General features: G+C 68.9%; 46 protein-coding genes and 1 riboswitch. Of the genes, 25 read left to right on the top strand and 21 right to left on the bottom strand.

Going from position 1 to position 46,177, the window contains the following annotated elements:
- From DXK32_RS23015 to tldD, 3 genes are all read right to left on the bottom strand, one after another.
- Positions 1 to 875, bottom strand: an 875-nt coding sequence (locus DXK32_RS23015; protein ID WP_162801315.1) for a YjbH domain-containing protein, incomplete at its 3' end; no start/stop codon positions are given.
- A 217-nt stretch (positions 876 to 1,092) separates the two neighbouring features.
- Positions 1,093 to 1,617, bottom strand: coding sequence for a glycine cleavage system protein R (locus DXK32_RS23010; RefSeq protein ID WP_114860636.1), 525 nt, complete (start codon positions 1,615 to 1,617; stop codon positions 1,093 to 1,095).
- 42 nt (positions 1,618 to 1,659) lie between these two features.
- Positions 1,660 to 3,093 (bottom strand): metalloprotease TldD, encoded by a 1,434-nt coding sequence (gene tldD, locus DXK32_RS23005; RefSeq protein ID WP_014240857.1) that lies wholly within the window; start codon positions 3,091 to 3,093, stop codon positions 1,660 to 1,662.
- Positions 3,094 to 3,262: 169 nt separating this feature from the next.
- Between tldD and DXK32_RS23000 the strand changes: the two genes are divergently transcribed.
- From DXK32_RS23000 to DXK32_RS22935, 15 genes are all read left to right on the top strand, one after another.
- A complete protein-coding gene (locus DXK32_RS23000; protein WP_014240856.1) occupies positions 3,263 to 4,621 on the top strand; it encodes a DUF3422 family protein in 1,359 nt (452 codons plus the stop codon).
- A 483-nt stretch (positions 4,622 to 5,104) separates the two neighbouring features.
- The gene (gene coxB / locus DXK32_RS22995) at positions 5,105 to 5,965 is read left to right on the top strand and encodes a cytochrome c oxidase subunit II (protein ID WP_114860635.1); all 861 of its coding nucleotides are present in this window, start codon (positions 5,105 to 5,107) and stop codon (positions 5,963 to 5,965) included.
- A gap of 66 nt (positions 5,966 to 6,031) precedes the next feature.
- The gene (gene ctaD, locus DXK32_RS22990) at positions 6,032 to 7,645 is read left to right on the top strand and encodes a cytochrome c oxidase subunit I (RefSeq protein ID WP_114860634.1); all 1,614 of its coding nucleotides are present in this window, start codon (positions 6,032 to 6,034) and stop codon (positions 7,643 to 7,645) included.
- 82 nt (positions 7,646 to 7,727) lie between these two features.
- Positions 7,728 to 8,657, top strand: coding sequence for a heme o synthase (cyoE, locus tag DXK32_RS22985; RefSeq protein ID WP_114860633.1), 930 nt, complete (start codon positions 7,728 to 7,730; stop codon positions 8,655 to 8,657).
- A complete protein-coding gene (locus tag DXK32_RS33530) occupies positions 8,654 to 8,788 on the top strand; it encodes a hypothetical protein (RefSeq protein WP_014240852.1) in 135 nt (44 codons plus the stop codon). The genes cyoE and DXK32_RS33530 overlap by 4 nt, the downstream gene beginning before the upstream one ends.
- A gap of 45 nt (positions 8,789 to 8,833) precedes the next feature.
- Entirely contained in the window at positions 8,834 to 9,457 is a 624-nt protein-coding gene (locus DXK32_RS22980) for a cytochrome c oxidase assembly protein (RefSeq protein WP_114860632.1), read from the top strand.
- Positions 9,458 to 9,546: 89 nt separating this feature from the next.
- Positions 9,547 to 10,425, top strand: coding sequence for a cytochrome c oxidase subunit 3 (locus tag DXK32_RS22975; protein WP_247877295.1), 879 nt, complete (start codon positions 9,547 to 9,549; stop codon positions 10,423 to 10,425).
- 80 nt (positions 10,426 to 10,505) lie between these two features.
- Positions 10,506 to 10,880 carry a DUF983 domain-containing protein gene (locus DXK32_RS22970; protein WP_038527096.1) on the top strand — a complete coding sequence of 125 codons (375 nt, stop codon included), beginning with the start codon at positions 10,506 to 10,508 and terminating at the stop codon, positions 10,878 to 10,880.
- Positions 10,881 to 10,882: 2 nt separating this feature from the next.
- The gene (locus DXK32_RS22965) at positions 10,883 to 11,635 is read left to right on the top strand and encodes an SURF1 family protein (RefSeq protein WP_114860631.1); all 753 of its coding nucleotides are present in this window, start codon (positions 10,883 to 10,885) and stop codon (positions 11,633 to 11,635) included.
- 12 nt (positions 11,636 to 11,647) lie between these two features.
- Positions 11,648 to 13,144, top strand: coding sequence for a carboxypeptidase M32 (locus DXK32_RS22960; protein ID WP_114860637.1), 1,497 nt, complete (start codon positions 11,648 to 11,650; stop codon positions 13,142 to 13,144).
- A 414-nt stretch (positions 13,145 to 13,558) separates the two neighbouring features.
- Positions 13,559 to 14,884, top strand: coding sequence for a glycoside hydrolase family 5 protein (locus DXK32_RS22955; RefSeq protein WP_114860630.1), 1,326 nt, complete (start codon positions 13,559 to 13,561; stop codon positions 14,882 to 14,884).
- Positions 14,885 to 15,241: 357 nt separating this feature from the next.
- The gene (gene thrC, locus DXK32_RS22950; RefSeq protein WP_114860629.1) at positions 15,242 to 16,654 is read left to right on the top strand and encodes a threonine synthase; all 1,413 of its coding nucleotides are present in this window, start codon (positions 15,242 to 15,244) and stop codon (positions 16,652 to 16,654) included.
- Positions 16,651 to 17,907, top strand: a complete 1,257-nt coding sequence (locus DXK32_RS22945) for a M16 family metallopeptidase (protein ID WP_114860628.1) — start codon at positions 16,651 to 16,653, stop codon at positions 17,905 to 17,907. The genes thrC and DXK32_RS22945 overlap by 4 nt, the downstream gene beginning before the upstream one ends.
- A 27-nt stretch (positions 17,908 to 17,934) precedes the next feature.
- Complete coding sequence (locus tag DXK32_RS22940; protein ID WP_114860627.1) at positions 17,935 to 18,525, top strand: GNAT family N-acetyltransferase; 591 nt, start codon at positions 17,935 to 17,937, stop codon at positions 18,523 to 18,525.
- 120 nt (positions 18,526 to 18,645) lie between these two features.
- Positions 18,646 to 18,864: a hypothetical protein gene (locus DXK32_RS22935; protein ID WP_114860626.1), complete on the top strand. Its 219-nt coding sequence runs from the start codon at positions 18,646 to 18,648 to the stop codon at positions 18,862 to 18,864.
- 70 nt (positions 18,865 to 18,934) lie between these two features.
- Here the strand turns inward: DXK32_RS22935 and DXK32_RS22930 are convergent, their stop codons facing one another.
- A complete protein-coding gene (locus DXK32_RS22930; protein ID WP_038527116.1) occupies positions 18,935 to 19,510 on the bottom strand; it encodes a YqgE/AlgH family protein in 576 nt (191 codons plus the stop codon).
- Positions 19,511 to 19,668: 158 nt separating this feature from the next.
- Between DXK32_RS22930 and DXK32_RS22925 the strand changes: the two genes are divergently transcribed.
- Entirely contained in the window at positions 19,669 to 21,753 is a 2,085-nt protein-coding gene (locus DXK32_RS22925; RefSeq protein WP_114860625.1) for a protein-disulfide reductase DsbD family protein, read from the top strand.
- Positions 21,754 to 21,781: 28 nt separating this feature from the next.
- Complete coding sequence (locus DXK32_RS22920; protein WP_114860624.1) at positions 21,782 to 22,264, top strand: peroxiredoxin; 483 nt, start codon at positions 21,782 to 21,784, stop codon at positions 22,262 to 22,264.
- 170 nt (positions 22,265 to 22,434) lie between these two features.
- Here the strand turns inward: DXK32_RS22920 and DXK32_RS22915 are convergent, their stop codons facing one another.
- The 5 genes from DXK32_RS22915 to ispH all read right to left on the bottom strand — a co-directional run bounded on the left by DXK32_RS22915 (position 22,435) and on the right by ispH (position 27,258).
- Positions 22,435 to 24,018 (bottom strand): AMP-binding protein, encoded by a 1,584-nt coding sequence (locus DXK32_RS22915; RefSeq protein WP_114860623.1) that lies wholly within the window; start codon positions 24,016 to 24,018, stop codon positions 22,435 to 22,437.
- 112 nt (positions 24,019 to 24,130) lie between these two features.
- On the bottom strand, positions 24,131 to 24,634 hold the full coding sequence (gene rnhA / locus DXK32_RS22910) for a ribonuclease HI (RefSeq protein WP_205215808.1): 504 nt from the start codon (positions 24,632 to 24,634) through the stop codon (positions 24,131 to 24,133).
- Between the two features lie 4 nt (positions 24,635 to 24,638).
- The gene (locus DXK32_RS22905; protein WP_114860622.1) at positions 24,639 to 25,622 is read right to left on the bottom strand and encodes a homoserine kinase; all 984 of its coding nucleotides are present in this window, start codon (positions 25,620 to 25,622) and stop codon (positions 24,639 to 24,641) included.
- 65 nt (positions 25,623 to 25,687) lie between these two features.
- A complete protein-coding gene (locus tag DXK32_RS22900; protein WP_114860621.1) occupies positions 25,688 to 26,245 on the bottom strand; it encodes a Uma2 family endonuclease in 558 nt (185 codons plus the stop codon).
- A 32-nt stretch (positions 26,246 to 26,277) separates the two neighbouring features.
- Positions 26,278 to 27,258 (bottom strand): 4-hydroxy-3-methylbut-2-enyl diphosphate reductase, encoded by a 981-nt coding sequence (gene ispH / locus DXK32_RS22895; RefSeq protein ID WP_114860620.1) that lies wholly within the window; start codon positions 27,256 to 27,258, stop codon positions 26,278 to 26,280.
- 227 nt (positions 27,259 to 27,485) lie between these two features.
- Between ispH and DXK32_RS22890 the strand changes: the two genes are divergently transcribed.
- The 6 genes from DXK32_RS22890 to gcvPB all read left to right on the top strand — a co-directional run bounded on the left by DXK32_RS22890 (position 27,486) and on the right by gcvPB (position 33,063).
- Positions 27,486 to 27,989 (top strand): hypothetical protein, encoded by a 504-nt coding sequence (locus DXK32_RS22890; protein WP_247877294.1) that lies wholly within the window; start codon positions 27,486 to 27,488, stop codon positions 27,987 to 27,989.
- 22 nt (positions 27,990 to 28,011) lie between these two features.
- Positions 28,012 to 28,257 (top strand): CDGSH iron-sulfur domain-containing protein, encoded by a 246-nt coding sequence (locus DXK32_RS22885; protein ID WP_114860618.1) that lies wholly within the window; start codon positions 28,012 to 28,014, stop codon positions 28,255 to 28,257.
- A 72-nt stretch (positions 28,258 to 28,329) separates the two neighbouring features.
- Positions 28,330 to 28,443: riboswitch (glycine riboswitch) on the top strand.
- 175 nt (positions 28,444 to 28,618) lie between these two features.
- The gene (gcvT, locus tag DXK32_RS22880; RefSeq protein WP_114860617.1) at positions 28,619 to 29,731 is read left to right on the top strand and encodes a glycine cleavage system aminomethyltransferase GcvT; all 1,113 of its coding nucleotides are present in this window, start codon (positions 28,619 to 28,621) and stop codon (positions 29,729 to 29,731) included.
- 47 nt (positions 29,732 to 29,778) lie between these two features.
- On the top strand, positions 29,779 to 30,153 hold the full coding sequence (gene gcvH / locus DXK32_RS22875; RefSeq protein ID WP_038527146.1) for a glycine cleavage system protein GcvH: 375 nt from the start codon (positions 29,779 to 29,781) through the stop codon (positions 30,151 to 30,153).
- A 1-nt stretch (position 30,154) separates the two neighbouring features.
- Positions 30,155 to 31,495 carry an aminomethyl-transferring glycine dehydrogenase subunit GcvPA gene (gene gcvPA, locus DXK32_RS22870; RefSeq protein WP_114860616.1) on the top strand — a complete coding sequence of 447 codons (1,341 nt, stop codon included), beginning with the start codon at positions 30,155 to 30,157 and terminating at the stop codon, positions 31,493 to 31,495.
- Between the two features lie 5 nt (positions 31,496 to 31,500).
- Positions 31,501 to 33,063 carry an aminomethyl-transferring glycine dehydrogenase subunit GcvPB gene (gene gcvPB, locus DXK32_RS22865; protein WP_432612360.1) on the top strand — a complete coding sequence of 521 codons (1,563 nt, stop codon included), beginning with the start codon at positions 31,501 to 31,503 and terminating at the stop codon, positions 33,061 to 33,063.
- A gap of 119 nt (positions 33,064 to 33,182) precedes the next feature.
- Here gcvPB and DXK32_RS22860 read toward each other — a convergent pair whose 3' ends face one another.
- The 5 genes from DXK32_RS22860 to efp form a co-directional block, all read right to left on the bottom strand.
- Positions 33,183 to 34,502: a peptidoglycan -binding protein gene (locus DXK32_RS22860; RefSeq protein WP_114860614.1), complete on the bottom strand. Its 1,320-nt coding sequence runs from the start codon at positions 34,500 to 34,502 to the stop codon at positions 33,183 to 33,185.
- Positions 34,503 to 34,553: 51 nt separating this feature from the next.
- Positions 34,554 to 35,693 carry a flagellar motor protein MotA gene (locus DXK32_RS22855; RefSeq protein ID WP_432612359.1) on the bottom strand — a complete coding sequence of 380 codons (1,140 nt, stop codon included), beginning with the start codon at positions 35,691 to 35,693 and terminating at the stop codon, positions 34,554 to 34,556.
- A 103-nt stretch (positions 35,694 to 35,796) separates the two neighbouring features.
- Entirely contained in the window at positions 35,797 to 36,498 is a 702-nt protein-coding gene (locus DXK32_RS22850; protein ID WP_247877293.1) for an OmpA family protein, read from the bottom strand.
- A gap of 248 nt (positions 36,499 to 36,746) precedes the next feature.
- Positions 36,747 to 37,592 carry an inositol monophosphatase family protein gene (locus DXK32_RS22845; protein ID WP_114860611.1) on the bottom strand — a complete coding sequence of 282 codons (846 nt, stop codon included), beginning with the start codon at positions 37,590 to 37,592 and terminating at the stop codon, positions 36,747 to 36,749.
- A gap of 91 nt (positions 37,593 to 37,683) precedes the next feature.
- Positions 37,684 to 38,250 (bottom strand): elongation factor P, encoded by a 567-nt coding sequence (gene efp / locus DXK32_RS22840; protein WP_014240821.1) that lies wholly within the window; start codon positions 38,248 to 38,250, stop codon positions 37,684 to 37,686.
- Between the two features lie 167 nt (positions 38,251 to 38,417).
- Between efp and epmA the strand changes: the two genes are divergently transcribed.
- The gene (gene epmA, locus DXK32_RS22835; protein ID WP_114860610.1) at positions 38,418 to 39,482 is read left to right on the top strand and encodes an EF-P lysine aminoacylase EpmA; all 1,065 of its coding nucleotides are present in this window, start codon (positions 38,418 to 38,420) and stop codon (positions 39,480 to 39,482) included.
- A 28-nt stretch (positions 39,483 to 39,510) separates the two neighbouring features.
- Here the strand turns inward: epmA and DXK32_RS22830 are convergent, their stop codons facing one another.
- From DXK32_RS22830 to DXK32_RS22800, 7 genes are all read right to left on the bottom strand, one after another.
- Positions 39,511 to 40,506 (bottom strand): MDR family oxidoreductase, encoded by a 996-nt coding sequence (locus tag DXK32_RS22830; RefSeq protein ID WP_114860609.1) that lies wholly within the window; start codon positions 40,504 to 40,506, stop codon positions 39,511 to 39,513.
- Positions 40,507 to 40,630: 124 nt separating this feature from the next.
- Entirely contained in the window at positions 40,631 to 41,977 is a 1,347-nt protein-coding gene (locus DXK32_RS22825) for an OmpP1/FadL family transporter (RefSeq protein WP_114860608.1), read from the bottom strand.
- Positions 41,978 to 42,156: 179 nt separating this feature from the next.
- Entirely contained in the window at positions 42,157 to 42,963 is an 807-nt protein-coding gene (locus tag DXK32_RS22820) for a TSUP family transporter (RefSeq protein ID WP_114860607.1), read from the bottom strand.
- Between the two features lie 19 nt (positions 42,964 to 42,982).
- Positions 42,983 to 43,621, bottom strand: a complete 639-nt coding sequence (thiE, locus tag DXK32_RS22815) for a thiamine phosphate synthase (protein ID WP_114860606.1) — start codon at positions 43,619 to 43,621, stop codon at positions 42,983 to 42,985.
- Between the two features lie 12 nt (positions 43,622 to 43,633).
- A complete protein-coding gene (locus DXK32_RS22810; protein ID WP_035674740.1) occupies positions 43,634 to 44,563 on the bottom strand; it encodes a class I fructose-bisphosphate aldolase in 930 nt (309 codons plus the stop codon).
- A gap of 180 nt (positions 44,564 to 44,743) precedes the next feature.
- Entirely contained in the window at positions 44,744 to 44,989 is a 246-nt protein-coding gene (locus tag DXK32_RS22805; protein ID WP_114860605.1) for a hypothetical protein, read from the bottom strand.
- Positions 44,990 to 45,076: 87 nt separating this feature from the next.
- Complete coding sequence (locus DXK32_RS22800) at positions 45,077 to 45,520, bottom strand: hypothetical protein (RefSeq protein WP_114860604.1); 444 nt, start codon at positions 45,518 to 45,520, stop codon at positions 45,077 to 45,079.
- Between the two features lie 162 nt (positions 45,521 to 45,682).
- Here DXK32_RS22800 and DXK32_RS22795 point away from each other — a divergent pair, with 162 nt between their 5' ends.
- Positions 45,683 to 46,027, top strand: coding sequence for a type II toxin-antitoxin system HicB family antitoxin (locus tag DXK32_RS22795; RefSeq protein WP_114860603.1), 345 nt, complete (start codon positions 45,683 to 45,685; stop codon positions 46,025 to 46,027).
- Positions 46,028 to 46,177 lie beyond the last annotated feature (150 nt).

Raw genomic sequence — 46,177 nt, 5'->3', positions numbered from 1 at the left:
GGCGCTTGCTGGAGCTGGGCGCCGACCATGGGCGGCGGTGTGCGCGGGGTGGTGTCGGCCTCCTCCCACGGGTCGAAGCGGGCGGCGAGGCGCAGCATGGCCCGCGATCCCTGTTCGACCCCGGCGCCCAGCTCCAGCCAGCGCCAGGGGCGGTAGGTGAGGCCGGCGTTCAGCGGCAGGCCGGGCTGGAAGGTCGGATCGTCCTGCTGCTGGGCGCGGAAGCTGTCGGCGCTGTACTCCAGCTTGACGCTGAGCCCTTCCAACGGCGTGTGCCACTCGACCCCGCCGAACAGGGCCGCGCGCTCCCCGGTGAACCACGCCTCCGGCCCGCGGGCCGACGCCCTCGCCGGGTCGCGGTCGCGCTTGAAGCGTCCGCCGAGGAAGCGCAGCGGGTTGCGGATATGCCCATAGTCGCCGAGCCCTCCCCAGCCGATGCCCAGGCTGAGATCGACATCCCACCAGCGGCGTGACGCGACCAGATACTCTCCCGCGAAGCGGCCCTTGCCCGGCAGGTCCAGCCCGCTGCCGGTGACGTCCCGCCCGCCGATCGCCAGGGCGGGCCACCAGGACCCCTCACGCAGCAGGCGCAATTTGGCGTCCACACCCGGTTCGCTGAGGCCGTGCCAGCTCGGGTAGGTGCTGTTGCGCAAGGTGATGTCCAGGCTGGGGAGGAGTTGCGCTCCGGCGAAGAAATGACGGTGCAGACCGCCCAAGGCGGTCAGTCCGGCGGCGACGGTGCCGTCCGGCAGGCCGCGCGCCGTCGGTGTCTGAAGCAGCCCGACGGTTCCCCAGTCGGACAGGGTGGGCTCAAGCCCCTCCGCCCGGGCGGGCAGGGCGGTGAGGGACAACGCCAGGACGAGGAGAACGCGGTTCACGCCATGGTGGAACTTTTCGGGATTGGTTCCCGATCCATGGCATTGTCATGCGTATGAATGCAACCTTTATCACTCCCCTCTCTGGGGAGAGGGTGCCCGCGAAGCGGGCGGGTGAGGGGGATGCGCGTGGCGGAAGGTTCGGCAAAAGCTCAACCCCCTCACCCCAACCCTCTCCCCGGAGGGGAGAGGGAGCAAACGAGCTATTGCACGAGAAGCGTTACAGCGCCTCGGCGACGCAGGTCAGGCCCATGGTTTCCGCGGTGTTGGCGATCGCGGACAGGCAGGTGCCGGCGCGTTCCGGCGGGATCGAGACGGCGAAGCGGATAGCGTAGCGTCCGCCTTCCCGCTCCGGCAGGGTCTGGGCGTCGAGCCGGACGATGTTCGCCTCGAACTGGGTGAAGATCTCCGACAAACGGGCGATCAGGCCGGGCTGGTCGCCGCCCGACACCTCCACACGGTGGGTGATGCGGGCGAGCGGGCCGGGGTTGGGATCGAAGTCGAAGGGCGTGACCTTGATCTGCGCGCCCGTCAGCTCGGGCAGGCTGGCCAGCCCTTCCTGCACCTCCTCGACGGGGACGCCGTCCGGCAGTTCGCAGACCGCCGAGAACTCCGCCCCCGACCCCATCACCGCGAAGGTCGCGTCGCGCAGGTTGGCCCCCAGCCCGAACAGATGGCCGGTGACCGCGGAGACGAGACCGACCCGGTCGGGGCAGAAGGTCGAGACCAGCGCGAGGGATGACACAGGCGGAACCTCCGATGCGGAAAAGGGAAGCGGTGGTGGCGATCAGGCCGCCGTGCCGCCCACGGTCAGGCCGTCCAGGCGCAGGGTCGGCTGCCCGACGCCCACGGGAACGCCCTGGCCATCCTTGCCGCAGGTGCCGACGCCGGGATCCAGCTTCGTGTCGTTGCCGATCATCGACACGCGGGTCAGGCTGTCCGGGCCGTTGCCGATCAGGGTCGCGCCCTTCACCGCCGGGCCGAGCTTGCCGTCCTCGATCAGGTAGGCCTCGTTGGCGGAGAAGACGAACTTGCCGCTGGTGATGTCCACCTGCCCGCCGCCGAAATTCTTGGCGTAGAGGCCCTTCTTGACCGACTTGATGATCTCCTCCGGCTCGTAGGCGCCGGGGCGCATCACGGTGTTGGTCATGCGCGGCATGGGGTGGCAGGCGAAGCTCTGGCGCCGCCCGTTGCCGGTCGGGCGCATCCCCATCAGCCGGGCGTTCATGCGGTCCTGCATGTAGCCGACCAGGATGCCGTCCTCGATCAGCGTCGTGCACTGGCCGGGGGTGCCCTCGTCGTCCACGGTGATGGAGCCGCGGCTGTTCTCGATGGTGCCGTCGTCCACGATGGTGACACCGGGGGCGGCGATGCGCTGGCCCATCAGCCCGGCGAAGGCCGAGGTCTTCTTGCGGTTGAAGTCACCCTCCAGCCCGTGGCCGATGGCCTCGTGCAGCAGGATGCCCGGCCAGCCGTTGCCGAGAACGACGGTCATCTCGCCCGCCGGGGCCGGAACCGAGGACAGGTTGACCAGCGCGGAGCGCAGCGCCTCGTCCACGAAGGCCCGCCACGTCTCGGGCTGCATGTAATGTTCGTAGGTGACGCGCCCGCCGCCGCCGTGGCCGCCCGTCTCCATGCGGTCGCCCTCGGCCACCACGACGGAGACGTTCAGCCGGACCAGCGGGCGCAGGTCGGCGACGCGCACGCCGTCGGCGCGGATGATCTGCACCGCCTGCCACTCGCCGCTGATCGAGCAGGAGACCTGCCGCACCCGCGGGTCCTTGGCGCGGGCGTAGGCGTCGATCTCCGCCAGCAGCTTCACCTTGGCCTCGAAGGGGACCAGGGGCAGGGGGTTGTCGGGGATGTAGAGCGCGCGGTTGGTGCCGGCGGGCGGCTCGGCGAAGGTGCCGGCGTGCCCGGCCTGGACGGCGCGCACCGTCGCGGCGGCGCGGCGGATGGCGTCCTCGGACAGGCTGGAGGCGTGGGCGAAGCCGGTCGCCTCGTCGGCGATGGCGCGCAGGCCGAAGCCCTGGGTGGTGTCGAAGCTGGCCGCCTTCAGCTTGCCGTCGTCCCAGCCCAGCGATTCGCTCTGCGAATATTCCAGATACAGTTCGCCATCGTCCGCCCCCCGCAGCGCGTCGGCCACCACCCCCTCGACACGGGACCGGTCCAGGCCGGCGCGGTTGAAGAACAGATCGTCGGTGACGGCAAGCGCGCTCATGGGGACTCCGGGGTATCGGTCTATCGTAGGACAACGATGCGGCACCGGCGCTCTCGCACCCGCACGCGCGATGTGGTCTAAGATCAGACTTATAGTGTGGCGACGGGCGGCCCATCCGGCAAGGCTCGTCGTCTCTTGGCGGAAGGGGCTTGGAAGGGGAATGGCCGCGATGACCGACGACGCGCTGGCGATGGGCCGCACCGGCAACGGAGACGCGCGCTCCCTGGCCCACCCCCTGAAGAACCACGCCCTGCGCGTGACCCTGACCAACGAGGTGCACACCCGCCCGCCGGAGGTGCTGTCCACCCCGGTGCGCGCCACCATGCTGGCGATGCTGTCGGGGGAGGGCGCGTCGGAGGCCGACCGGCTGCATCTGGAGAAGCTGTGCGACTGGGCCGGCGTGCCGCGCCCGCCCGCCGGGGCCACCCATTACAGCGGCTCCTTCGGCAGCTTCCGCCTGAAGTGGGAGCGGCACACCGAATTCTCCACCTGGACCGTCTTCCGTCCCAACGCCGTGTCCCCGGCGAACGTGCTGGTCGATCCCTTCCTGGAACCGGCGCTGAACGCGGTGCCCAAGGAGTGGCTGGCCGGACTGCCGGGCGAGCTCATGGTCGGCGTCCATGTCGCCGTCCTCGACGCCGAATCGCCGGAGCCCTCGGCCAACATGCTGGCGGCGATGTTCGGCTCGCCGAGCTACATCGGGACTCGCATCTCCGGGCGGGCGGCGACGGCCTGGACCGACTTCCGCATCCATGGCGACGGCTTCTCGCGCATCCTGATCGCCGACCACGCGATGACCTCCAACCAGGCGGGGCGCGTCGTGCAGCGCCTGCTGGAGATCGAGACCTACCGGGTGATGGCGCTGCTGGCGCTGCCGGTGGCGCGCGGCGTGCTGCCGCGCATCGGCCCGATCGAGGCCGATCTGGCCGACCTGACCACCCGAATCGCCACCCTGCGCGGCCTGGACGACGAGCGCGAGCTGCTCGACCGGCTGACCCTGCTGGCCGCCCAGACCGAGCAGATCGCCGCGGAGACCGCCTACCGCTTCGGCGCGGCGCGGGCCTACTACAACCTCGTGGAAAAGCGCATCGTCGAGCTGCGCGAGATCCGCATCGAGGGGCTGCCCACGGTGGGCGAGTTCATGGACCGCCGCCTCGCCCCGGCGATCCGCACCTGCGAGGCGGTGGAATCGCGCCTGCAGGCGCTGTCCCAGCGCGTGGCCCGCGCCAGCGACCTGCTGCGCACCCGCGTGGAGATCGCCGTGGAGGGGCAGAACGCCGAGCTTCTCCTCTCCATGGACAAGCGGGCGCAGCTCCAGCTCCGCCTGCAGGAGACGGTGGAGGGGCTGTCGGTGGTGGCGATCAGCTACTACCTCGTCGGCATCGTCGGCTACGCCGCGAAGGGCGTGAAGGGACTCGGGATGAAGGTCGATCCCGACCTGCTCGTCGGGCTGATGATTCCCATCGTCATCGCCTTCGTCTGGTCCGGCGTGCGCCGAATCCGCAAGGTCATCACCAGCGGGCACTGACGGCACCGGGGTTTTCCGATTCAACACGGTGGTGGGATACCGCAGCGCAAACGGCGGCCGGACGGTGCTGCCCGCGCAAGGTCGCTTGCGTCCCACACCAGGGACGCGCAAGCCTAAAAACTTGATTTTCCGAGACAATTCGCTGTACCATCAAACTGCGACAGCTTGTCGCAGTGCGAAGCCGATGCAGAAACTCAACTTCTGTTCAGATGCGGGCTTGAAACCGGCATTGCGCCTATGTCCTTCGTGTAGGGACGCCTGACTTGTACCCAAGCGCCGTGCAGGGTTAAGCTCGCGCTGCGGGGACCGCGCCGCCCACAAACGGCACGTTCCCTGCATAGACCGGCACCGTCGCAACGCCCGGACGCGCAACCGCCCGACAGGGGTGGAACGCACCAGGGGAAACAGGGGCGAAGACGGGACCGGCGGGAAGGGACGACCGCCGTCCGCGACCGCGGGCGGCGGGCAACGAAGAGGGTGGGGATGAAGACGCAGACCCTGAACGCTGCCGTTCTGGCGGCGCTGACATCTTTGTGTGGATTTGCCGCGACCGGTTCCGCCGCCGAACCCCACCCCTGGCAACTGGGGCTTCAGGAGGCGGCCACACCGGTCAAGCACGCCATGGACTCGTTCCACGACCTGCTGACGGTGATCATCGTCGCCATCGTCATTTTCGTGGCGGGGCTGCTGGCCTGGGTGGCTCTGCGCTTCAACGCCAAGAAGAACGCCGTGCCGTCCACGACCTCGCACCACACGGTGCTGGAGATCGCCTGGACGGTCATCCCGGTCATCATCCTGATCGTCATCGCGGTTCCGTCCTTCAAGCTGCTTTACCAGGCGGAGCGGGTGCCGGAATCGGAGATGACCATCAAGGTCACCGGACGGCAGTGGTACTGGGACTACGAGTATCCCGACCACGGCAACATCGCCTTCTCCAGCTACATGATCCAGGAGTCGGAGCTGAAGCCCGGCCAGAAGCGCCTGCTGGAGGTCGACAACCGCGTGATCCTGCCGGTCGGCACGACCGTGCGCGTGCTGGTCACCGCGGGCGACGTCATCCATTCCTGGGCGGTGCCGAGCTTCGGCGTGAAGAAGGACGCCGTGCCGGGCCGCGCCAACGAGACCTGGGTGCGGATCGAGAAGGAAGGCGTCTATTACGGCCAGTGTTCCGAGATCTGCGGCGTCAACCACGCCTTCATGCCGATCGCGGTCGAGGCCGTGTCGAAGGAGGCCTTCAACCAGTGGGTCGAGAAGGCCAAGACCGCTTACGGGACCCCCGACACCAAGCGCGACGTGGCCCAAATTCCATCCGCTGGGCTGCCGTCCGCCGGGGCCGTCCAGTAAGCCTCATGCTTTGGATGCAGCGGCACCTCAAAGAAAAATCATTCCGCCGACGCGAGGGTTAGAGACATGGCAAACGCCAATCCGGGGGAAGCGCAGGGACACGGCCACGGGCATGACCATGACCACCACATGCCGGGCTTCGTCGAGCGTTGGTTCTTCTCCACGAACCACAAGGACATCGGAACGCTCTACCTGATCTTCTCGGTGATCGCCGGGCTGATCGGCGGGTTGTTCTCGGTCATCATGCGGCTGGAACTCCAGTCGCCGGGTCTGCAGTTCGTCAGCGACGGGCAGGTCTGGAACGTGCTGATCACCGCGCACGGCCTGATCATGGTGTTCTTCGTGGTGATGCCGGCGCTGATCGGCGGTTTCGGCAACTGGTTCGTGCCGCTGATGATCGGCGCGCCCGACATGGCCTTCCCGCGGCTGAACAACATCAGCTTCTGGCTGATCGTCCCGGCCTTCCTGCTGCTTCTGGGCTCGGCCTTCGTGGGGCAGGGGGCCGGCACCGGCTGGACGATCTACCCGCCGCTGTCCTCGCCGCTCGGCCACAGCGGGCCGTCGGTGGACATGGCGATCTTCGCCCTTCACCTTGCCGGCGCCTCGTCGATCCTGGGTGCGGTGAACTTCATCACCACCATCTTCAACATGCGCGCGCCGGGCATGACGCTGCACAAGATGCCGCTCTTCGTGTGGGCGATGCTGGTGACGGCCTTCCTCCTGCTGCTGGCTGTGCCGGTGCTGGGCGGCGCCATCACCATGCTGCTGACCGACCGCAACTTCGGCACCAGCTTCTTCAACCCGGAAGGCGGCGGCGACCCGATCCTGTTCCAGCACCTGTTCTGGTTCTTCGGCCACCCCGAAGTCTACATCATGATCCTGCCGGCCTTCGGCATCATCAGCCACATCGTCTCGACCTTCTCGCACAAGCCGGTGTTCGGCTACCTGGGCATGGCCTACGCGATGGTCGCCATCGGCGTGGTCGGCTTCGTGGTGTGGGCGCACCACATGTACACGGTGGGGCTGGACGTCGACACCAAGGCGTACTTCACCGCCGCCACGATGATCATCGCGGTGCCGACGGGCGTGAAGATCTTCTCCTGGATCGCCACCATGTGGGGCGGGTCGATCGAGTTCAAGGTGCCGATGCTGTGGGCGCTCGGTTTCATCTTCCTGTTCACGGTCGGCGGCGTGACCGGTGTGGTCCTGGCCAACGGCGGCATGGACATCGTGCTGCACGACACCTATTACGTGGTCGCGCACTTCCACTACGTGCTGTCGCTGGGCGCGGTCTTCTCGATCTTCGCCGGCTGGTACTACTGGATCGGCAAGATGTCGGGGCGCCAGTATCCGGAGTTCTGGGGCAAGGTCCACTTCTGGACGACCTTCATCGGCGTGAACCTGGTCTTCTTCCCGCAGCATTTCCTGGGTCTGGCCGGCATGCCGCGCCGCATCCCGGATTACCCGGACGCCTACGCCGGCTGGAACATGATCTCCTCGTTCGGCGCCTATCTCTCCTTTGCGTCCACGCTTCTCTTCGTGTGGATCGCGTACAAGACCCTGCGCAGCGGCGAGAAGGTCGAGGCCGCCTATTGGGGACCGCAGGCCGGCACGCTGGAGTGGACCGTGAGTTCGCCCCCGCCGTTCCACGCCTTCGAGACGCTGCCGCAGGTAAAGTGAACGTTCGTTCGTGACCATGACGCCGGGGGAGCCGGGAAGCTCCCTCCGGCCAGAGAGCTGAAAAGCCAGAGGACAGTGAAGTATGACGGACCTGAGCATTGAACGGGTCTCGACAGGTCCGGTCTCCGGATCGACGCCGGGTGACTACATCGAGCTGCTGAAGCCGCGGGTGATGTCGCTGGTGGTGTTCACCGGGCTGGCCGGCATCGTGCTGGCGCCCGGCCACATCCACCCCGTGCTGGCGGCGGTGGCGGTGCTGTGCATCGCGGTCGGGGCCGGGGCCTCGGGCGCCATCAACATGTGGTACGACCGCGACATCGACGCGGTGATGTCGCGCACCATCCGCCGCCCGATCCCGTCGGGGCGGGTGGAACCGGAGAACGCGCTGGCCTTCGGGGTGATCCTGGCCGCGGCGTCGGTCGTGGTGATGGGGCTCGCGGTCAACTGGGCGGCGTCGGCGCTGCTGGCGATGACCATCGGCTTCTACGTCTTCATCTACACCATGTGGCTGAAGCGGCGGACGCCGCAGAACATCGTGATCGGCGGGGCCGCCGGCGCCTTCCCGCCGATGATCGGCTGGGCGGCGGTGACGGGCGGTGTGGAACTGCCCTCGATCCTGCTGTTCCTGCTGATCTTCCTGTGGACGCCGCCGCATTTCTGGGCGCTGGCGCTGTTCCGCAACGGCGACTACACGCGCGCCGGGGTGCCGATGATGCCGGTGGTCGCCGGTCCGGACGCCACCAAGCGGCAGATGCTGGCCTACACGCTGGTCCTGCTGCCGGTCGCCGTGGCGCCGTACTTCCTGGGCATCGGCGGCCTTGCCTATCTGATCGGGTCGAGCCTGCTGGGCGTCTTCTTCGTGCTGTGCGCGGTCCGCGTGCTGCGCGCCACCGACGACAAGCCGGCCAAGCAGATGTTCGGCTTCTCGATCCTCTACCTGTTCCTGCTGTTCGCCCTGCTGATGGGCGAGCATCTGGTGAGCGGATTCCTGACGACCGGAGGCGGGGCATGACGATCATGGATGAATCCTACGAGGAACGCCGCAAGCGGCTGCGCGGGCGCAACTACGCGGTCCTGGCCGCGCTGATCGGGCTGGTGGTGATGTTCTACGTCATCACGCTCGTGCGGATGGGTGGGCACTGACCACGGGACGTCGGGCGGACAAACGGCAGGGGAGGAAACGGCGCCATGAGCGACCGGCCTGAAAGCGACAAGGGGCTCCGGCGGAAGAACCGCCTGTTCATGGCCGGGCTGTTCGGCCTCGTCTTTGGGATGGTCGGGCTGGCCTACGCCTCGGTGCCGCTCTACGCGCTGTTCTGCCAAGTGACCGGCTTCGGCGGCACCACCCAGCGGGCCGACGCCGCTCCTGTGCAGCAGGTCGACCGCGTCATCAAGGTCCGCTTCAACGCCGACGTGAACCAGTCGCTGCCCTGGCGCTTCAAGCCGGAGCAGAAGGAACTGACGGTGAAGCTGGGCGAGATGGGGCTGGCCGCCTATCAGGCCGCCAACCGGGTCGACCGGGCCACGGTGGGCACCGCGCTCTACAACGTCACGCCGGACAAGGTCGGCAAGTACTTCAACAAGATCGAGTGCTTCTGCTTCACCGAGCAGGTGCTGGAGCCCGGTCAGTCGGTGGACATGCCGGTGGCCTTCTTCGTCGATCCGGCCCTGGCCGACGATCCGGCGATGGAGGACGTGACCACCATCACCCTGTCCTACACCTTCTTCCGCGCCAAGGACGAGACCCAGGTTCTGGCGCAGCACGCGACGCAGGCCGCGGGTGCGAAAGGCACCGGGACGGCGGCGAACTGAGGACGCAGTTTAAAAAAGAGACAGTCTGAACAGCAAATTAGGGCTGAACGAAGAAATCGGGCGAAACAAACCGGGGTTGGAAAGAGACGATGGCCGACATCACACACGCGCAAATGCCGCATCCCCCAGCCTCCGCGCACGGCGCGGGCGAGGGCGTCGGCATCCCGCATCCCTACCATCTGGTGAAGCCGAGCCCGTGGCCTCTGCTGGGCGCCTTCGCCGCCGGTCTGTTCGCGACGGGCATGGTCATCTACATGCACGGCGGCGGCTGGCTGCTGGCCGCCCTCGGCTTCGTGTCCATCCTGGGCGTGATGTTCGGCTGGTGGCGCGACGTCATCAAGGAGGCGGTGCGCGAGAAGGCGCACACCCCGGTGGTGAAGATCGGCCTGCGCTACGGCATGGCGCTGTTCATCGCCTCGGAGGTGATGTTCTTCGCCGCCTTCTTCTGGGCCTTCTACGACGCGGCGCTCTACCCGAAGGTGTTCGCCGAAAACCCGCAAGGCGTCTGGCCGCCGCCGAACATCACGGTGCTGGAAACCTTCCATCTGCCGCTGATGATGACGCTGATCCTGCTGCTGTCGGGCGTCACCGTCACCTGGGCGCACCACGCCATCCTTGAAGGGAAGAACAAGGAGGCGTCGCGCGCGCTGGGGCTGACCGTCCTGCTCGGGGTGATGTTCACCTTCTTCCAGGGCTGGGAATACGCCCACGCCGCCTTCGGCTTCAAGCAGGGCATCTACCCGTCGACCTTCTACATGGCGACCGGCTTCCACGGCTTCCACGTCATCATCGGCACCATCTTCCTGGCGGTCTGCTGGTTCCGCACCATGAAGGGCCACTTCACCCCGCAGAGCCATTTCGGCTTCGAGGCGGCGGCCTGGTACTGGCACTTTGTGGACGTGGTCTGGCTGTTCCTGTTCGTGTCGATCTACTGGTGGGGGTCGCTGGGCGCCGCCGCCGGCCACTGATCCCATCCCTGTCGCCTTGCGAAGCCCTTCTCCTCCACCGGGGGAGAGGGGCTTCCCGTTCCTGGAAGGAGGCGAATCGTTTGAGCACCTATTACACCAGCCCGTCGCCGCTGACCGCCGGCCTGCGCTGCGCCTGCCCGCGCTGCGGGCGCGGCAAGCTGTTCGACGGCTACCTGACGGTCAACGAGCGCTGCTCGGTGTGCAACCTGAACCTCGCCCGGCAGGACAGCGGCGATGGGCCGGCGGTGTTCCTGATCTTCATCCTGGGTTTCCTGGTCGTGCCGGTGGCGCTGTGGGTGTCGATGTCGGTGGACTGGCCGCTGTGGCTGCACGCCGTCGTCTGGAGCATCGTCGTGCTCGGGCTGGCGCTTGGCATGCTGCGCCCGGCCAAGGCCTATGTGGTGGCGCTGCAATACCGCCACCGCCGCAACGAGCTGGAGGACCCGGACGAGTGACCATGACCGCCGCCGCCGAACCCCGCCGCTTCCGCCCCTCGCTGTGGGCGACGCTGATCACCGTGCCCGCCGTCCTGGTCATGCTGGGGCTGGGGACGTGGCAGATGCAGCGGCTGGCCTGGAAGGAGGATCTGGTCCACCGGGTGGAGCAGCGGCTGCACGCCACCCCCATCCCGCTGCCCGCCACCATCGCCGATCCGGAGGCGCTGGAGTTCCGTCCGGTGACCGTCACCGGACGATTCCTGAACGACAAGGAGCTGCTGCTGGTGGCCCGGCCCCGGCAGGGGCAGGCGGGCTACGAGCTGCTGACGCCATTGCAGCGCCCGGCCGAGGACGGCGGCGGCGTCGTGCTGGTCAACCGCGGTTTCCTGCCCATGGACAAGCGCGCCCCCGCCAGCCGTCCGGAGAGCCGGGTGGAGGGACCGGTGACCGTCACCGGTCTGGTCCGCCTGCCGCAGCCCGCCGGCTGGCTCCAGCCGGACAACCGGCCGGGCGCGGAGTCCTGGATGCGGCTGGACCCGCCGGCCATGGCGGCCGCCGCCGGGCTGGAGAGGGTCGCCCCGCTGGCGGTGGAGATGACTCCCGACCCGGCGCGCGGCAACGCGCCCCAAACTGGGATGCTGAACGGGATTCAGCCCTTGGTCGAGCTGCCCAACAACCATAGGCAATACGCCTTCACCTGGTATAGCCTCGCCGCGACCCTGGTCGTCGTCTATGTGCTGTCCCAACGCCGGAGGATCGGTCCGGCTTCCTAGGAGTTGCGCTTCATGACCGCTGCTTATCGGGAACTGGAACGCCGTTTCGCCCGTATCGCCGCCATCGGCGACGCCCTGGGCATCCTGAGCTGGGACAGCCAGACGATGATGCCCGACGGCGCCAGCGACGGGCGGGCCGAGCAGACCGCCACCCTGACCGTGCTGGCCCACGAACTGCAAACCGACCCCCGCGTGGCCGACTGGCTGGCGGAGGCCGAGGGCGCGGGCGGGCTGGACGCGTGGCAGGCGGCCAACCTGCGGGAGATGAGGCGCACCCACCGCCACGCCACCGCCGTCCCCGCCGACCTGATCGAGGCGACCAGCAAGGCGATCTCGGCCTGCGAGATGATCTGGCGCAGCGCGCGGGCGGAAAGCGACTTCGCCAAGCTGCTGCCCAGCCTGTCGGAGGTGCTGCGCCGCGTCCGGGAGTGCGGCGAGGCCAAGGCGGCGGCCATGGGGCTGTCGCCCTACGACGCCATGCTGGACGAGCACGATCCCGGTGCCCGCTCGGAGCGGATCGACGCCCTGTTCGCCGGTCTGGCCGGCTTCCTGCCCGAGCTGATCGGGCGCGTCCTCGACCGGCAGGCCGCCGAACCGGCGCCGCTGCGGCCCGTGGGGCCCTTCGCCGTCGCCAACCAGAAGGCGCTGGGCGAGCGGCTGATGCGGGCGGCGGGCTTCGACTTCACCCGCGGGCGGCTGGACGTGTCGCTGCATCCCTTCTGCGGCGGCGCCACCGGTGACGTGCGCATCACCACCCGGTACGACGAGGACGACTTCACCAAGGCCCTGATGGGGGTGATGCACGAGACGGGGCACGCCCTCTACGAGCAGGGCCGTCCGCGCGACTGGCTGAGCCAGCCGGTCGGGCTGGCCCGCGGCATGGCGGTGCATGAGAGCCAGTCGCTGATCGTGGAGATGCAGGCCTGCCGCTCACCGGAGTTCCTGTGCTGGCTGGCCCCGGTCGCGCGCGAGGCGTTCGGCGGTTCCGGCCCGGCCTGGGAGCCGGACAACCTGCGCCGCCTCTACAGCCGGGTTGAGCGCGGCTTCATCCGGGTGGACGCCGACGAGGTGACCTATCCGGCCCACATCATTCTGCGCTACCGACTGGAGAAGGCGCTGATCGCCGGCGATCTGGCGCTGGCCGACCTGCCGGGCGCCTGGAACGACGGCATGAAGGAACTGGTCGGGATCACGCCGCCGAACGACCGGCTGGGCTGCCTTCAGGACATCCACTGGCCGTCCGGCGCCTGGGGCTACTTCCCGAGCTACACGCTGGGCGCCATGACCGCCGCCCAACTGTTCGAGGCCGCGGCGACGGCCGACCCGGACATCCGTTCGGCGCTGACGCGCGGCGACCTCGGGCCGCTGGTGGCGTGGCTGGGGGCGAATGTGCACGGCAAGGGCTGTCTGTACGCGTCCGGCGACGAGTTGCTAACGGCGGCCACCGGGCGACCGCTCGACGCGGCGGTGTTCCGGCGGCATTTGGAGAGGCGGTATCTGGGCGCTTGAGCGGAGAGCCCTTGCCCCCTCCCTAACCCTCCCCCGCTGACGCAGGGGAGGGGATTATTCTCCCTCTCCCGCGAAGCGGGGGAGGGCCGGGGTGGGGCAAAGGTTTCGCCGAGACATGTTCGCTGGTGCGGAAGAATCCGCGAAATCCACCGAACGCAAAAGGCTGACCCGTAACCCTCCTTCGTTCCTGTGCGCCGCGTCGCGCCATCAAGCAATCAATCCGAAAAACAGCCTCAAGACTGCGCAAGCACTCGACGCGTCTTCCTTGTCTCAAATGTCTTCGAAATCCACTCTTCCGGACATGGTCACACATGCCTTGGATTGCCGGAATTAAGCGACATTCCTGGCAATATTTCGTTAACCATAAACCGCCAGCTTCCGGCCCAACGCGAATGGCAACGAGGGCTGAGCACAATGGGCATCGCCAAGGGCTTCCTGCACACGGACGGCAACCAGATCGTCGATTCGTCGGGTCAGAACGTCAAGCTGACGGGCGTCAACTGGTTCGGCGGCGAGGGCTTCGTCTTCAACCCCAACGGCATGGACATGCGCGGCTACTGGGGGATGATGGAGCAGATGAAGGAGCTGGGCTTCAACACCATCCGCCTGCCGTGGAGCGACGCGGCTCTGGACGCCGACCGGGCGACGGGCATCGACACCTCCAAGAATCCCGACCTCGCGAACAAGTCCCCGCTTGAGGTCATGGACAAGGTGATCGATTACGCCGGGCGCATCGGCATGAAGGTCATCCTCGACCACCACCGCTCCAGCGACGGTGCGTCGGCCAACGAGAACGGCCTGTGGTACGACGACAAGTACCCGGAGTCGAAGATGATCGAAAACTGGAAGATGCTGGCCGAGCGCTACGAGGGCAACGACACGGTGATCGGCGCCGACCTGCACAACGAGCCGCACGGTCAGGCGACCTGGGGCGGCGGCGACAAGGCCACCGACTGGGCCTGGGCGGCGGAGCGCATCGGCAACGAGATCCAGTCCGTGAACAAGGATTGGCTTCTGCTGGTCGAGGGCGTCGAAATCCACCAGAACCAGTGGGAGTGGTGGGGCGGCAACCTGCGCGGCGCCAAGGACCGCCCGATCGAATTCGATCATCCGGACAAGCTGGTCTACTCGGTCCACTCCTACGGCCCGTCCATCCACGAGATGGAGTGGTTCAAGGCCAGCGACTACCCGAACAACCTGCCGGGCCAGTACACCGACAATTGGGGCTGGCTGCTGAAGGAGGACAAGGCGCCGGTGCTGGTCGGCGAGTTCGGCGGCAAGCTGGAGACCGATCAGGACAAGGCCTACATGGCCAAGCTGATCGACTACATGAACGGCGACCTGGACGGCAACGGCACCAACGACCTCGGCGCCGGCAAGGAAGGGGCAAGTTGGACGTATTGGTCGTGGAACCCGAACTCGGGCGACACCGGCGGCATCCTGAAGGACGATTGGCAGACGGTCGACCAGACCAAGTACAACGCCATCAAGGAAGGCCTGTTCGACGGCGGCAGCCCGGCCAAGGCCGCCTGGGCTCCGGCGACGGCGCAGGCGCTTGGCGAGGGCGACATCAACGTCCTGTCCCATACGGTGACCCAGCCGCAGGCGGCGGATCACAGCACCGCCGCCTCGGTGAACGCCGCGCTCGCCGCCCAGACGGTGGAGCTTCCGCCGGTCGACGCCGCGCACGATCCGTCGGCGTTGCATCACGACCCGCTGGACGTCCACACCGGCGCCTGATCGGCGGGCTGGGTGATTGCCCTCGCCCCTCCGGGGAGAGGGAGGGGACCCACCGCGTCAGCGGTGGGGAGGGTGAGGGGGCCGGTGCGCCTGCGGCGCACCGCCAAGGGGCATTCTGCCCCTTGGCAATCCCCTGGCATGGGCTGACGCCCATGCTGCCCCCTCACCCTAACCCTCTCCCCAGAGGGGAGAGGGAATGACGGCAGGGATGGCTGCGAGAGTGTATTGCGCCAGCGTCTTGCCCAAGAGGGAACCCGCCGCTTGCGCCGCGTGTGGGAGGGCGCTAACTATGCCCGTTCCACAAGAGTCGCCGGCCCGCCACAGCGTCGGCCACCTTCAGGCGTCGGAGAGTGTGCGTTGAAGTACGTCAGCACGCGGGGCCAGGCCCCGGTCCTGGGTTTCGAGGAAGTCCTTCTGGCCGGTCTCGCGCGTGACGGCGGCCTCTATGTCCCGGAAAGCTGGCCGCAGTTCTCGGCCGACGAGATCCGCGCGATGCGGGGCCTTCCCTACAGCGAGATCGCCGTGCGCGTCATGCTGCCCTTCCTGGGCGGCGCCATCGCCGAGGACGATTTCCGGGCCATCGTGACGGACGCCTACGCCAGCTTCGACCACGCCGCGGTGGTGCCGCTGGTGCAGCTTGACCAGCGCACCTGGGTGATGGAGCTGTTCCACGGCCCGACGCTCGCTTTCAAGGACGTGGCGCTGCAACTGCTCGGCCGCCTGTTCGACCATGTGCTGGCCAAGCGCGGCGAGCGGGTGACCATCGTCGGCGCCACCTCGGGCGACACCGGCTCCGCCGCCATCGAGGCGTGCCGCGACCGCCGGAACGTCGACATCTTCATCCTGCACCCGAAGGGCCGCACGTCGGAGGTGCAACGCCGGCAGATGACCAGCGTCCTGTCGGACAACGTGCACAACATCGCGCTGCACGGCACCTTCGACGACTGCCAGGATCTGGTGAAGGCGCTGTTCAACGACATGGCCTTCCGCGACAAGATGGGCCTGTCGGCGGTGAACTCGATCAACTGGGCGCGCATCATGGCCCAGATCGTCTATTACTTCGCCGCCGCGGTGGCGCTGGGCGCGCCCGACCGCAAGGTGGCCTTCACCGTGCCCACCGGCAATTTCGGCAACGTCTATGCCGCCTACGGCGCGCGGGCGATGGGGCTGCCGGTGGAGCGGCTGGTCGTGGGCTCCAACGCCAACGACATCCTGGCCCGCTTTTTTGCCAGCGGCACCATGTCGGCGGCTCCGGTCGTGCCCACATTGAGTCCCAGCATGGACATCCAGATCTCCTCCAACTTCGAGCGGCTGCTGTTCGACCTGCTGGGCCGCGACGGCGCCGCCGTGCAGGCCGCCATGGACGGCTTCCGCGCGGAGGGCAAATTCGCCGTCACCGACGCGCAGCTGGCCGAGGCGCACGCGATCTTCGCCGCGGGCCGCGCCGACGACGCCCGGACCATGGACGTCATCAAGGAGGTCTGGGAGAAGACCGGCGGCTATCAGGTCGATCCGCACACCGCCGTCGGCATCCATTCCGCGGCCACCGCCCCGGTCGATCCGTCGGTGCCGGTGGTCGTGATGGCGACCGCCCACCCCGCCAAGTTCCCCGACGCGGTGGAGACGGCCACCGGCCGGCGCCCGGTCCTGCCGCCGCGCCTCGCCGACCTCTACGAGCGGGAGGAGCGGCTGTCCGAGCTGCCCAACGACGTGGCGGCGGTCCAGGAGTTCGTCGTCGCCCGCGCCCGCGCCGCCAAGGAGGCCGCATGAGCATCCGCGTGACCACGCTGCCGAACGGGCTGCGCGTCGCCACCGACACGATGCCCGGCGTGCAGTCGGTCTCGCTCGGCTGCTGGGTCGGGGTCGGCACGCGCAACGAGTCCGCGAGCGTCAACGGCGTGGCGCATCTCGTCGAGCACATGCTGTTCAAGGGCACCGAGCGGCGCTCCGCCTTCCGCATCTCCGAGGAGATCGAGAATGTCGGCGGCCAGCTCAACGCCTACACGACGCGCGAACAGACCGCCTATTACGCCAAGGTCCTGCACGAGGACACGGCGCTGGCGCTCGACCTCATCGCCGACATGCTCCAGAACTCCGTCCTCGACAGCGACGAGCTGGCGCGCGAGCGCACGGTGGTGCTTCAGGAGATCGGTCAGGCCGCCGACACCCCCGACGACATCATCTTCGACCATTTCCAGTCCACCGCCTATCCGGGGCAGGCGCTGGGGCGCCCCGTCCTGGGGTCGTCGGAGATCGTCGGCGCTCTGTCGCGGCCGGCGCTGGTCGACTACATCGACGGCCATTACGGCGCGCCGGGCATCGTCCTGGCCGCCGCCGGGCGGCTGGAGCACGACCGGCTGGTCGACATGGCCCTGTCGGCCTTCGACGGGCTGTCCTCCCGCCCGGCGCCGGAGTCCGAGGACGCGCGCTACGCCGGCGGCGACTTCCGCGAGGCGCGGGACCTGGAGCAGATGCACCTCGTCCTCGGCTTCGACGGGGTGGGGGTGCACGATCCGGACTATTACGCCCATTCGGTGATGTCGACGCTGCTCGGCGGTGGCATGTCTTCCCGCCTCTTCCAGGAGGTGCGGGAGAAGCGCGGGCTGGTCTATTCCATCTACACCTTCTCCGGCGCCTACCGCGACGGCGGGCTGTTCGGCGTCTACGCCGGCACCGGCGAGGACGAGGTGGCGGAGTTGGTCCCGGTCGTCTGCGACGAGCTGATGCGGGTGACCGAGGACGTGACCGAGGAGGAGGTGGCCCGCGCCGCCGCCCAGCTCCGCGCCGGGACGCTGATGGCGCTGGAAAGCTCCATGTCGCGTTGCGAGCAGCTCGGCCAGCAGCTTCTGGCCTACGGGCGCCCCGTGCCGGTGGAGGAGATCGTCGAGAAGATCGGTGCGGTCGACCGCGAGTCCATCGTCCGCGTGGCCCGGCGCCTGCGCGAGAGCCGCCCGACCGTGGCCGCGCTCGGTCCGATCGGACGGCTGGAGGAGTATGACCGCATCGCCGCGCGGTTCCGGTAAGGGACGCGCCAGGGTGGGAGGGGCAGCATGATCCGCCTGCTCGGCGGTGGTCTCATCAGCCCGCCGGCGGTCCGGCTCGACGGGCCGATCTGCTACATCCGCCCGCCGTTGCCGCGGGACTGGCGGGAATGGGCTGACCTGCGGGCGGATTCCCGCGCCTTCCTCACCCCCTGGGAGCCGACCTGGCCGGCGGACGCCCTCACCCGCACCGCCTTCGGGCGCCGGCTGCGGCGGCAGGCGCAGGAATGGCGCGACGACCAGGGCTACAGCTTCCTCGTCTACGACCGGGCGACCGACCGGCTGGTCGGCGGGCTGGGGCTGACCAACCTGCGGCGCGGCGTGGCCCAGATGGCGACGCTCGGCTACTGGGTGGGGCAGCCCTACGCGCGCAACGGCTACATGTCCGGTGCCACCCGGCTGGTGCTGGATTTCGCCTTCGGGCAGTTGGGGCTGCACCGGGTCGAGGCCGCCTGCCTGCCGACCAACGCGCCCAGCCGCGGCCTTCTGGAGAAGGTCGGCTTCACCCACGAAGGCTACGCGCGCGGCTATCTGCGCATCGACGGGGTGTGGCGGGACCATGTCCTCTACGCCATCCTGCGCGAGGAGTGGCGGGGCTAACCCGTCCGGTCGGGGTGACCCGACACCAATTCCCGGCGCTTTGTCCCGGTCGGCTTAACCCGCGGTTAAGGGAGCGGGCGCAGGCTGACGGCATGTCCTTCGCGTTTGCATGAGGCGGATATGTCGTCGAACCCCAATCATTCGAACCCCACCTGGACGAAAGAAAATTCGCTGACCTACACGGTCGAACTGGACGGACGCCGCGTCGACCTGCGCTACGAGGCGTCGGGCTTCCAGAGCGGCTGGGCGGTTTACGCCGGCACCGAGTTGGTCGAGCGGTGCAGCGAGCTGATGCAGGCACGCGGCCTCGCCCTGGCGATCGCCAGCAAGGGTCAGTGAACGACGTTTGATGAGAGGCCCCGCCGCGTGCACTGCGGCGGGTCGTGCCCGTGACCGGGAGGGGACGCCGTCAGGCGTGCCCGGCCTCCGCCGACAGCATGGAGAGGCTGACGCCGAGCTTGGCGATCGAGCGCTCCCATTTGGTGTCCAGCTCGGGATCGAACAGCAGCGTCTCGTCGCAGGGCACGTTCAGCCAGCCGTTCGCCTGGATTTCCGCGTCCAACTGCCCCGGTCCCCAGCCGGCGTAGCCGAGCAGCAGGATGTTGCGCCGCGGCCCACGGTTTTCGGAAATGGCGCGCAGGATGTCGATGGTCGCGGTCAGCGCCACCTCGTCGTCCACCACCAGCGTGCCGTCCCGCACGTAATCGGTCGAATGCAGGACGAATCCGCGCCCGGACTCCACGGGACCGCCATAATGCACGGGCATGTTGGCGATCGGCTCCTGGATTTCGATCTCGAGCTGCTCCAGCAAATCCTCGAAGGTGACCGACCCGAACAGGCGATTGACGACGAGGCCCATGGCGCCGTCTTCGTTGTGGGCACACATGTAGATCACGGTCCGCTGAAAACGCGGGTCCGTCATGCCCGGCATGGCGATCAGCAACTGGCCGGTCAGATAGTCCGAGGACTTGGTCAGGTGCGGCATGGGCGCTATCCTTAGTGTCGGGGGACGGGCGGACCGCTGGGCGGCCACCCGAAGCCGTCTTCGCCCGAGTGTGACAGCACGGGCCAAGCTTTGTCATCCATATACAGCCGCGGCCGATGGGCGGCCCGCTGCGTCTTGATATGAGAACAGTCGGTGCGATGAAAAGGTTTGTTCCGTTCCTGCTCGCCATCCTGGCCTTGGCCGCACCCGGAATGGGGAGGGCGGAGACCGGTTCCTGGGTCACGTCCGGCCCGGTGCAGGCGCGGCTCGTCGCATCGGTCCAGGGGGTGGGCGACCTCGCCAAGATCCCCCTGGGGCTGGAGGTCCGGCTGGAGCCCGGCTGGAAGACCTATTGGCGCACTCCGGGCGATGCCGGCTTCGCGCCGCGGCTGGACTGGTCGGAGTCGCGGAACCTCGCGGCGACGGAACTGGCCTACCCGGCGCCGCACCGCTTCACCGTCCTGGGCTTCGAGACGGCGGGCTACGACGCGGAGGTGCTGTTCCCCATCGCCGCCACCCCGGCGGAGCCCGGAAAGCCGCTCGACCTCGCGCTGAAGGCGGAGCTGTTGGTCTGCTCGACCATCTGCGTTCCGGAGATGGTGGCGCTGTCCCTGTCCATCCCCGAGGGGCCGGCGACTCCGGGTCCGTCGGCCAACGACATCGCCCGCGCCCAGTCCCTGGTGCCCGGCGACGGGCGTGCGTCCGGCCTGACGGTCACGGCGGTGCGCGGGCAGGGGACGGTGCTGGAGGTCGAGGTCACCGCCCGCGAGCCGATGGTCGCCCCCGACGTGTTCGTGGAAACCGACCCGCCGGTGACCTTCGCCGCGCCCAAGAGCCAATTCCTCGACGGCGACCGGCGCGCGATCCTGCGGATGGACGCGACCGACCCGACGCCCGGCCTGGACCTCGCCGGACAGGCGATGACGCTGACCGTGGTGGACGGCAACCGGTCCGTCGAAGCTCCGGCGACCGCTGCGGCCGGGCTTGGCGGTGGTGCCGGGGCGGCTCCGGCCGGGCTGCTGGCCATGCTGGGCGTCGCCCTGCTGGGCGGGCTGATCCTGAACCTGATGCCCTGCGTGCTGCCGGTGCTGTCGCTGAAGCTGCTGTCCATCGTCCAGCACGGCGGACGGGCGCCCGCGGCGGTGCGCGCCGGCTTCCTGGCCTCGGCGGCGGGCATCCTGACCTCCTTCCTGATCCTTGCCGGGGCGCTGGTCGCGGTGAAGGCGGCGGGCGGGGCGGTGGGCTGGGGCATCCAGTTCCAGCAGCCGCTGTTCCTCGTCTTCATGGTCGTTCTGGTGACCCTGTTCGCCGCCAACCTGTGGGGCCTGTTCGAGCTTCCTCTGCCGCGCGCCGTCGCCGACCGTCTGGGCGGACCGGAGGGGCAGGGATTGGGCGGCCAGTTCGCGACGGGTGCCTTCGCCACGCTGCTCGCCACGCCCTGCTCCGCGCCCTTCCTGGGGACGGCGGTGGGCTTCGCGCTGTCGCGTGGGGCGCTGGAGGTGTTCGCCATCTTCGCCGCGCTGGGCGTCGGGCTGGCGCTGCCCTACCTGCTGATCGCCGCCTTCCCGCGCGCCGCGCGCCTGCTGCCGCGTCCGGGGCGCTGGATGGTGGCGCTGCGCCGGGTGCTGGGCGGGGCGCTGGCTCTGACCGCGCTGTGGCTGCTGTCGGTGCTGGTCGTCCAGGTCGGCGAGGTGCCGGCGCTGGCGGTCGCCGTGCTGATGGGCGGGCTGGTCGCCGCGCTGTGGCTGGGCCGCCGCATGGCGGAGACGGCGCGTTGGGCCGGGGCGGCGCTGGCCGGCCTGCTGGCCCTGGTGGCCTTCGCCGTTCCCGCCGTCTTCGGCCCCTCCGCCGGGGCGGCTCCGGTGGCCGAAAGCACGGCGGCGCGCTGGACCGTCTTCGACGAGGCGGCGATCCGCGAGCAGGTGGCCGCCGGGCGCACCGTCTTCGTGGACGTCACCGCCGACTGGTGCATCACCTGTCAGGCGAACAAGAAGCTGGTGCTGAACCGCGGCACCGTCGCGCAACGGCTGGAGGACGCCGGGACGGTGACCGCCATGCGCGCGGACTGGACCCGACCGGACGAGGCCATCGCCCGCTATCTTGCCCGACACGGCCGCTATGGTATTCCCTTCAACATCGTCTATGGTCCGGGGGCTCCGGAGGGCATCGCGCTTCCGGAGCTGCTGACCGAGGGCGCCGTCCTCGACGCGCTCGACCGGGCGTCCGGCACGATCAAACGCTGAAACACAAAAAATTGGGAGTTCAGGAGACATGACCATTCAAGTGGGCGACGCCATCCCGTCCGTCACGCTGAAGCACCTGACCGACAACGGGATGCAGGACGTCACCACCGACGCGCTGTTCAAGGGCAAGACGGTGGTGCTGTTCTCGGTGCCGGGCGCCTTCACCCCGACCTGCTCCGCCAAGCATCTGCCGGGCTTCGTCCAGAAGGCCGAGGACCTGAAGGCCAAGGGCGTGGACGAGATCGTCTGCCTCGCCGTCAACGATCCCTTCGTGATGCGCGCCTGGGGCGAGAAGAGCGGAGTCGGCGGCAAGGTCACCATGCTGCCGGACGGCAACGCCGCGCTGACGCAGGCGCTGGGCCTGACGATGGACGGCACGGGCTACGGCCTCGGCCTGCGCGGCCAGCGCTTCGCCCTGGTCGCCAAGGACGGCAAGGTGACCCACCTCGCCGTGGAGAAGCCGGGCCAGTTCGAGGTGTCCTCGGCCGAAGCGGTGCTGGGCGCGCTGTAAGGGGAGCAAAGCAACCCTGGGCGTCATGATAAACCCTCTCCCCTCTGGGGAGAGGGTGGCCCGTAGGGCCGGTGAGGGGGTTGCGCTTGTGCCGGACATTCCGCCACGCGCAACCCCCTCACCCTGACCCTCTCCCCAGAGGGGAGAGGGAATTGTGCATAGGTTCTCGTTCAAGTCACCGTCGTGCGGTCCCAGGTGGTGTCGGCAACGCCGCGTTCCCGCAGCTTCGCCTTCTGCACCTTGGCGGTCGGCGTCTTGGGGAAGGCGTCCACGATGTCGATGTAGCGGGGCTGGGCGTAGCGCGGCAGTTCACGCTCGGCGTAGGCCGCCACGGCCTCCGGCGTCAGGGCCGCACCCGGCGCGGCGACCAGGGCGACCATGATCTCGTCCTCCGCCCCCGGAATGCCCGCCGGCACGGCGTAGGCCGCGACCTCCGCCACGCCCTCCAGCCGCGACAGCACGGTCTCCACCTCGTAGGACGAGACGTTCTCGCCGCGGCGGCGGATGCAGTCCTTGATGCGGTCCACGAAGGTGACGTAGCCCTCGTCGTCCATCACCGCGGCGTCGCCCGTGTGGAACCACAGGTTCCGCCACGCCTCCACCGTCTTGTCGGGCATCCGGTGATAGCCGGACAGGAAGCCGAAGGCCGCCTTCGGGCGCACCATGACCTCGCCGACCTGACCGCGCGGCACCGGGATGTCGGTCTGCGGGTCGCGGATCTCCACCTCGAAGTAACGGTCGTAGACCTTGCCGCAGGTGCCGGGGCGCGGCTTGCCCATCTCGGCGTAGAGCGGGATGTTCACCTCGGTCATGCCATACAGGCTGATGACGTCGCGGACGCCGAAGCGCTCGCGCAGCACCCGTTCGGTGTCCGCCGGGTTGGGGGCGGCGCCGACGAGGCGCAGGGGGTGGTCGCGGTCGTCGGGGCGCGGCGGTTGGGCCACCACGAAGGCAGTGACGGCGCCCAGCGAGTTGGTCACCGTGCAGCCATGGCGCCGGATGTCGTCCAGCCAAGCCGACGCGCTGAACCGCTCGCGCAGCACCGCCGACCCGCCGGAGATCATCGCGGCGTAGAGCTGCATGTAGAGCCCGTTGGCGTGGAACAGCGGCAGGCAGATGTAGAAGCGGTCCTCGTCGGTCAGCGCGAAATTGTCGATGGAGCCCAGCCCGAACAGGAAGCCGTGGCCGTGCGGCATCAGCACGCCCTTCGACAGGCCGGTGGTGCCCGACGTGTACATGATGCAGGCGTCGTCGCCGGCGCGGGGCAGGGGGCCGTCGTAGGGGGCGGCGTCGCGCCAGCCCTCCAGCGCGGTGTGCGGCGACTCCGCCGCGGCACCGGGAATCACCAGCCCGCGCAGCGCGGTCAGGCGTGGCGCGATGTCGGTGATGCGGTCGGCCAGGGCGGCATCGACCACCGCCAGGGCGGCCCCGGCGTTCTCCAACTGGTGCTCCAGGAAGCCGCCCTTCAGCTCGGTGTTCAGCGCGACCATGACGGCGCCCAGCCGCCCCAGCCCCAGCCACACGCGCACGAAGTCCAGCCCGTTCGGCAGCATCACCGCCACGGTGTCGCCCGGCTTCACGCCCAGCCCGGCGAAGAAGCCGGCCACGCGCCCGGCCTGCTCCTGCGCCTCGGCGTAGGTCAGGGACTCGCCGCCGATCATCGTGACAAACGTCTTGCCGCCGCGTTCGGCGGCCTGATGGGCCAGCACCTCGGGCAGCACCCAGCGGGCTTGGTTCCGCAAATGCGGATACATCTCGGTCTCCTCCCAACGATCTTTCGTCGTTCGTTATCGGAGGGAGCCTAACGGGACGGCGGGTCCGCCGTCCACAAACCCTTGAGGATGATAAGCCTTCGCCGGAGGGGCATCAGCCCCGCGCGGCCTGCCGGACGTCGGCGACGCCCTGGCGGGCCAGCGCGTCGGCCCGTTCGTTCTCCGGATGGCCGGCGTGGCCGCGGACCCAATGGAACTCGATCCGATGCTGCCGCTTCGCCTCGTCCAGGCGGCGCCACAAATCCTCGTTCTTCACCGGCTTCTTGTCGGCGGTCTTCCAGCCACGGGCCTTCCAGCCGTGAATCCACTGGGTGATGCCGTTCTTCACATACTCGCTGTCGGTGTAGAGCCGCACCTCCATGGGCCGCTTCAGGGCTTCCAGCGCCTGGATGGCGGCCATCAGCTCCATGCGGTTGTTGGTGGTGGCCGGCTCGCCGCCGTACAGCTCCTTCTCCACCCCGTTGTAGCGCAGGATGGCCCCCCAGCCGCCGGGGCCGGGGTTGCCGCTGCACGCACCGTCGGTGAAGATGTCGACGACCTTCGGCGCGCTCTCGCCGCCGGTGCCGCCCCCGCCATTAGTCTCCGTCGTGTCCGTCATGGCGTCAGACCTGATAGCTGCCGCCGTCGTCGAGCGCGTAGTCGCCGAGCCCGCGGACGGTCTGGTGGAAGCGCAGCTTGCGCAGATATTCCAGCGGGTCCTTCGGGCGCACGAAGGCCCCCGGCGGATGGTTCAGCCAGTCGTAGAGGCGCGTCAGCAGGAAGCGCAGGGCGCTGCCACGGCACAGCCAGGGCAGGGCGGTCAGCTCCTCCGGCGACAGGGGGCGGACCTTCTGGTAGCTGGTCAGCAGCATCCGCGCCTTGGTGGCGTTGAACGACCCGTCGACCTCGAAGCACCAGGCGTTCATGCAGATCGCGATGTCGTAGGCCAGGAAGTCGTTGCAGGCGAAGTAGAAGTCGATCAGGCCGGACAGCCCGTCGCCGCGGAAGAACACGTTGTCGGGGAACAGGTCGGCGTGGATGACCCCGGACGGCAGACCGGCGGGCCAGTTGGCCTCCAGTGCTGCAAGCTCCGCCTCCAGCGTCGCGCGCAGGTCGCGGGCCACCTCGTCGGCGCGCGGCGCGCATTTGCCGGCAAGGTCCTTCCAGCCGTCCAGTGACAGGGCGTTGGGACGCTCCATCCGGAAGTCGGCGACGGCCAGATGCAGGCGGGCCAGCGCCGTCCCCAGCTCCGCGCAATGGTGCGGCGTGATGCGGCGCGGCCACATGCCGGCCAGAAAGGTGACGATCACCGCCGGGCGCCCGGCCAGCTCGCGCAGGGCCTGCCCGTCCGTCCCCTGGACCGGCAGCGGGCAGGCGATGCCCTTGTCGGCGAGATGCTCCATCAGGCCCAGGAAGAAGGGCAGATCCTCCCGCCGGGTGCGCTTCTCGTAGAGCGTCAGGATGTAGGGGCCGCGCTCCGTCACCAGAAGGAAGTTGGAATTCTCCACCCCCTCCGCGATGCCCTTGCAGGACAGGACGGCGCCCAGATCGTACTGGGCGATGAAAGCGTTCAGCTCGTCGTCGGTGACTTCGGTGTATACGGCCATGCCAGCGCCTTACCGGGATTCGGGGCGCCGGTCAATGCCGCCGCAACCGTTCACTCCTGGGCCGCTCACAGGGCGATGCCGTCGTAAAGCGCCGCCAGCGGAAGCTCCGCCCCGATGGAGGCCAGCGGCAGCGTGGCGTCTTCGGTGAAATCCTCGACGATCCAGCGCCGCCCGTCGCGGCGCCAGAGCTGCGCCCGGACGGTGCGGCTGTCCACCAGCAGCACCTCCTGCACGGAGGGGATCTGCATATAGTCAGGCACCTTGGTGCCGCGGTCGTGGCTGGCCGTGCTGTCGGACAGGATCTCGACCACCAGCACCGGGTTCGGCGTCGCGCGTTGGCCGGGCTGGTGGGGCGAGCAAGTGACGGCGATGTCGGCCTCGTAGAAGCGGTCGGCACGGTCGTCGCGTTCGATGGCCGCTTCGGATAGAACACGGCAGGGCGGGCGCAAACGCCGGCGGACCTCGTAAACAACGTTCGCGGCGATCTGGCTGTGTGCCTGGGAGCAGGCGTTCATCGCCCGCGGCTGCCCGCCGACCAGCTCGTAGCGCGTGTCCGGCTCCTGCCGGTCGGCCCAGGCGAGGAACTCGTCGATGTCCATCTTCTGGATTGCGGGCGCGCCCATGAACGTCTCCTTCGCGAAGGCCGATCCCCGGATTATGCGTCCGCCGGGACCGGACGGGAAGGGGCGCCGCCGTCCAGCAGCGGCTTCGGCAGCTTGAAGGTGATGTCCTCGAAGGCGGTGCGCAGTTCCTCCACCGTCACAGCGTAGCGGGCGCGGGCGGCCTCCATGACCTCCTCCACCAGCACCTCGGGGGCCGACGCTCCGGCAGTGATGCCCAGCGTGGCGACTCCGTCGAGCGCCGACCAGTCGATGTCAGCCGCGCGCTGGACGAGCTGGGCGCGCTGGCAGCCATGGATCTTCGCCACTTCGACCAGCCGCTTGGAGTTGGAGGAGTTCGGCGCGCCCAGCACCAGCAGGGCGTCCACCTTGGGTGCTATGGCCTTCACCGCCTGCTGGCGGTTGGTGGTGGCGTAGCAGATGTCCTCCTTCTTCGGCCCGCCGATGGACGGGAAGCGGGCCTGGAGAGCGGCGACGATGCTGGCCGTCTCGTCCACCGACAGGGTGGTCTGGGTGGCGTAGGCGAGGTTCTCCGGGTCGGCCACCTGGACCGTCGCCACATCCTCCACCGTCTCCACCAGAACCACCGCGCCTTCGGGCAGCTGGCCCATGGTGCCGATCACCTCCGGATGGCCGGCGTGGCCGATCAGCACGATCTGGCGCCCTTCGTTGAAGTGGCGCTCGGCCTCGCGGTGCACCTTGCTGACCAGCGGGCAGGTGGCGTCGAGGTAGAACAGGCCGCGCTGCTCCGCCGCCGCCGGGACCGACTTCGGCACGCCGTGGGCGGAGAAGACCACCGGCACGCCGTCGGGCACCTGATCCAGCTCGTCCACGAAGATGGCGCCCTTGGCCTCCAGGCTCTGCACCACGAATCGGTTGTGGACGATCTCGTGCCGGACATAGACGGGGGCGCCGAACCGCTCCAGCGCCACCTCCACGATCTGGATCGCGCGGTCCACGCCGGCGCAGAAGCCACGGGGGGCCGCGAGCAGGATGGTCAGGGGCGTCTGGGTCATGCGCGTCGTTCCGGTGTCTCGAAAAAGGGGGTGTCGGGGTTCGTTCGTCGCAGCGGTGGCGTGGCCTTGTGCCGGCCCCACCGCTTCTCTAAAGTCGTGGCAGAACACACCCTTCCAACCGTTAGGCCAGACCGATGGACCGCCGCCGCGACCGTAATATAGGAACCCCCGCCCGGAAAAGCCCGCGGGCGCTTGCACTCGCGAGTCTGGGTGCAGGTTTCGGTGTCTTGGCGCTCGCCGGCTGCTCCGGACTCGGGGGAGCGAACACGCCCGCGGACGCGGCGCTGGCCTGCCCGAAGGTGTCCATCGTCCGCGATCTGGCGGAGGTCACCCAGTTCCGCAACGGGGGCGGGCGCGACCTGACGGACGTGACCTCCCGCGCGGCGCTGGCCGACTATTCCGGCAACTGCGACTACACCAGCGACGGCGTCACGGTGAACGTGAACGTCTTCCTGATCGCGGAGCGCGGACCGGCGATGCAGGGCAACACGGCGAACTACCGCTATTTCGTCGCCGTCGCCAAGCCGGGCGAGGAGGCGCCGACCACCAAGACGGAGTTCGACACCTCCGTGACCTTCGAGTCCGGCAAGCTCCGCTCCGGCAGCCGCGAGGAGCTGGCGCCGAAGATCCCGCTGCCCAAGGACGCCAACGGCAAGGACTGGAAGATTTTCCTGGGGTTCCAGCTGACGCCGGAGCAGCTGGCCTTCAACCGGGCTCAGATGAAGCAGTGATCGGGTAAGGGGAAAAGGACTCATGGCCAGCGCACCGGTCGCCGCGACCAAGGAACCCATCGTCATCGAGCTGGAAGCCGGCAAGACCTACTGGTGGTGCAGGTGCGGGCGCAGCGCCAAGCAGCCGCTGTGCGACGGCAAACACGCCGGAACCGGGCTGGAGCCGATGAAGTTCGCTCCCGCCACCTCCATGAAGGCGCGCTTCTGTGGCTGCAAGGCGACGAAGAAGCCGCCTTTCTGCGATGGCAGCCATCTGGACCTGACGTGAGCGTCGCCGGGACCCCAGCGAACCTCGATTGACATTCGCAAAGGTCTCGGTAGGTTAAACGGCACAAGCCGACGATCCCTCGCGGGAGAGATCATTGCCCGGCCACCGGAAAACCGGATGCCGGGCAATGGCGCCGAAGGAGCAACCGCCCCGGAAACTCTCAGGCAAAAGGACCGCAAGGGGGATAAGGCAACTCTGGAAAGCAGCTTCGTCCGCACACAGCGGACGACGGCTCACCGAAGGAGTAAACCGGTTGTCGAGGGTTGGACCCCGCCGGTGAATCTCTCAGGTCCAGGACAGAGGGGGCAGGACTCGCGCCAATCCCGGCGCGGGTTGTGCGACCCTATGTCGGAGGACCCGCGTGACCGAGGCTTCTGAGTCCCTCAAGACAACGCCGCTGCACAGCCTCCATCTGGAGCTGAAGGGCAAGATGGTGCCCTTCGCCGGCTACGACATGCCGGTGCAGTACCCGCTCGGCATCCTCAAGGAACACCAGCACACCCGCGCCAAGGCCGGGCTGTTCGACGTGTCGCACATGGGGCAGGTGCGCCTGACCGGCGAGGACCCGGCCGCCGCCCTGGAGTCGCTGGTTCCCGGCGACATCAAGGGGTTGGCCCGCGGGCGCATGCGCTACACGCTGTTCCTGAACGAGCAGGGCGGCATCCTGGATGACCTGATGGTCACCAACGCCGGCGACCACCTGTTCCTGGTCGTCAACGCCGCCCGCAAGGACCACGACGTCGCCCACATGCGCGAGCGGCTGAAGGGCAAGGCCGAGGTGGAACTGCTGGACGACCTCGCCCTGATGGCCCTTCAGGGGCCGGAGGCCGCGGCGGTGCTGGGTCGCTTCATCCCCGAAGCGGCCACCATGAAGTTCATGAGCTATCTGCCGGCCACCTTCAACGGCATCCCCGTCATCATCACCCGCTCCGGCTACACCGGCGAGGACGGCTACGAGATCTCCTGCGACACGTCCGACGCCGAGACCATCGCCCGCGCCCTCTTGGCCGAGGACGAGGTCGAGGCCATCGGGCTGGGCGCGCGCGACTCGCTGCGGCTGGAGGCCGGGCTCTGCCTCTACGGCCACGACATTGACGAGACGACGACTCCGGTCGAAGCCGGCCTGGAATGGGCGCTGTCCAAGCGCCGCCGGGAGGAGGGCGGCTTCCCCGGTTACGCCATCATCAAGGACCAGCTCGCCAACGGCGCCCCGCGCCGCCGCGTCGGCTTCCAGCCGGACGGCCGCCAGCCGGCCCGCGAGCACACCGACGTCTGCGACGCGGACGGACAAAAGATCGGCGAGGTGACCAGCGGCGGCTTCGGCCCCACCGCCTCGGCCCCGGTCGCCATGGGCTACGTGGACCGCGCGCACGCCGCCGTGGGCACGCCGGTCCAGCTCATGGTCCGCGGCAAGCCGCTGGCCGCCAAGGTCGCCGCCATGCCCTTCGTGCCGCAGCGCTACTACCGCGGCTGAGAATCACACGCGGGCAATCCAAGAACCGTTTCGAACAGGGGACAACCATGACCATCAAGTACACCAAGGACCATGAGTGGGTCCGCGTCGAGGGCGATGTCGGCACCGTCGGCGTCAGCGACCACGCCCAGCACCAGCTCGGCGACGTCGTGTTCGTCGAACTGCCGGACGTCGGCCGCCAGCTCGCCCAGGGCAAGGAAGCCGCCGTCGTGGAGTCGGTGAAGGCCGCCAGCGACGTGTTCGCTCCGGTCTCCGGCGAGGTGATCGAGGCCAACGCCGATCTGGAGAACGACCCGTCGCTGGTCAACGCCGGGGCCGAGACCACCGGCTGGTTCTTCAAGCTTCGCCTCAGCAACCCGGCGGAGCTGGACGGGCTGATGGACGAAGCCGCCTACAAGGCCTTCGTGGAAGGGCAAGCCTGAGATGCGCTACCTGCCCCTGACCGAGGCCGACCGGCGCTCCATGCTGGAGGCCATCGGCGTGCCGTCGGTGGACGAGCTGTTCCGCGACGTGCCCGAGGCCGCCCGCCTCTCCGGCCCGATCGAGGGGCTGTCCAACCATATGGGCGAGCTTGAGGTCGATCGCGCCCTGTCGGCGATGGCGGGGAAGAACCTGCCCGCCGGCAGCGTGCCGAGCTTCCTCGGCGCCGGCGCCTACCGCCACCACATCCCGGCGACGGTGGACCATCTGGTGCAGCGCGGCGAGTTCCTGACCGCCTACACCCCGTACCAGCCGGAGGTGAGCCAGGGCACGCTGCAGGTCCTTTTCGAGTTCCAGACCCAGGTCTCGCTGCTGACCGGCATGGACGTCGCCAACGCCTCCATGTACGACGGCGCCACCGCCTGCGCGGAAGCCGTGATGATGGCCAACCGCGTCACCCGGCGGAAGAAGGCCGTCCTGTCCGGCGGCCTGCACCCGCATTACCGCGACACGACGACGACCGACGCCCGGTTTATCGGTTTCGAGACGGTGGTGATGCCGCCGGCCCCGACCGGCGGCGAGGACCTGCTGGCCGCGGTCGACGGCGACACCTCCTGCGTCGTCGTGCAGAACCCCGACGTGTTCGGCCATGTCCGCGACTACACGGAGCTGGGCAAGGCCTGCCAGGCGAAGGGCGCTCTGCTGATCGTCGTGGTGACGGAGGCCGTGTCGCTCGGCCTGCTGACTCCGCCCGGCGCCATGGGCGCCGACATCGTGGCGGCGGAAGGCCAGTCTTTGGGCAACGCGCTGAACTTCGGCGGCCCCTATGTCGGGTTGTTCGCGGTGAAGGAGAAGCTGGTCCGCCAGATGCCGGGCCGCCTCTGCGGCCAGACTGTGGACGCCGATGGGCGGCGCGGCTTCGTGCTGACGCTCTCCACCCGTGAGCAGCACATTCGCCGCGAGAAGGCGACCTCGAACATCTGCACCAATTCCGGCCTGTGCGCGCTGGCCTTCTCCATCCATCTCAGCCTGCTCGGGGAGGAGGGCTTCACCCGGCTCGCCGAGATCAACCACGCCAAGGCCGTTCAACTGGCCGACAAGCTGGCGTCGGTGACGGGCGTCGAGATCGTCAACGGCAGCTTCTTCAACGAATTCACCGTGAAGCTGCCGAAGCCGGCGGCGGAGGTCGTGGAGGCGCTGGCGCAGCGCGGCATCCTGGGCGGCGTTCCGGCCTCCCGCCTGTTCGGCGGCGGGCTCGACGACCTGCTGATCGTGGCCGCCACCGAGACCAACACCCAGTCCGACATGGACGCCTTCGCCACCGCCCTCGCCGAGGTTCTGTGATGAGCATGAACAACCAGGGTCGCCCGACCGGCATTGCCGAAGGCTCGGACAGCGCCGTTCCGCAGACCGTCACCGGCAACCGCGGCCTACAGATCGAGGAGCCGCTGATCTTCGAACAGGACAGCGCCGGGCGCTGCGGCGTCGACCTGCCGGAGGTCCCGGCGGTGGCGTCGCGCCTGGGGGCGGTGAAGCAGCGCGGCCGGATCGGCCTGCCGGGCCTCGCCGAGCCGCAGGTGGTCCGCCACTACACCCGCTTGTCGCAGAAGAACTACGCCATCGACAGCGGCCTGTACCCGCTCGGCTCCTGCACGATGAAGCACAACCCGCGCCTGAACGAGAAGATGGCGCGGCTGCCGGGCTTCGCCGACGTCCACCCGCTCCAGCCCGAAAGCACGGTGCAGGGCGCCTTGGAGCTGATGGCGGAGCTGGGCCGCTGGCTCGCCACGCTGACCGGCATGGCGGCGGTGACTCTGGCCCCGGCGGCGGGCGCGCACGGCGAGATGTGCGGCATCATGGCGATCCGCTCCGCCCATGACGCCAAGGGGGATAAGGGCCGCACCAAGATCCTCGTCCCGGAAAGCGCCCACGGCACCAACCCGGCGACCGCCGCCGCCTGCGGCTACGCCGTCGAGGCGATCCCGGCGACCGAGGACGGGCGCGTCGATCTGGCGGCGCTGAAGGCCAAGCTCGGTCCCGACGTCGCCGGGCTGATGCTGACCAACCCGAACACCTGCGGCCTGTTCGAGCGCGACATCATCACCATCGCCGAGGCGGTGCACGCGGCGGGCGCCTATTTCTACTGCGACGGCGCCAACTTCAACGCCATTGTCGGGCGGGTGCGTCCGGCCGACCTCGGCATCGACGTGATGCACATCAACCTGCACAAGACCTTCTCGACGCCGCACGGCGGCGGCGGTCCGGGCTCCGGCCCGGTGGTCTTCGCGGAGTCGCTGGCCCCCTTCGTCCCGGTGCCCTATGTGGTGCAGGACAAGGACGGCGCCTTCCGTCTGGTCGAGCAGGCCGGCGACGGCCCGGCCTTCGGGCGGATGAAGGCGTTCCACGGCCAGATGGGCATGTTCGTCCGCGCGCTCGCCTACATGATGAGCCACGGCGCCGACGGTCTGCGGCAGGTGGCGAACGACGCGGTGCTGAACGCGAACTACCTGCTGGCCCGCCTTCAGGATGTGATGACGCCGTCCTTCGAGGGGCCGTGCATGCATGAATGCCTGTTCGACGACCGCTTCCTGAAGGGCACGGGGGTGACCACGCTCGACATCGCCAAGGCGCTGATCGACGAGGGTTTCCACCCGATGACCATGTACTTCCCGCTGGTCGTGCATGGCGCGTTGCTGATCGAACCGACCGAGACCGAGTCGAAGGCCAGCCTAGACCAGTTCGTCACCGCCCTGCGCGCCCTGGCGGAGCGGGCCAAGGTCGGCGACGTGGCCTATTTCCAGGGCGCCCCGCGCCTGACCCCGCGCCGTCGTCTGGATGAGACCGCTGCGGCGCGCAAGCCGGTGCTGCGGTGGACACCGGCGGTGGAGCCGGAAAAGGTCGCGGCGGAGTAAGGTTTTGCCCCCTCCCTAACCCTCCCCCGCTGCGCAGGGGAGGGGACAAACTCCCTCTCCTGCGAAGCGGGGGAGGGAAGGGGCCCATGCGAAGCATGGGAAGGGTGGGGGCAAGCCCCTCACCGCTGATCCAGCTTCACCTCGATGCGCCGATTCCGCGCCAGCGCCTCGTCGCTGGTGCCGGGGTCGAGCGGCTGGTATTCGCCGAAGCCGGCGGCGGCCAGACGGTCCGCCGGAATCCCCTGGTCGATCAAGTACTTCACCACAGAGATCGCGCGCGCCGCCGACAGCTCCCAGTTCGAGGCGAACTGGATGCGCACCGGGCGCGAGTCGGTGTGGCCGTCCACGCGCAGCACCCAGTTGATGTCCGGCGGGATGGTCCGGCCGATCTCGATCAGCGTGCGCGCCAGCTCCGCCAGCCGTTGCTTGCCGGCCTCCTCCAGAGTCGCCGAGCCGGAGGGGAACAGAAGCTCCGACTGGAAGACGAAACGGTCGCCGACGATGCGCACGTCCTGCCGGTTGCCCAGCGCCTCGCGCACCCGCCCGAAGAACTCCGAGCGGTAGCGGGCGAGATCCTGCACCTTGGCGGCCAGCGCCTGGTTCAGCCGTGAGCCGAGTTCGGCGATCTGGACCTGCTGCTCCTCCGCCTTCTTCTCCGAGATTTCCAGCGCGGCGCCGATGCGGGCGAGCTGTTCGCGCAGGGCGGCCATCTGCCGGTTCAGCAGGTCCACCTGCTCGTTCGCCTTGCCGGTCGCCCCCTGCTCGGCGGACAGCGAGGCCATCAGCTCGGTGATGCGGATGTCGCGCTTTTCGATGTCCTTTTGCGCGAGCATCGTCTTCTCATCGGCGCTGGCGAGCCGTGTCTCCAGCGCCTTGGAACGGTCACGCTCCCCGCCCAGCTCGGCCAGCAGGGCCTGACGCTGCTCCTCGGTCAGGCGTTGCTGCGCGGCCGCGGCGGCCAGTTCGCCTTCCAGCTTGGTCCGGGCCTCGCGCAGCGCCTTGAGGTCGGCCTGGAGGCTGGCGGCCTCGGCCAGCTTCAGCTCGATGGTCTCCTTGTCGGCGCGGATCGTGCGCTGCAGCTCCTCCGCCGCACGGGTGGCGTGGTCGAGGTCCCCCTGGAGCGTGGCGATGCGGCCGGTCATAGTGTCCCGCGCCGCGACGGAGCCCTGGAGTTCCGCCGACAGTTGGGCGACGTTGATGCGCAGGTCGGCGTTGGCGTCCCGCTCCAGAGCCAGCAGGTCGTTCAGCTCCGCCACCTTGCGGTTCAGGCTGCCGAGCTGCTCGTCACGCCCGGTCAGGGCGGTCGCCATGTAGAACTGGGCGACGACGAAGATCATCAGCAGGAAGATGACCACCATGACGAGGGACGACAGCGCGTCCACCCATCCGGGCCATGCGCTGGCCTCGCGGTGGCCGTTGCGGCGGCTGATGCTGGGCATGGCGGGGTGTCCCTCCGGACGGACAGGGGGTAGGCGTCAGCGCCGTTCCGATCAGCGCTGTTCCGATTCTTCGGCCAGGGCGGCGATGGTGCGGGCCAGCAGCTTGATCTCGCTGCGGATCTCCTGCACCCCCTGGACCCGGCCGGTGGAGGATTCCTCGACCAGGCGGGCGAGGTAGATGTCCATGTTGCGCAGATGCTGGCGCGAGGCGTCGTCGAAGCCGCCGATCGCCGCGTCGGACAGCCGGTCGAGCAGCCCCTTCATCTCCAGCTGGCTCTCGCCCAGCCGCAGGAGGAGCTGCTGTTCGGCGCGCATCTGGTCGGTCAGCGTGCTCAGCCGTTCGGTCAGGGCCATCAGGTTGGCGTTGGCCGAGCGGCGCCCCTCCTCGGCGGTGGCGACGGTGCGCTGGAGCGAATCGAGGTTTTCCGCCGTCTGCTCCAGAAGCGCCGTCAGATAGGCCGGCATCGACTGGTCGCCGGTCTCCAGGCTGCCGCCGGCCCCGCTGGAGAGGCGGGTGGCGCCGGACAGCCAGTCCTCGACATCCTGGAAGAAGCGGTTGTGCGCCTGGCTGGCCTGAAGCTCCAGGAAGCCCAGCACCAGCGAGCCGGCCAGACCGAACAGCGAGGAGCTGAAGGCCGTGCCCATGCCGGTCAGCGGCGCTTCCAGCCCGTGCTGGAGGTTGTTGAACATCGCCCCGACATCGCCGCCCTGCACCGACAGACCGCCGATGACCGAGCCGACCGACTGCACGGTGTGCAGCAGGCCCCAGAAGGTGCCGAGCAGGCCGAGGAAGATCAGCAGGCCGATCAGGTAGCGCGACAGCTCGCGCGACTCGTCCAGCCGCGAGGCGATGCCGTCGAGCAGCGAGCGCATCGACAGCGCCGACAGGGTCAGCCGGCCGCGCCGTTCCCGCAGCATGCGCGCCATCGGGGCGAGCAGAACCGGCTCCGGCGCGGCGACGGCGGGGTTGCCGGACTGGAAATGCTCCAGCCACGCCACCTCGGGCCGCAGCATCAGCACTTGGCGGAAGATGAACAGGATGCCGGCGAGCAGCGTGCCGAGGATCAGCCCGTTCAGCGCCGGGTTGTTCATGAAGGCGGCGCGCAGGGCCGGGAACAGCAGGGCCGTCACGCTTCCCACGACCACCAGGAAGAGGATCATCCGTGTCAGGAAGCGCTCCGGGCGCGTCATCGGGGAAGGCTCCTCAAGAGGGTGGGACGACGGGGCGATGGCGGCCATGGGCACTCTCGTCCAGGGGAAGGGTCAGGCGTCGGTACGGGTTACAGGGGGCAACTCACTGGTTCAGGAACTCCACGTCCAGCCGGTCCGGCGCGCCACCGGCCGCCTCCATGCCCAGGGCCCGGATGTCCACACGCGTGCTGGCGATGCCGGCGGTTCCCAACCGCTCGCGGACGGCCAGCGCGCGGGCCAGTGACAGCTGCCGCGCTTCACGCGCCGTCTCCGGCGTGCCGCTGGCGTAGGAGCGGATCTGCAGGCGAAGCTGCGGGTTGGCGTTCATGCGCTCGGCGATGGCGTTCAGGCGTGTCTGGGCCGGTTCCGTCAGGGCGGTGGCGGTGCCGTCGAACAGCACGGTCAACGGCTCCATCCGGGGCAGGGCGGGCGCTGACGGCGCTTTCGGAATCGGCGGTGGCAGGGCTGCGGTTTGCGTCCGGTCGGGCGGTGGCGATGCCGCCGGCCGGTTGCTGGCCGGAACCGGAGGCGCGCCTTCCGGCATGGCCGGCGGGGGCGGGCTGGCGCCGACCGAAAGCTGCGGCAGGTCCGGCGCGGTCATCAGTGTCGGGGCCCGGAAGACCGGCGGGGCCGGCGGGGCCGGCGGCGGGAAGATGTCGGGCCGCGGCGGGATCGGCAGCGGCTGCGCGTTCTCCAGCGTCAGACCGCCCGTGTTGGCGGCGGCGGTCTGGGGCGGCGCGGCGCTGGTCGGGGGCGGCGCGGTGCCGGGCGAGGAGCAGGCGGTCACGGCCAGGGACAGCGCCACGGCCGCGGCGGCGGAAAGGACGCGCGGGGGTACCGTCCGCCCGGCGGGCGCGTTCGGAGAACGGCTTATGCGTCCGACAATCCTCATGGTGACCAGCGCGTTGTTCCCAGTGACACGGAAAAGCGTTGGTACCATAGCCCTTCGATCGGCGTAGGGACAACGCCCTTTGGGCCGCGCGGGGTGTTTCCCCACCAAAGCGCGGCCCTTGCTACCCCAACGTCATGAAGGGCTTATGGCTCGGCCGGAGGTCAGCCCTGACCGGCGTCCGCCGCACCCGTGGGCGCGGAGCGCACCTTGCGTTCCGTGGCACCGCGCAGGATCTTGGCGATCGGCAGGTGGAAATGGGCGTTGGCCGCCAGGATCGTGCCGCCGAACACCGGGTTGCGCCCGCCGCCGATCTCACCGACGAAGCCGCCGGCCTCGGTGACCAGGAGCTGGCCGGCCGCGGCGTCCCAGGGGGCGAGGCCGCGCTCCCAATAGCCGTCGTAGCGGCCCGCCGCGACGTAGGCGAGGTCGAGCGAGGCGGCGCCGAAGCGGCGGATGCCCGCGACCTCCTTCATCAGGGCCTCGGCCTCCACCAGGAAGCCGGCATGGTCGCCGCGGCCCTTGAACGGGATGCCGGTGGCGATCACCGCGTCGGCGAGGTTGCGGCGCTCCGACACGCGCAGGCGCTGGTGGTTGAGGAACGCGCCCTGGCCCTTCTCGGCCCAGAACATCTGGTCGTGCACCGGCTCGTACACGACGCCGGCGACGATCTCGCCGTTCTTCTCCGCGGCGATGGAGATCGCCCAGTGCGGGATGCCGTGCAGGAAGTTGGTGGTGCCGTCCAGCGGATCGACGATCCAGCGGGCGGTCGGGTCGCTGCCCTTGCTGGCGCCCGTCTCCTCCATGAGGAAGCCGAAATCCGGGCGGGCCTTCTGCAGCTCTTCGCGCAGCAGCTTTTCCGCCTTCATGTCGGCGGCGGACACGAAGTCCGCCGGACCCTTGCGCGACACCTGGAGGTGCTCGACCTCGCCGAAGTCGCGGACAAGGCCGCGGGCCGCCTTTTCGGCGGCGCGGACCATCACGTTGATAAGGGCGGAGCGGGTGGCCATGGGCGTGCTTTATCTCGTGCGGAACCGGAAAAAGAATACACCGGCCCCTGCCTTAAGCGAGAGCCGGTGCGCAGAAAAACAGCCGGGACGGTCAGTCCTTGGCGCGCTCGACATACTCGCCGGTCTGGGTGTCGACGACGACGCGGGTGCCCGACTCGATGTGCGGCGGCACCAGGATCGACACGCCGTTCTCCAGCTTCGCCGGCTTGTAGGAGGAGGAGGCCGTCTGGCCCTTCACCACCGGGTCGGCCTCGGTGATCTGCAGGGTGACCTTGCCGGGGATCTCGACGCCGAGCGGCGCGCCTTCGAAGGACTGCACGGTGACTTCCATGCCGTCCTGCAGGAACACCTTCTGGTCGCCGATGATCTCGCCGGGGATGGCGGTCTGCTCGTAGCTTTCCTTGTCCATGAAGGTGTAGCTGTCGCCTTCCGCGAACAGGAAGGTCATCTCGTGCTCGTCCAGGCGGGCGCGCTCGACCGTCTCCTGGGTGCGGAAGCGCTCGATCGACTTGTTGCCGGTGCGCACATCCTTCATTTCAAGCTGGATGAAGGCGCCGCCCTTGCCGGGTTGGACGATGGCGGTCTTCGTGATGACCCAGAGCTTCCCGTTATGCTCCAGCACATGGCCGGGACGCATCGTGTTGGCGTTGACCTTCATGACATACTCGTGATTTCCAGGAGACAGGCGGCGCGGAACCTAGCAGCTTGCCGGGCCGGTGGCAACGCCGGGCGGTGCTCAATCGGCGTTCCGCGCCTTCTTTGTCCGTTTTCGCCGCCGTTGCCACTCTGCTAAGCAGCACCATTACCCCGTCAGTGAAGGCCCCCATGCCCCCCGTCACGCCAGCCCGTTCTCCGTCCTGGGCCCCCGAGACCTTCGCCCGCCGCCGCCCCCATCTGGCCGTGCGTGGCCGCGTGCTGGGCGCCGTCCGCCGCTTCTTCGAGGAGAACGCCTTCCTGGAGGTGGACACCCCGGCGCTCCAGGTCTCGCCGGGGATGGAGCCGCATCTCCAGGCCTTCGCGACGGAGCTGGTGGGGCCGCACCCCGACGACCGGCTGCGTCTGCACCTGCACACCAGCCCCGAATTCGCCATGAAGAAGCTGCTGGTCGCCGGGCTACCGCGCATCTACCAGATCGCCCACGTCTTCCGGAACGGCGAGCGCTCGGCCACCCACGCGCCGGAATTCTCCATGCTCGAATGGTACCGGGCGGGGGACGGCTACCGGACGCTGATCCGCGATTGCGAGGACTTGGTGCGCGAGGCCGCCGTCGCCGCAGGACGGACGCGATTCGACTTCCGCGGCATGACCTGCGACCCCTTCAAGGAGTGGCGGGTGCTGACCGTGCAGGACGCCTTCCGGGAGTATGCCGGGATCGACCTGCTGGAGACCTTCGACGGCAGCCACGACCCCGACCCGGCCCCGCTGGCTGCCATGGCGCGGGCCATCGGTATCGCCCCGCACGACGGCGACCGCTGGGAGGACATCGTCTTCCGCATCATGTTCGACCGGATCGAGCCGCATCTGGGCGCCGGCGTGCCCTGCGTGCTGACCGACTATCCGGTCTGCATGGCCGCGCTGTCGCGCCCCAAGCCGGAAGACCCGCGGCTGGCCGAGCGGTTCGAGCTGTACGCCTGCGGCCTGGAACTCGCCAACGCCTTCGGCGAGCTGACTGACGCCCGCGCCCAGCGCGCCCGCTTCGAGGCCGACATGGACCTGAAGGAGCGCATCTACGGCGACCGCTTCCCGGTGGACGAGGACTTCCTCGCCGCGCTGGAGCATGGCATGCCGGAATGCAGCGGCATCGCGCTGGGCTTCGACCGGCTGGTCATGCTGTGCAGCGGGGCGGAGCGCATCGACGAAGTGCTGTGGCTGCCGGTGGCGGGGGCCTGAGACCGTCCGCCACCGGGTTCCAGCGTCGTCAGGCGGTGACGTCGATCACCACGCGGCCGCGCACCCGACCGGCGAGGATCTGGCCGGCCAGCTCCGGCAGCTTCGACATCGGCTCCACCGTGTACATCGCCTTCAGGTGGGACTTGTCGAGGTCGCGGGCCAACCGTGCCCAGGCGCGTTCACGCCGCGCCGCCGGGGCGGTGACCGAATCGACGCCGATCAGCGTGACGCTGCGCAGGATGTGCGGCAGCACCGTGCCCGGCAGGTCGGCGCTGCCCGCCAGCCCGCAGGCGGCGATGGCGCCGCCCCAGACGGTTTGCGACAGGGCGTTGACCAGCGTGATGCCGCCCACCGAATCGACGCCGCCGGCCCAGCGCTCCTTCTGGAGCGGTGCGCCCTTCTCCTGAAGGGCGGCGCGGTCGATGAAGCCGGTGGCGCCCAGGCCGGACAGATACTCGTGGGTCTCGGGCCGTCCGGTGGAGGCGGTTACCGGATAGCCGGCCTTGGCGAGCAGGGCGACCGCGACGGAACCGACGCCGCCGGCCGCTCCGGTGACCAGAACCTCCTTGCCGCCGGGTTGGATCGTGCCCCAATCCTCCAACGCGTCGACGCAGAGCGCCGCGGTGTAGCCGGCGGTGCCGATGCCCATCGCCTCCTCCGGCGAGAAGACGTCGGGCAGGCGGATCAGCCATTCCGGCTTCACGCGCTGGAACCGGCTGTAGCCGCCCCACTGGGTTTCCGACAGGCCCCAGCCGTTGACGATCACCTTGTCGCCGGCCTTCCAGTCGGCGGAGCGCGATTCCACGACCGTGCCGGCGAGGTCGATGCCGGCGACCATCGGCAGCTTGCGGGCGATCCGGCCCTTGCCGGAGACGGCGAGGCCGTCCTTATAGTTCAGGGTGGAACAGGCGACCTCGACCAGCACGTCGTGGTCGGGCAGGTCGCTCAGGCTGAGCGGCTTGAAGCCCCCCTTGGGCTTGCCGTCGGCATCCTCGATGACGAAGGCGGTGAAGGTGTCGGCCATGCGGATTCCTCTCCCGGAGCGGGTTCTTGATTGGGGGGAAAGCCTAGCACGGACGCGGCGATGGACAAGAGGCGGGGACGGTGGAGCGAACGGGCGGCGCCCGCGCGCCCCACCGGGGTGCGGATCAGAAGGTGATCTTGGTCTGGAGCGCGATCACGTCCACATGGGCCTTGTAGTCGGCGGACAGGTTGCCGCGGAAGGCGTCGCTGCCCGTCAGGTTGTCGCGCAGGTCGATCTTGGCCTTGTTGGCGAAGATGTGGCTGTAGCCGATGTCGGTCCGGATGTTGTCGGTGACTTGATAGCCGGCGCCGATCGACACCCAATAACGGTCCTCGTCCGGGATGCGCGGGGTGCGGTACTGGTCGCTGACCGGAGTCTGGTCATAGGCCACGCCGAAGCGCAGGGTCAGCTTCTCGTCCCACTTGTAGGCGGCGCCCAGCGCGAAGAACCAGGAGTCGTCCCAGTTCTCGTCGGTCACCGTGTCGGTGCGCAGCGGGTTACGGTAGCGGATGCGCAACTCCTTGAAGCGCGACCAGTTGGTCCACTGCGCGTCGGCCATCACGGCGAAGGAGCTGGTCAGCTCGTGATAGGCGCCGAAGGAGATGATGTCCGGCGTGGCGACCTTCGCCCGCACCGGCGAATTGGCGAAGCTGGCCTGGAGCGCCGGCGTCGCCGGAACGCCTTCGAACTTCGAATCGCCATCCAGCTCGTGGGAGACGGAGGAGCGGTAGGAGACGCCGAAACGGGTGCCCTTGGCCGGCTCGTACAGCATGCCGGCGGTGAAGCCGAAGCCCCAATCGTCGCCCTTCACCTCGCCCACGCCGTCGCGCGAGCCCGGCGCGACGGGAACCCCGGTCGCCGCCAGGATGGAGCCGAAGTCCACGGCCTGGCTCAGCCGCGCCTTGGCGTACTGGATTTGCAGACCGCCGGCGATGGTCAGGTCCGGCATCAGCCGGTAGGACACGGTCGGGGAGATGTTGAGCGTCAGCAGGCTGGAATGGATGCCGTGGTAGCGGCCGGCCCAGCTTTCCGGATAGTCGGTGGACAGGCCCCAGGGCGCGGTGATGGCGAGGCCCAGCTTCACGTCCGGCGACACCGTGTAGGCCATGTAGCCCGACGGAATCACCGCGTCCATGCCGATGTCGCCGGGGTCGGAGGTGCCCTGGATGGTGCTGCCGCCCAGCCGCGTGGCGCGGGTGCCGCGGGCGTTGCTGGTCTTCGAGGTCGGGAACACGCCGCTCAGCACGCCGACCGCCTGATTCCCCTCGATGGCTCCCAGGGCCGCGGGGTTGAAGAACAGCGCGGTGGCGTCCCCCATGCCGTTGGCGGTGGCGCCCGCGAAGGAGGTGCCCTGGCCCGAGGCGCTCTGCTCCTTCAGCAGATAGCCGGCGGCGCCGGCCGGCAGCGGGGCTGCGATGGCGACGGCGGCGGCAGCGGCGAGCAGATTCCCCTTCAGAGACCGTTTGGACATGCGTTTCTCCCCAATTTCGTTATTTGACGCAATGATACACAGATTGACGTTAACGTAAAGTGGCGCCGCTGAAAAAATGTTGGACCAACAAAGTATGCGTCCACGGGTGTGCATGGGGGAGGGAAATGCCCGCTACGGTCGATTCGTCGCGGGTATGAAAATCGGGATATTGGGGGTGCTCAGCCCAGCCAGCCGGCGACCATGGCCATGCCGGCGCCGATCACGCCCTGGGCGTCGGTCCAGATCAGCTTCGCCGTGATGGCGATGGAGGCGACGACCAGCATGGGGCGCACGATGGCGGCGCCGTTGCGGATGACCATATGGGCGCCGATCTGCGCGCCGATCATCTGGCCCAACCCCATCAGCAGCCCGGCCACCCAGGCGATCTGGCCACCGGCCAGGAAGAAGAGGAGGGCGGCGATGTTGCTGGTGAAATTCAGCACCTTCGTGTGGGCGGTCGCCTTGCGCAGGTTGAACCCGAGCAGCGAGACGAAGGCGATGGCGAAGAAGGTGCCGGTGCCCGGCCCGAAGAAGCCGTCGTAAAAGCCGATCCCCGTCCCGGCGAGCAGGGCGAATCCGCGCTCCCCGATGCGCTGCTGGGCGTCGATCTCGCCGGCCTTCGGGGAGACGAGAAGCCAGATGGCGATGCCGATCAGCAGCACCGGGATGACGTTGCGCAGGAATCCCGGATCGATCATCTGGACGATGATGGCGCCCGCCGCGGAGCCGGCGAAGGTGCAGCCGATCATCACCGCCATGTCGCGCGGCTTTACCTCGCCGCCACGGGTGAACTTCACCGCGGCGGAGAAGGAGCCGAAGCTGGATTGCAGCTTGTTCGTCGCCAGCGCCTGGGCGGGCGACAGGCCGGCCCAGAGCAGGGCGGGGAGGGTCAGAAGCCCGCCGCCCCCGGCGATGGCGTCGACGAAGCCCGCGACAAGGCCGACCGCGAACAGCGCGGACAGCGTCTCGATGGAAAGGAGGTCCATGATCCGGCGGCGGCCTTCGTCACCCTTCGGCCGCGGCGATGGCGGCGTTGAACGCCTTCACGGCGGCGCCCGGCCCATCGGGGTGGTTCCACACGGCGCCGACCACGGCCAGGAAATCGGCCCCGGCGCTGACCAGCGGCCCGCAATTTTCCTGGGTGATCCCGCCGATGGCGACGCAGGGGACCTCCATCAGTTCCGACCACCAGCGGAGCAGCTCCGGCTCCGCCTTGAACTCGGCGTCCTTGGTGGTGGTGGGGAAGAAGGCGCCGAAGGCGACGTAATCGGCCCCGGCCTCGCCCGCTTCCATGGCGAGGTGGCGGCTGTCGTGGCAGGTCACGCCGACGATGGCGTCGTTGCCGACGATCCGCCGCGCCTGGGCGTAGGGCGTGTCCTTCTGCCCGACATGCACGCCGTCACAGCCGGTCTCGCGGGCCAGTTGGGGATGGTCGTTCAGGATGAAGGCCACCCCGCGCTCCTGGGCGATCGGGCGCAGGGCGTCGCAGGCCCGGCGCACGGCGTCGTCGGAGCAGTCCTTCAAACGCAACTGGACGCAGGCGACATCGCCCGCGTCCAGCGCTTCGGTCAGTTTCGGCGCGAACGCCGCCGGTTCCAGGACCGGCGGCGTCACGAGGTAGAGCCGACAGGCGGTTTCGGTCACCCGAGGCGATCCTTACTCTTTGCCCTGGTAGATCTTCATGATCCGGTCGAGCAGCTTCAAAGCGTCTTCGCGCGGGCGCTGGAAGGCGTTGCGGCCGATGATCGAGCCGTTGCCGCCACCGTCGCGGATCGCGCGGGCGTCCTCGAACACCGCGTCCTCGCCCTTGGTGGCGCCGCCCGAGAAGACCACGATGCGGCGGCCGTTGAAGGCGCACTGCATGATGTGGCGGACGCGGTCGGCCTGGGTGGCGATCGGGATGTTCTTGGACTCGTAGACTTTCTTCGCCTCCGCCTGCTCCAGATGGGCCGACGGCAGCTTCACCTTGATGATGTGGGCGCCGAGCAGCGCGGCCATGTGGGCGGCGTAGCCGATCACGTCGATGGCCAGCTCGCCGTCCTTGGAGATCGTGCCGCCGCGCGGGTAGGACCACAGGACGGTGGGAAGGCCGACCGACTTGGCCTCCTTCGACAGCTCGCGGATCTCCTCGTACTGGTCGTACATGGCGTCCGAGCCGGGGTAGATCGTGAAGCCGATGGCCGAGCAGCCGAGGCGCAGCGCGTCCTGCACCGAGGCGGTCACCGCCTGATCGGCGTCCTCCTTCTGGCGCGACAGGCTGTTGGCGCTGTTCATCTTGAGGATCAGCGGGATCGAGCCGGCAAAGGTCGAGGCGCCGGCCTCCAGCGAGCCCAGCGGGGCGGCGTAGGCGTTGCAGCCGGCGTCGATGGCGAGCTGGTAATGGTAATGCGGGTCGTAGCCCGGCTCGTTCGGCGCGAAGCTGCGCGCCGGGCCGTGCTCGAAACCCTGGTCGACGGGGAGGATCACCAGCTTGCCGGTGCCGCCCAGCTTGCCTTCCATCAGAATGCGGGCAAGGTTGGCCTTGACGCCCGGGGTGTCGCTCTCGTAGTTCGCAAGAATTTCCTTAACACGACGAGTGAGCTTCATCTGGCTCTTCCCCTTGGGGTTTCTGTCGGAAATGCGGCCCTCATAGCCCAGCGCGGGACTCTTTGCAACGGCGGCAGGGGTGTAATGCGCGCCCTCCCGGCGGCAAATGGGTCTATCCGGGAGGGCGGATTCGGGACTCGCCGAAGGGTGAGGCGAACGCGACGGCCAGACCGTTTTTTGTCACAGCACGGACTGGACGATGACGTAGAGGCCGTATCCGGCGCCCACCGCCACGACCCAGGCCCCGGCGGCCAGGCCGGCCCAGACGACGAGCAGGCGGGCGCCGCGGATCTTCTCGACCGGCGGCACGGGAAAGCGCGAGCCGCGTGGAAGCCCGTCCGGCCTCTCCGGATGGAGCAGGGCGGAGTCCTCACCCTTCAGCGGTGTGGCGTCCGCCTGGGGCCGCAAGGGCGTGGTCGTGGTCATGGGGGTGGTACCGCATCGTGATGATGGAATCACCATACACCACTTTTGATCGTGCGGATTCGGGGAAAAAGCGGTATCGCCTTGGGACTATTCCGTGACATGGCCGTCGTCCCGGCCGCTTAGCCAATTCCGGCAGGTGCGCCGCGGATCGCGGGCGCCGCGCAGGTCGAGCGCTTCGGGAAGCCCCGTCAGCAGTCGGGCGCCGCGTTGCGCGGCGATGTCGGCCAGCCGCTCCGCGACGTCCACCCGCCCGGTGAACAGGATCACACCGATTCCGGCGGACAGCGCGGCCAAGGCGTCGCCGGGCCGGTCGGCGCAGTCGAGCACCGCGGTGGTTGCAACCGACGGGTGCCGGGCGGCGGCGCGGGCGGCGACCTCGCGAAACCAGCCGGCCCCGGCGGAGGCCGCCGCGCCGGGCGCGCTGACCAACAGAAGGGGAACGCCCAACTCCGCCGCCGCAGCGCAGGCGGCGTCGGCGTCGGTCATGCCGTGGATGCGGATGGGGCGGGGATGCGCGGGCAGGGCGGTCATGGGGCAGCGGTCATGGGGGCAGCGGTCATGAGGGCAGGGAGCATGACGTGAAAAACAGGGCGGACATACCCTCAGCCCGATTCCGGGAATTGAGGCAGGTCAAACCGCGGGGGCGGAGGCGGGGCTATCCTTCCACCCTACGCATCCCTGGGGTCGCCGCCGATGATGGACTATAAGGGCTACAAGGCCCAGATCGATTTCGACAACGACGCCGGCATCTTCGTCGGCGCCGTCATCAACACGCGCGACGGCATCACCTTCACCGGCCGCTCGGTCGATGAGCTGCGCAGGGCCTTCCGCGAGGCGGTGGACGATTATCTGGCGATGGCCTGCGACATGGCGGGCAACACCGAGCAGCCCTATTCCGGCAGGCTCGCCATCCGCGTCAACCCGATGCTCCACCGCGCCATCGCCACCTGTGCGGAGCGCGAGGGCAAGAGCGTCGCCGCCTGGGTCGCCGATCAGTTGACGCGGGCTACGGGAATCAACGCCGTCAAGGCGGGGTGACCGCCGCCTCCGTCGCGCCGGTCGGCCCATGAAAAAAGGGCGCCCCGTTCAGGGCGCCCTTTCTCTTTGGCCGCAAGCCCTGGAAGGCTTACTTGGCGTTGGCCATGGCGACGGCGGTGTCGCTCATGCGGTTGGAGAAGCCCCACTCGT

The sequence above is a fragment of the Azospirillum brasilense genome (assembly GCF_003349955.1).
Taxonomy (GTDB): Bacteria; Pseudomonadota; Alphaproteobacteria; order Azospirillales; family Azospirillaceae; genus Azospirillum; species Azospirillum brasilense_B.
The sequence above is the reverse complement of the archived record's forward strand: the minus strand, read 5'-3'. Positions and strand labels throughout refer to the sequence as shown.

Coding starts and splice junctions, on each gene's coding strand:
- tldD (WP_014240857.1), bottom strand. CDS start 3,093: ATGAGCGCGCTTGCCGTCACCGACGATCTGTTCTTCAACCGCGCCGGC.
- DXK32_RS23000 (WP_014240856.1), top strand. CDS start 3,263: ATGACCGACGACGCGCTGGCGATGGGCCGCACCGGCAACGGAGACGCG.
- coxB (WP_114860635.1), top strand. CDS start 5,105: ATGAAGACGCAGACCCTGAACGCTGCCGTTCTGGCGGCGCTGACATCT.
- ctaD (WP_114860634.1), top strand. CDS start 6,032: ATGGCAAACGCCAATCCGGGGGAAGCGCAGGGACACGGCCACGGGCAT.
- cyoE (WP_114860633.1), top strand. CDS start 7,728: ATGACGGACCTGAGCATTGAACGGGTCTCGACAGGTCCGGTCTCCGGA.
- DXK32_RS33530 (WP_014240852.1), top strand. CDS start 8,654: ATGACGATCATGGATGAATCCTACGAGGAACGCCGCAAGCGGCTGCGC.
- DXK32_RS22980 (WP_114860632.1), top strand. CDS start 8,834: ATGAGCGACCGGCCTGAAAGCGACAAGGGGCTCCGGCGGAAGAACCGC.
- DXK32_RS22975 (WP_247877295.1), top strand. CDS start 9,547: ATGGCCGACATCACACACGCGCAAATGCCGCATCCCCCAGCCTCCGCG.
- DXK32_RS22965 (WP_114860631.1), top strand. CDS start 10,883: ATGACCGCCGCCGCCGAACCCCGCCGCTTCCGCCCCTCGCTGTGGGCG.
- DXK32_RS22960 (WP_114860637.1), top strand. CDS start 11,648: ATGACCGCTGCTTATCGGGAACTGGAACGCCGTTTCGCCCGTATCGCC.
- DXK32_RS22955 (WP_114860630.1), top strand. CDS start 13,559: ATGGGCATCGCCAAGGGCTTCCTGCACACGGACGGCAACCAGATCGTC.
- DXK32_RS22945 (WP_114860628.1), top strand. CDS start 16,651: ATGAGCATCCGCGTGACCACGCTGCCGAACGGGCTGCGCGTCGCCACC.
- DXK32_RS22940 (WP_114860627.1), top strand. CDS start 17,935: ATGATCCGCCTGCTCGGCGGTGGTCTCATCAGCCCGCCGGCGGTCCGG.
- DXK32_RS22935 (WP_114860626.1), top strand. CDS start 18,646: ATGTCGTCGAACCCCAATCATTCGAACCCCACCTGGACGAAAGAAAAT.
- DXK32_RS22930 (WP_038527116.1), bottom strand. CDS start 19,510: ATGCCGCACCTGACCAAGTCCTCGGACTATCTGACCGGCCAGTTGCTG.
- DXK32_RS22925 (WP_114860625.1), top strand. CDS start 19,669: ATGAAAAGGTTTGTTCCGTTCCTGCTCGCCATCCTGGCCTTGGCCGCA.
- DXK32_RS22920 (WP_114860624.1), top strand. CDS start 21,782: ATGACCATTCAAGTGGGCGACGCCATCCCGTCCGTCACGCTGAAGCAC.
- DXK32_RS22915 (WP_114860623.1), bottom strand. CDS start 24,018: ATGTATCCGCATTTGCGGAACCAAGCCCGCTGGGTGCTGCCCGAGGTG.
- rnhA (WP_205215808.1), bottom strand. CDS start 24,634: ATGACGGACACGACGGAGACTAATGGCGGGGGCGGCACCGGCGGCGAG.
- DXK32_RS22905 (WP_114860622.1), bottom strand. CDS start 25,622: ATGGCCGTATACACCGAAGTCACCGACGACGAGCTGAACGCTTTCATC.
- DXK32_RS22900 (WP_114860621.1), bottom strand. CDS start 26,245: ATGGGCGCGCCCGCAATCCAGAAGATGGACATCGACGAGTTCCTCGCC.
- ispH (WP_114860620.1), bottom strand. CDS start 27,258: ATGACCCAGACGCCCCTGACCATCCTGCTCGCGGCCCCCCGTGGCTTC.
- DXK32_RS22885 (WP_114860618.1), top strand. CDS start 28,012: ATGGCCAGCGCACCGGTCGCCGCGACCAAGGAACCCATCGTCATCGAG.
- gcvH (WP_038527146.1), top strand. CDS start 29,779: ATGACCATCAAGTACACCAAGGACCATGAGTGGGTCCGCGTCGAGGGC.
- gcvPA (WP_114860616.1), top strand. CDS start 30,155: ATGCGCTACCTGCCCCTGACCGAGGCCGACCGGCGCTCCATGCTGGAG.
- gcvPB (WP_432612360.1), top strand. CDS start 31,501: ATGAACAACCAGGGTCGCCCGACCGGCATTGCCGAAGGCTCGGACAGC.
- DXK32_RS22860 (WP_114860614.1), bottom strand. CDS start 34,502: ATGCCCAGCATCAGCCGCCGCAACGGCCACCGCGAGGCCAGCGCATGG.
- DXK32_RS22855 (WP_432612359.1), bottom strand. CDS start 35,693: ATGACGCGCCCGGAGCGCTTCCTGACACGGATGATCCTCTTCCTGGTG.
- DXK32_RS22845 (WP_114860611.1), bottom strand. CDS start 37,592: ATGGCCACCCGCTCCGCCCTTATCAACGTGATGGTCCGCGCCGCCGAA.
- efp (WP_014240821.1), bottom strand. CDS start 38,250: ATGAAGGTCAACGCCAACACGATGCGTCCCGGCCATGTGCTGGAGCAT.
- epmA (WP_114860610.1), top strand. CDS start 38,418: ATGCCCCCCGTCACGCCAGCCCGTTCTCCGTCCTGGGCCCCCGAGACC.
- DXK32_RS22830 (WP_114860609.1), bottom strand. CDS start 40,506: ATGGCCGACACCTTCACCGCCTTCGTCATCGAGGATGCCGACGGCAAG.
- DXK32_RS22825 (WP_114860608.1), bottom strand. CDS start 41,977: ATGTCCAAACGGTCTCTGAAGGGGAATCTGCTCGCCGCTGCCGCCGCC.
- DXK32_RS22820 (WP_114860607.1), bottom strand. CDS start 42,963: ATGGACCTCCTTTCCATCGAGACGCTGTCCGCGCTGTTCGCGGTCGGC.
- DXK32_RS22810 (WP_035674740.1), bottom strand. CDS start 44,563: ATGAAGCTCACTCGTCGTGTTAAGGAAATTCTTGCGAACTACGAGAGC.
- DXK32_RS22805 (WP_114860605.1), bottom strand. CDS start 44,989: ATGACCACGACCACGCCCTTGCGGCCCCAGGCGGACGCCACACCGCTG.
- DXK32_RS22800 (WP_114860604.1), bottom strand. CDS start 45,520: ATGACCGCCCTGCCCGCGCATCCCCGCCCCATCCGCATCCACGGCATG.
- DXK32_RS22795 (WP_114860603.1), top strand. CDS start 45,683: ATGATGGACTATAAGGGCTACAAGGCCCAGATCGATTTCGACAACGAC.